Below are 57,671 nucleotides of genomic sequence, written 5' to 3' on the forward strand. Positions count from 1 at the left end.
GAGGTGAATAGCTTATTAATTGACAAATTTATTATCCGATAATTAAAGAATTTTATTAGTTAACCATAAAAATCAGAGCAACTTTTAAAATCTCCTGGGCTGTTTTGATTTTTTATGGTTACATTTTATGGGAAAAAGTATCATTTACAACAAATTATCAATTAACATTTGGAACTTTAGCTCTTCTAGTTTAAAATATAGATAATAATATGCATTAGTTTATATATTAGATTTAGAGGAGAAGCAATGGAAAAATATAACCTTATTGCAAATGATGTGCGTAAGAAAATTTTAGAAGGTGTTTATCAACCGAATGAACAGCTACCTTTTGAAAAAGATTTTTGTCGCACGTACAAGGTTAGTAAGATGACGGTCAAAAAAGCCTTAGATATTCTCGTTACAGAAGGCTTGATTTACAAACGTCGTGGGGCAGGGACTTTTGTCATGGACCTGTCAGTTGAAAAAATGGAGAAAATGTTGATGGATATCCAAATGATGGGGACAACAGCATTTTATCCAGACAAAAAAATTACAAGTCGCGTGATTGATTTTACGGTTGTGAAAGCAGACGCGGAAATTGCAGAAAAACTAAAAATTAAGGAAACAAGCTTTGTTTATAAAATTCATCGTGTCCGCTTAGTTGATGATAAACCAACGGTTATCGAAGAAACTTACATGCCAATCGACTTGATTACAGGTTTGAAAATCGAGCATGTGGAAAATTCGATTTATGACTACATTGAAAATGACCTTGGTTTAAAAATTCAATCAGGCCACCGTACGATTACTGTTCGTCGTGCGACGGATGAGGAAGCTGACTACTTGTCACTTGAAAAAGGTGACCCAGTAGCAGTAGCTGTCCAAACGGGTTATTTAACAAATGGAGCTGCGTTTGAATACTCAATTAGTACACATCGTTATGATGAATTTTCATTGGAGATTGTTTTAACACACCGCTAGCAGTGTTTTTGCTAGGTAGAAATGGAGAAGAAAATGAATTTAGTCGTGTTTGATATTGGTGGAACTTCTGTGAAATATGGTCGCTACCAAGACAGTGCCATTGATAAAAAAGGTTCCTTTCCAACTCCCAAAACATGGGAAGAAATGAAAGAAAACTTGCATCGTGTCTTCACAGAATTAGCGGATGCTGATACCAAAGGAGTTGCTATCTCTAGCCCTGGTGCTGTGGATACTGAAGAAGGTGTGATTAAAGGCTTTAGTGCTATCCCATACATTCATCATTTCAAGATTATTGATGAATTGGAAGCAATGTTTGGCCTACCTGTGACCATCGAAAATGATGCTAACTGTGCTGGCCTTGCTGAAAGTCAATTTGGTATCGGAAAAGACAGCAAAAAATCAATTTACTTCATCCTTGGGACAGGTATTGGTGGTGCGGTTTGCCTTGATGGTAAATTGTACAAAGGAAGTAGCCTTTACGGTGGTGAATTTGGTTTCATGATTATCAAAGACGGCATTACGCTTAGTAACCTAGCTAGTCCTGTTGCCGTGGCTAAAAAATATGCTAAAGAACATGGCTTGACTGATTTTACTGGCAAAGATTTATTTGATTTGGCAGATGCTGGCAATAGCGATGCGAAGGCTGCCTTGTCAGAAATGTATGATGTCATTGCTATCGGCATTTTTAACTGCCTTGTCAGCATTAACCCTGATTTGGTCGGTATTGGTGGCGGCATTTCTGCGCGTGAAGATTTGGTGCCAGAACTTGAAAAACGTCTGCAAAAATTGGTCGAAAAAACCGATGCTCACGGATTAGAATACCAAGTAAAAACTTGCCAATTCCGAAACGATGCCAATCTTTTAGGAGCCGTTTCTAATTTCTTAAATAGCAAATAATAGTTTAAGGCTTGATAAATTTTCAAGCCTCTTTTTTATTTAGTAAACAAAGTCTTTAAAATGGATAAGGCATTGGTATTTTGGGGCGTTTAGTGTTAAAATAATATACAATATAAATCTGTATGCAAAGAAGAGGTCCTTATGGCAAAAATTGTGAATTTGACGGGTGAAGAGGTCGTTGCCCTAACGGCCCAATATATGAGCAAATCTGATGTAGCGATTGTTCAAAAAGCATTGGATTACGCGACAAAAGCACATATCTCACAAGTTAGGCAATCAGGCGAGCCTTATATCATCCATCCTATCCAAGTTGCAGGTATTTTAGCAGATCTTCATCTTGATGTGGTGACAGTGGCTTGTGGTTTTTTGCATGACGTTGTTGAAGATACTGAGATTACTTTAGATGAAATCGAAGCCGAATTTGGTAAAGATGTGCGTATCATCGTGGATGGCGTGACAAAACTTGGTAAAGTTGAGTACAAATCACACGAAGAGCAATTGGCTGAAAATCACCGTAAGATGCTTATGGCCATGTCTAAAGATATCCGTGTCATTTTGGTAAAACTTGCTGACCGTCTTCATAATATGCGCACTTTGAAGCATCTTCGTAAGGACAAACAAGCGCGTATTTCACGTGAAACCATGGAAATCTATGCTCCCCTTGCTCATCGTTTGGGGATTAGCCGCATCAAGTGGGAATTGGAAGATTTGTCATTCCGTTACCTTAATGAAATTGAGTTCTACAAGATTTCTCACATGATGAACGAAAAACGTCGTGAACGTGAAGCTTTGGTTGATGAAATCGTTAAGAAAATCAAAGATTACACTGAAGAGCAAGGGCTTTACGGAGACGTTTACGGTCGTCCAAAACACATTTATTCTATTTATCGCAAAATGCGTGATAAAAAGAAACGTTTCGACCAAATCTATGATTTGATTGCCATTCGTTGTATCATGGAAACACCTAGCGATGTTTACGCTATGGTTGGTTACATTCATGAATTGTGGCGTCCAATGCCAGGGCGTTTCAAAGATTATATTGCTGCGCCTAAAGCCAATGGTTACCAATCTATTCACACGACTGTTTACGGACCAAAAGGACCAATCGAAATTCAAATCCGTACCAAAGAAATGCACCAAGTCGCTGAATACGGGGTTGCTGCTCACTGGGCTTACAAAAAAGGGATTAAAGGCAAGGTTGATAGCCAAGAACAAGCTGTCGGCATGAGCTGGATTAAAGAGTTGGTTGAATTGCAAGACGCCTCAAATGGTGATGCGGTAGACTTTGTCGATTCAGTTAAGCAAGATATTTTTTCAGAACGTATCTACGTCTTCACCCCAACAGGTGCCGTGCAAGAATTGCCAAAAGATTCTGGGCCAATTGATTTTGCTTACGCTATTCACACACAAGTTGGTGAAAAGGCTGTTGGTGCTAAGGTTAATGGCCGTATGGTACCTCTAACTGCCAAACTTAAAACAGGTGATGTGGTTGAAATTGTAACCAATCCAAATTCATTTGGACCAAGTCGCGACTGGATTAAAATTGTTAAGACAAACAAGGCCCGCAACCGCATCCGCCAATTCTTGAAAAATCAGGATAAGGAATTATCAGTCAACAAGGGCCGTGAACTTTTGGTGGATTATTTCCAAGACCAAGGCTATGTGGCTAACAAATACTTGGATAAAAAACACCTTGAAGCCATTTTGCCACGTTTCAGTGTTCGTAGCGAAGAAGCTCTTTATGCGGCCGTTGGATTTGGTGAAATTAGTGCGGCAGCAGTTTTCAATCGCTTAACAGAAAAAGAACGCCGCGAAGAAGAACGCGCTAAAGCGAAAGCAGAAGCAGATGAACTCATGAATGGTGGCGAAATCAAGACAGAAAATAAAGAAGTCTTGAAAGTCCGCAGCGAAAATGGCGTTATCATCCAAGGTGCTTCGGGTCTTTTGATGCGTATCGCCAAATGTTGTAACCCAGTGCCAGGTGACCCAATCGAAGGTTATATCACCAAGGGTCGTGGGGTGGCTATTCACCGTGCAGATTGTCACAATATCAAGAGCCAAGAAGGCTATGAACAACGTCTGATCGAGGTCGAATGGGACGACGCTACAAGCGCTAATAATGATTACATCGCTGAAATTGATATTTACGGTCTTAACCGTTCAGGACTTCTAAATGACGTCCTTCAAGTTCTTTCAAATGTCACTAAGAACATTTCAACCGTCAATGCCCAACCAAGTAAGGATATGAAATTTGCGAATATCCACGTTAGCTTCACAATTCCAAACTTGACGGAATTGACTGCTGTTGTCGATAAAATTAAAATCATCCCAGACGTTTATTCTGTCAAACGTACAAATGGATAACTAAAATGAGCTGTATCATCAGCTCATTTTTTTGTTTGAAAGAGTATGTGGTAAGTGCTTTTTTTATTTTTCTGAAAATGTTAAAATGACAATAATGAAAGCGAATTTATTTTCAGAAAGGAATAGATATGAAAGTAGTCATTCAACGTGTTAAAGAAGCGCAAGTTACGATTGATGATGAACTGGTTGGAGATATCAATCAAGGTTTATTGTTGTTAGTTGGAGTAGGACCAGATGATGAGCAAGAAGACCTTGTTTACGCTGTTCGTAAAATCACTAATATGCGCATCTTTTCAGATGACATGGGCAAGATGAATTTATCTGTCCAAGATATTAAAGGAAGTATCTTATCAGTGTCTCAATTTACTTTGTTTGCGGATACCAAAAAAGGCAATCGTCCGGCATTTACAGGTGCCGCAAAACCTGATAAAGCTGAAAAAATGTACCTCGACTTTAATGAAGCACTTGCTCAATTCGTTCCTGTTGAAACAGGTGTTTTTGGTGCGGACATGCAAGTTAGCCTAGTCAATGACGGACCTGTTACCATTATTTTAGATACGAAATCTCGTTAAGTTGAGTTAAGAAGGGACGGAGGTGGAAGATGTCATTAGAGCGATTGTTTCCAGAAGCTGTTGAAGCTGGCAAGGTTGAGCATGCAGAAGATTGGGTAGCTGTTGAGGAAAATGGGCAAACGTATTACCTTCCTCTAGCAAATCTGAGTGAGCGTGAAAAAGCATTACTGGTTTTGCAAAATGACGGTATTTTAGAAGACAAGGTGACTGAGAATCCTTGGTACCGTTATTTGATTCAAGATGATTTGAGTGTGGCAAAAGATTACAAAGCCTTGCAAATCATTTACATCGATCACAAGGAACCCTTGCCAGAAGAACTGTGTGATTTTTTTGTGACCTTGTTACCCAATTTACTTGCGACGGTGGTCATCTCAAAGACCAGAACACTACTCATCCTTGATCAAGAAGAGATGATTGAAGCAGAAGATTTAATCAATGATGTGCTACCGACTTTGGAAAGTGACTTTGGTATAAAGTTAACCATTTTCTTTGGCAATGTCTGGTGTAAATTTCAAGCAGATGATTTGCCAGCTTTTTACCGTGAAGAAAGTCGCTTGTTTGCCAATATGAGACATTTCCGTGGTAATGAACGAACAGTCAGTTTTTCACAAATGTTGCTGCTAGCTTATGCGCACCAGCTTGATTTGCCAGCTATTAAACATAAAATGTTACAGGCTATTGATGATAGTAAAGACATCAGACCGATTATCATGACCATGTGGCAAGAACAGGGCAATCTTGCCAAAACAGCACAAAATCTTTATATTCACCGTAATTCCTTGCACTATAAAATCGAGAAATTCCGCCTTTTGTCAGGCTTGAATTTGAAAAATCTTAATGATTTGGCATTTTCGTATCTTTTAATTATGGAAAATTAGTTTTTGGGCACATTGCACAAAAAATCTTGTGACTCCTGTCTATATCGTGTAAGCGTTATCTTTGCTATAATAAAGCCACATAGATCAAAGGAGTTAAAAAATGGTAGAACTTAATCTTAATCATATTTACAAAAAATACCCAAATGCAAGCCACTATGCTGTTGAAGATTTCGATCTTGACATTAAAGATAAAGAATTTATCGTTTTCGTAGGACCTTCAGGTTGTGGTAAATCTACAACGCTTCGTATGGTTGCTGGTCTTGAAGATATCACAGAAGGTGAACTTAAAATTGATGGCGAAGTCGTTAATGATAAAGCACCAAAAGACCGTGATATTGCCATGGTTTTCCAAAACTACGCTCTTTACCCACACATGACTGTTTATGATAACATGGCATTTGGGCTAAAACTTAGAAAATATAAAAAAGATGAAATTGACAAACGTGTTCGCGAAGCTGCACAAATTCTTGGCTTGACAGAATTCCTTGAACGCAAACCTGCTGACCTTTCAGGTGGTCAACGTCAACGTGTTGCCATGGGTCGTGCTATCGTACGTGATGCCAAAGTATTCTTGATGGACGAACCTTTGTCAAACTTGGATGCCAAACTTCGTGTGTCAATGCGTGCTGAAATTGCTAAAATTCACCGTCGTATCGGTTCAACAACAATCTACGTTACTCACGACCAAACAGAAGCCATGACACTTGCTGACCGTATTGTTATCATGAGTTCTACTAAAAATCCTGACGGTTCAGGAACAATCGGTCGCGTTGAACAAATTGGTACACCACAAGAACTTTACAACCGTCCAGCTAACAAATTCGTTGCTGGTTTCATCGGAAGTCCAGCCATGAACTTCTTTGAAGGAACAGTTAAAGATAATACTTTGGTTAGTGACTCAGGTTTCACAATTGCTTTGCCAGAAGGTCAAAAGAAATTGCTTGAAACAAAAGGTTACAATGGTAAAAAAGTTATCTTCGGTATTCGTCCAGAAGATATCTCAAACAACCCACTTGCTCGTGAAACATACCCAGGAGCAACTCTTGAAGCTGAAGTTACTGTTTCTGAATTGCTCGGTGCTGAAACAATGCTTTACGTTAAAGTAGGTAACACTGAACTTGTTGCTCGTGCGGATGCGCGTGATGTTTACCAACCAGGTTCAAAAGTGGAATTGACATTGAATGTTGCCAAAGGTCACTTCTTTGACCCAGAAACGGAGGCAGCTATTCGCTAATTTAACGCTATCCAAAACAGAACTCTTCTAGAATACAACCCAAAAAGCCTTACGTCTAACGACGTAGGGCTTTTTTGGGTTTTCATCATAAAATAAAGTTACTTACCAAATGATAAGTAACTTTTTATTGTCTAAACTTATTCGTCAGCGACCATGATATCAGTTAATTGACCAAATTTTTCTTTGGCATCTTCAGAAATACCTGAATCAGTGACCAGATGATCGATTTTGCTAACATTGTAGAAATCATAAAAATCATATTTATTGAATTTTTCATGGTCGACGAGAAGGAATTTTTCAAAGGCATTATCAAGGGCAATGCGTTGAATTTCTCCTTCACTTTCGCTGTAAGTAGCTACAGAATCCCCAAAGACACCGTTAGCACTAACAAAGGCTTTTGAGAATTTGAGGTTTTGCAAGTAGTTAGCAGTCAGTGAGCCAACAAAGGCACCTGTAATATCACGATATTCACCGCCGGTTAAGATTAAATCGGTGCTTTTATTTTGATTTAAAATAGTGAATACTGGCAAACTATTTGTCACGACACGGATGTTTTTGGCAACAAGTTCGTGAGCAAAATGTTCCAGCGTTGTTCCGGGACCGATAAAGACTGTTTCGCCTTCTTGAATGAGTGTGCTGGCGAACTTAGCAATGGCACGCTTTTCTTCGATTTGTAGTTCTTGTTTTTCAGTGTTTGATTTTTCGTATTTTGGTTTTACTTTTGGTGTATCAATACTTTGTGCGCCACCATGGATACGAATCAATAAGCCTTCTTTGTCTAGCTCGTCAAGGTCACGACGAACTGTCATGTCAGAAACACCAAGTTCTTTAATGATGTCGTTTACTGTAATAACACCTTTGACGTTGATTTTTTCAAGAATCCACTGGAGGCGTTCTTTTTTCAGCATGTCAATCTCCTTTCTTTTCTTTATTCCTTGTCACTATCATATCACAAAGAGACTGGTAACTCAACAAATAAGAAAAAAAAGAAACATTTTGAAACAGTTTTGTAACAATCATGAAAAGTACCGAAGTTAAAGCATTTTTCGAGAGTTTCTCAAAATGAAACAAACACAAAACAACAAACATTTTTAAAAAATATTAAACAAACGTGTTGACAAATGTTTGTTTTAGAATTATTATATAAACATAAAAAAACGTTTTTAAAAAATTATCTAGATAAAAGAAAAATTTTGAGGTGTTAAAATGACAGTTATTCTTGGTTCAGATGCTGCAGGGGAAACTTTAAAAAACATTATTAAAGATTACCTGCTTGAAAATGCTTATGACGTCAAAGACGTTACAGATGTCAAAAAAGATTTTGTTGATAATACGCTTGCAGTTGCAGCAGGAGTTAATGCTTCTGATGATAATCTTGGTATTATGATCGATGCTTATGGTGCTGGAAGTTTTATGACAGCTACAAAAATCAAAGGCATGATTTGTGCAGAAGTTTCAGATGAACGCTCTGCTTACATGACACGTGCTCACAATAATGCTCGCATGATTACCATGGGTTCAGAAATTGTTGGGGTTGAATTAGCTAAAAATATTGTCAAAGGATTTTTGGAAGGGCACTATGATGGTGGTCGTCACCAAATCCGTGTCGATATGTTAAATAAAATGTGTTAAGAGCGAGGGAGATAAAATGAAAATTGCAATTGGATGTGACCATATCGTAACAACAGAAAAAATGGCAGTGTCAGACTTTTTGAAATCAAAAGGCTATGAGGTTATTGATTGTGGAACTTATGACCACACACGTACGCATTACCCAATCTTTGGTAAAAAAGTTGGTGAAGCTGTGACAAGTGGTCAAGCAGATTTGGGAGTTTGTATCTGTGGTACAGGTGTTGGGATTAACAACTCTGTCAATAAAGTTCCAGGTATTCGCTCAGCTTTAGTGCGTGATATGACAACTGCTATTTATGCCAAAGAAGAGTTGAATGCGAATGTCATTGGTTTTGGTGGCAAAATTACTGGTGAATTGTTGATGTGTGATATTATCGAAGCCTTCATCAAGGCTGAGTACAAACCAACAGCAGAAAATAAAGCTTTAATTGAAAAAATTGCAGCTGTGGAAACAGTTAATGAAGAGCAAAGTTCACCAGATTTCTTTGATGAATTTCTTGAAAAATGGGATCGTGGCGAATATCACGATTAGGAGATAATAAGATGATTCTTACTGTAACGTTGAACCCATCGATTGATATTTCTTATCCGTTGGATGATTTAAAGTTGGATACTGTGAACCGTGTTGCTGATGCACGAAAAACAGCAGGTGGCAAGGGTTTGAATGTCACTCGAGTATTATCAGAGATTGGCGACCATGTGACAGCAACGGGTTTTGTTGGTGGAAAGCTAGGAGATTTTTTGACAAGACAATTGGATAAAAGTCAGATTAATCACCGCTTTTTTAAGATTCATGGTGAAACGCGTAATTGCATTGCGATTTTACATGACGGATTGCAAACAGAAATTTTAGAAGCTGGTCCCATGATTGACCCAGATGAGGCAGATGGTTTTCTTAATCATTTTCGCTATCTTTGTCCGTCATATGATGTCATCACGATTTCAGGAAGTCTTCCAGCTGGTCTTGAGGATAATTACTATCAAAAGATGATTAGTCTAGCAAATTCTCAAGGTAAAAAAGTTGTGCTAGATTGTTCTGGCAAAGCGTTAGAAGCTGTTTTAGCTGGTGCTGACAAACCATTTGTCATCAAACCAAATACTGAAGAGTTGTCTCAACTTGTTGGAAAAACGGTTACGGACGATGTAGCAGAACTAAAAGCAATCTTGCAAGATGACTTGTTTGATGGCATTGATTGGGTAGTTGTATCACTAGGTGGCAAAGGAGCTTTTGCAAAACATGGCAATCATTTTTACCGCGTCACTATTCCCAAAATCAATGTGGTAAATCCGGTCGGTTCAGGGGATTCGACAGTGGCTGGGATTGCTTCAGCAATTACTCACAGCCTTTCAGATAAAGATTTCTTATGCCATGCTAATGTTCTTGGGATGTTAAACGCTCAAGAAAAAATGACTGGGCATGTCAATATGAAACATTACGAAAATTTATTTAATCAAATTCAGGTAGAAGAGGTATAGAAAAAATGGTATTAACACAAGGAAAACGTAACTTACTAGAAAAACTTAGTCGTGAGGGTGTAATTTCTGCTTTGGCATTTGACCAACGTGGGGCTCTCAAGCGCATGATGGCAAAATATCAAACTGAAGAACCAAGTGTTGCACAAATTGAACAATTGAAAGCCTTGGTTTCTGAAGAATTAACACCATATGCCTCATCTATTCTTCTTGACCCTGAATATGGTTTGCCTGCAAGCAAAGTCAGAGATAGCAATGCAGGATTGTTGCTAGCTTATGAAAAAACAGGCTATGATGCCACAACAACTAGCCGCTTGCCAGATTGTTTGGTAGAATGGTCAGCTAAGCGCCTTAAAGAAGAAGGCGCAGATGCGGTGAAATTCTTGCTTTACTACGATGTCGATGGTGATGAATACATTAATCTTCAAAAACAAGCTTACATCGAACGCATTGGTGATGAATGTAAGGCTGAAGACATGCCATTCTTCCTTGAAATCTTGACTTACGATGAAAACATTTCTGACAATACTAGCGCAGTATTTGCCAAAGTCAAACCACATAAAGTTAATGAAGCTATGAAAGTTTTCTCTGATGAACGCTTTGGTATCGATGTGCTTAAAGTTGAAGTCCCTGTCAATATGAAATATGTTGAAGGTTTTGCGGATGGTGAAGTGGTTTACACAAGAGAAGAAGCAGCACAAGCCTTTAAAGACCAAGAAGCGGCTAGCCATTTGCCATACATCTACCTAAGTGCTGGTGTGTCAGCAAAACTTTTCCAAGAAACGTTAGCATTTGCGGCTGAATCTGGTGCTAATTTCAATGGTGTGCTTTGTGGACGTGCGACATGGGCTGGTTGTGTTCAAATCTATATTGAACAAGGTGAAGCTGCTGCGCGTGAATGGCTTCAAACGCAAGGACGCAAAAATATTGAAGATCTCAATAAAGTGCTTGTGAAGACAGCTAGTCCTTGGACTGAGAAAGTAGTTGAAGTTGCTTTTGCCTAAAGCAATTAGCAAAACTTCTTTGATATACTTTGTTTTTTGATACTGGGAATGTTGGTTGTGAGGATGAACATTCCCTTTTTTAGAAAGGGAAGGAAATTATGGTCATCGAATTAAAAAATGATTTCTTGACAGTTCAATTTAAAGAATTTGGGGGAGCTTTATCTTCTATCAAAGATAAAGATGGCATCGAATATTTGTGGCAAGGAGATCCAAAATATTGGAGTTCACAGGCACCTGTACTCTTTCCGATTTGTGGTAGCTTACGTGATGATGAAGCGATTTATCGTCCAAATGTTCGTCCGCATTTTACAGGAATCATCCCACGTCATGGCTTGGTGCGTAAGAAAAATTTTAGCTATCATCCCATATCAGAAGACAGTGTCGCTTTTAGCATTACACCCGACAGTGATATGTTAGCGAATTATCCTTATGATTTTAAACTTAAAATCATTTATACCTTAATTGAAAAGACTATCAAGGTGACTTATCAAGTGACTAACCGTGAGTCAGAAAAGCGTATGCCGTATTTTATCGGGGGACATCCAGGCTTTAACTGTCCCTTGCTAGATGATGAAGAATACGAAGATTATTATCTTGAATTTGAAAAAGAAGAAACTTGCTCAGTACCAGAAACTTTTCCAGAGACTGGTTTACTTGATGTGACAAAGCGGACGCCATTTTTAAATCACCAAAAAGTGCTAGAGCTAGATTATGCTTTGTTTGCTAAAGATGCGATTACTTTGGACTGTTTAGCTTCGCGTAGCATTTCTTTGAAATCTCACAAGCATGCAAAAGGATTGCGACTAGACTTTGCTGATTTTCCAAACTTGATTTTATGGTCAACAGCTAATAAGAGTCCTTTTATCGCTTTGGAACCTTGGAGTGGCTTGTCAACATCCTTAGATGAAAGTGATGTTTTAGAAGACAAACGTCAGGTTACTTTTGTGGATAGCAGAAAAACGAGTGAAAAATCCTATACTATCACTATTTTTTGAAAATGTTTATAAACAAACAAAAAAACTCAAAAAATAAACAAGAAAGGGTTTACAAAACTAAAAATGTGTGATATATTATAACCATAGAAATTAAATAGAGTGGATTGTAACTAAGACATTAGGCAAGACCGCAAATAATCTAGACGGAAGAAGTCTAGCTTGTTTGTGGTTTTTTATTTGTCTAAACCACTGGGGAGGGGTAGAATGTTTCGGATTATACAAGCGCTCAACAATAATGTAGCCCTAGTTAAAAATGAACAAGGGCAACAGGCTGTCGTTATGGGACTAGGAATTGTTTTTCACAAGAGAAAAGGTGATTTAATCACACCAGATAAAGTTGAAAAAGTCTTTTCTTTAAAAACTGAGGAATCTAAAGAAAACTTTTTAACGCTCTTGAAAAACATTCCGCTTGATATCTTAACGGTTACTTACAATATGATTGATGAATTGGTGAAAAAACATCAATTCCCTGTGCAAGAATATTTGTATGTCACGCTTACCGATCACGTTTATTCTGTTTATCAGAAGTTATTAAAAGGGACCTATCAAGAAAGTCATTTGCCAGACATTTCAAAAGAATACGTGACCGAGTTTGAGATGGCAAGAGAAGCTGTTGAGATATTGAGTCAAAAGTTATCAGTAACTTTTCCTGATGACGAAGTTGGGCGCATGGCACTGCATTTCATTAATGCTAAAGGTGACTACGATGTTTCAGCGACGAAAGAAGAGAGCGCTAGAAAACGCGTCTTGGAATTAGTCGAAGATGAATTAGTCAAGAATGGTATCAAGCGTAGTAGTGCTAATGGCAATCTTTACGACCGTTTGATGATTCACCTTACTTATCTAATCAATCGATTACAGACTAATCAGCAAGATGAAACATCTTTGATAAGTATGGAAGAATTTGTTAAAGCAGATTATCCAAAAGCTTATCAAATTGGTCGAGTCATTTACAACTTGATTGAAGAAGAATTGCAGCTGGATTTATCACGCAGTGAACGTGTTTATCTGGTGATACATATTCAACGTTTATTGAAATAAGGAGAAAACAATGTACAAATTACCTGATGATTTTATTTTTGGTGGCGCGACAGCAGCATACCAAGTTGAAGGCTCAACAAATGAAGGTGGTAAAGGACCTGTGGCTTGGGATGATTTCCTAGCAGAACAAGGACGTTTCAGTCCAAATCCGGCTAGCGATTTTTATCACCAATACCCAAAAGATATTGAACTTTGTGAAAAATTTGGTGTCAATGGTCTTCGTTTATCGATTGCTTGGAGTCGTATTTTCCCAAATGGTAGAGGTGAGGTTAATCAAGAAGGTGTTGATTTTTACCACAAAGTTTTTGCAGAATGTGAAAAACGTGGAATCACAACTTTTGTAACCCTTCATCATTTTGATACGCCAAAAGTTTTGTTTGATAATGGTGATTTTCTAAATCGTGACACGATTGAGGCTTTTGTTGATTACGCTAAATTCTGTTTTGAAGAATTCACAGAAGTTCGTCACTGGAGTACGTTTAATGAAATCTATCCAGTTGCAACCAACCAATATTTGCTTGGTATTTTCCCACCAGGAATCAAATATGACCTTTCAAAAGTTATCCAATGTTTGCACAATATGATGTATGCGCATGCGCGTGTGGTTAACTTGTTTAAAGATGGTGGCTACCAAGGTGAGATTGGTGTGGTTCATTCTCTTGAAACCAAATACCCTGCAACTGATAGTGAAGAAGATAAACATGCCGCTTTCCTAGATGATGCGTTATCAATTCGTTTCTTACTTGATGCAACTTATCTAGGTTATTATTCAAACGAAACAATGAAAGCGCTTAAAGAAATCTGCGCCGCTAACAATGCTAGCTACGAATTCCTTGATAGCGACTTTGAAGAAATGAAAAAAGCTAGTCACCGTAATGACTACCTTGGTATCAATCATTACCAATGTCACTTTGTCAAAGCCTACAATGGTGAGAATGCTATTCACCACAACGGTACAGGTGACAAAGGAACATCAGTTTACAAAGTCAAAGGTATCGGGGAACGCATTTACAAAGAAGGTATTCCAAGAACAGATTGGGACTGGATTATCTATCCTGAAGGTTTGTATGACTTGCTTCTTCGTATCAAAGCAGATTACCCACACTATAATAAAATCTACATCACAGAAAATGGTATGGGTTATAAAGATGAATTTGATGACGGCATCATCATGGACCAACCGCGTATCGATTATTTGAAAGTTTACCTTCAATCACTTGCTAAAGCAATCGATGCAGGGGTTAATGTTAAGGGATATTTCTTATGGTCATTGATGGATTGCTTCTCATGGTCAAATGGCTATAATAAACGCTACGGTTTGTTCTATGTGGATTTTGAAACACAAAAACGTTATCCAAAAGCGTCAGCATATTGGTACAAACACATTAGCGATACAAAAATTGTAGAATAAGGGGATTTTGAAAATGGATAAAAAAGAATTACAAATGTTAGGTTTTGAAATTGTGGCTTACTCAGGTGATGCAAGAAGTACACTTCTTCAATTACTCAAAGAAGTGCGTTCCGGCAACTTTGACAATATCGATAAAGCGCTCAAAGACGCTGATGACAATTTGGCTAAAGCCCACAATGCACAAACTGCTTTGTTAGCTCAAGAAGCAGGTGGTGAAGATTTGGAACTTGGTTTTATCTTCGTTCACGGTCAAGACCACTTGATGACAACTTTGTTGTTGCGTGATATCATTTCGGATTTTATTGAATTATATAAAAATCGTTAATTTTTGAAAAAGAAAGGAAGAAAACTAGGGCTTGGTAACTGTATAATCTCCTCTCATTTGCCAAGCCTAGGTTTTTGGGGAGTTGTATCATGAACAAACTCATTCAACAAATTGAAAAGGGAAAACCTTTTTTTGAAAAAGTTTCTCGAAACATTTATCTAGGTGCCATTCGTGATGGTTTCCTAGCTGCTATGCCAGCTATTCTCTTTTCTAGTATTTTCATCTTGATTGCATCTATTCCAGATGTTCTTGGTGTCAAATTACCAGAAGACTTTTCAAACTGGCTTTGGAAAATTTACAACTATTCAATGGGTGTGGTTGCCCTTCTTGTTTCATCAACAACTGCACGTTGCTTGGCTGAATCTGTTAACCGTAAGATGCCTGGCAATAAAAAAATCAATGCGGTATCTGTCATGCTTGCCTCAATCGTCAGCTTTTTGATGTTGAGTGCTGATGAAATCGAAGGTGGTCTTGCTACTGGATACATGGGGACAAAAGGTATCCTAGCAGCCTTTGTAGCAGCCTTCATCACTGTCAATGTTTATAAATTCTGTGTGCTTCGTGATATCACAATCAAGATGCCAAAAGAAGTACCTGGTACTATTTCTCAAACATTCCGTGACATTTTCCCATTCTCATTTGCAGTGTTTGCTGCGGTAATTATTGATACAGTTATCCGTCATTTCTTTGGCACATCATTTGCGGAAGCTGTTATCACGCTTCTTCAACCATTGTTCACAGCAGCTGATGGTTACCTTGGAATTGCCATTATCTGGGGAGCTATGGCATTGTTCTGGTTCGTTGGTGTACATGGTCCATCAATCGTAGAACCAGCCATTGCGGCTATTATCTATGCTAATGTTGAAACTAACCTTCAATTGTTTAAAGCTGGTGAACATGCTTCAAACGTATTGACTGTTGGTCTTGGTAACTTCGTTGGTACTATGGGTGGTACTGGTGCCACACTTGTTGTGCCATTCTTATTCTTACTATTTGCAAAATCAGAACAATTGAAAGCCGTTGGTAAAGCCTCATTTATTCCAGTCAGCTTTGCGGTAAATGAACCTTTGCTTTTTGCTACACCAATTATTCTTAACCCTTACTTCTTTATTCCATTCCTTTTGGCACCGATTGCCAACGTTTGGATTTTCAAATTCTTCGTTGACGTGCTTAAGATGAACAGCTTTATGTACGTTCTTCCTTGGGCAACTCCAGCTCCAATCGGACTTGTTCTTGGTACAGGTGTTAGCCTTCTAGCTGTTGTTCTTGTCTTTGTTCTTATCGCTGTTGATGCGGTTATCTACTTCCCATTCATCAAAGCTTACGACGCCTCTCTTCTTGAAGAAGAAGCTGCCAATGCTGCGCAAGAAACTGCTGGAGAAAGTGAAACTCCTGTTAAACCAGTCAAAGCTGTAGAAGAAGTTGCTGACGCTAAACCAGCTGTAACAGTCACAACTGATAAACCAATTAACGTCTTGGTCCTTTGTGCTGGTGCTGGTACAAGTGCTATGCTTGCCAACGCTCTTACTGAAGGTGCTGCTGCCACAGGTGCAAATATCACAGCTTCAGCTGGTGCTTATGGCTCACACTATGAAATCATGAAAAACTTCGATATGATTGTCCTTGCTCCACAAGTTAATTCATTCTACGAAGATATCAAGAAAGATACTGATGCCCTTGGTATCAAACTAGCTGCCACAAAAGGCGCTGAATACATTAAATTAACGCGTGACCCAGAAGGTGCTGTAGCCTTCGTAATGTCTTACTTTGCTTAAAAGAACAAAAGCAGGATACGATTATGAAAAAGCTAAAGAAACTGATTTTAGTAAGCGCGGTTGTGCTAGGCTTAACGGCAGGAAATGCCAGCCTAGTCAAAGCCGATGACTTTATCAACGGAGCTGATATTTCCATTCTTGATGAAATGGAAAATAGCGGAGCGGTTTATAAAAGTAATGGAACTCAAAAAGATCCGCTAACCATTTTAAAAGATAATGGTGTCAACTATGTTCGCTTGCGCTTGTGGGTTGACCCTTATGATGCAAATGGCAATCCCTACGGTGCTGGAACGAATGACTTAAACAGAACACTAAAATTAGCGAAACGTGCTAAAAATAAAGGCTTAAAAGTCTTACTTGATTTTCACTACAGTGATTTTTGGGTAGATCCAGGAAAACAAAATCTTCCTAAAGCCTGGCAAAATCAATCCTTTGAACAATTAAATTCAAGTGTTTATTCTTACACAGCTGATGTCCTTAATCAGATGAAAGCAAAAGGCATTTACCCTGATATGGTGCAAATAGGAAACGAATTGAACAGCGGTATGCTATGGCCTTACGGGAAAAGCTGGGGCGGTGATGGAAAAGAATTTACCCGCCTAGCCACTTTCCTAAAATCTGGTGTTCAAGCGGTAAAAGACACCCAAAGTAGTAACACTCCAATCATGCTTCACTTAGCAGACGGCGGTAACCAATCAACTTTCCAATGGTGGTTAGATGAGATTACCAATCAATCCGTTGACTTTGATATTGTCGGCATTTCGTATTACCCTTATTGGCATGGTAGCTTAGCTGACCTTTCAGCCAACATGGATAATATCAGCGAACGCTACAATAAAAAAGTGGTTGTAGTTGAAACAGCTTATGCCAATACTCTTGATAATCTTGACCAAAAAACAAACGCCTTCACAGCAACGGAAGAAGCAGCTGGAGGCTACAAAGCAAGCCAAGATGGTCAATACGAATTTTTGACAGACTTGGTTGATAAGATTAAGGACGTTAAAAATAACAATGGACTTGGTTTCTTCTGCTGGGAACCACTCTGGTATAACGGCAATATCTCATGGGCCACACAAGCAGGGATGTCATATCTTGGCGTTTCAGATATGACTGGTAACGAATGGGAAAATCAAGCAGTCTTTGATTTCCAAGGAAATGCTTTACGTGGTATCAAAGCCTTCAATTACTCTAATCTAACGAATCTCCTTCAAAACAACAGCTTTGAATGGGACGGTTATACCGAAAGTCCATCATCTTGGAAGATTTGGAAAAATGGACAAAGCTCAGCTATTAAGACCGAAAGTTATGATAATACGCGTTATAAACTCAGCTTCTGGTCAGATAAAGCTTATGAAAGTTCTATCTATCAAACAGTAGGCAAGCTCAGCTCAGGCACTTATAAATTAAGCATCGATGCTATGGGTGATACAAGTCTTGAAACCGCAGAACTTTATATCAAAAACTACGTTGGCAATGAAGAAAAAATCTCTCTCAAAGACTCAAGTACTTGGAAAACCTATACCATTGATAACATCCAGATCACAAACGGACAATGCGAAGTTGGCGTTTACGTCAAATCATCAGCCAATAAATGGCTAAATATCGATAACGTCCGACTAGTGAAAGTTGATTAAAACATTCCTCCCCCAAGAATTCAGTTCTCGGGGGATTTTTGTGTGCAAGTTGCAGTAAAGAAGTGAAGTTTTTGAATATAGTAGTATAATGCTCTTGTAAGAATCAATATATCAGTAAGTTTTGATTTATGAAAAATATGGGAGCTTCATATGAACAGTGTTGAGTTAAGAAATGTTGTTAAGGAATTTTCAAAGGTTACTGTTTTAGATGGTATAAATCTGACAGTAAAAGAGTCACATATCACTTGCTTACTTGGTCCGTCTGGTTCTGGAAAGACAACGATTATGAAATTAATGACTGGTTCAGAAAAGTCAACACAAGGTCAGGTAATGCTTTTTGGACATCAACTGAATAAACATGATATTGGTCAAATCGGATATATGCCACAAGCAGATGCAATTTATTTGGATTTATCTGCTTATGATAATCTTTTGTTCTTTGGTCAATTATATGGAATGACTAAAAAAGAGATAAAACAGCGGATTGATTATTTAGCAAAACTCTTGGATTTAGAAAAACACCTTAAACAGTTGGTATCAACTTATTCTGGAGGAATGAAAAAACGCTTATCTTTAGCAATTACCTTGCTTAATGACCCAAAACTGTTAATTTTAGACGAACCAACAGTTGGCATTGACCCTATTTTACGTCAGAAGATTTGGCGAGAATTTCGACAGTTACAAAAGCAAGGAAAGACTTTGCTGATTTCAACTCATGTTATGGATGAAGTAAAGTATTGTGATTATGGTATCCTCATTCGTGATGGGAAAGTAATTGCTGCTGATAGTATGGAAATACTACTTGAAAAGAGTGGTTCAGATGTTGAAAATTTGTTTTTAGTAGAGGAAGGGGTGACAAAATAATGGTTGCAACTTGCCTACGTGTTATTAAGCAGATTTTACATGACAAAAGGTCCATCAGTATGATTTTTGTGGTTCCTTTGGTCATCACTGCCTTTCTTTTCTTTCTGTTAGGAGATAGTGATGTTCATTTGTCATTGGCGACAAATAGTCAGAATCCGTCAGTTATAAAATTACTGAAAAAAGATGCAGATGTCACGGTTGTTGATGATTTAAAAGGTATTGATGAGAATCTAAAATCCGGAAAGTATGATGCTTATATCAAGTATACTGACCAAGGAACAGAGCTTTATTTCCTTGAAGAAAATTCGCTTTATGTCAATAAAGTACATGACATTTTGAAAAAAACTCAGGAAAAATTATCACCGCAATCAGGGGTGACTACTCATTATCTTTATGGAAATCAGTTAAAAACAACTTTTGAAAAATTAACTTATGCATTAATTGCTATTGTAGCTTTCTTCTTAATTTTCCTCATTTCAGGAATCGCCTTTGTGAGAGAACAGGTATTAGGGACACTTGAGAGAATCTTAATCAGCCCAGTCTCAAAATTACGCTTAATTTTGGGATATACACTTGGTTTTAGTGCTTTTGGAATTATTCAAGGAACGCTTTTGTTGTTATTTTCTCGATTTATCTTAAATGTTCCTTTTGAGGGAAACTTTGTTTTGATGGAATTGACGATTATTTTATTGTCTATTTCTGCTGTATCGATTGGGATGTTCATTGCTATTTTTGCTAATACTGAATTTCAAATGGTACAATTTATTCCCATTGTAATCGTGCCACAAATTCTATATTCAGGAATTATCGCGATAAGGACTTTGCCATTTCATATAGAAAAATTACAATTTATTATGCCAATCTATTATGGAGCGCAGGCTTTGAAGAAGGTTATGGTGGATGGATTGACTATTAATTCTGTTGTATTAGAATGGCTAGCTTTAATTGTTATTAGTTTGCTTTTTACATTATTGAATACTTTCTTTTTAAAAAAATATCGGGCATTATAAAAAATTTCTCCCCCAAGAACTTAGTTCTGGGGGAGATTTTTTGTTTTATTTTTTCAGCGCTTTTCGGTAATTGCTTGGGCTTTGTCCGAAATGTTTTTTGAAAGCCTTGCTGAAGGCGAGAGCATCAGGAAAGCCAACGGCGTTTGCGACTTCTGAAATATGAAAAGTGGTGTTGATTAGCAAATCAGCGCTTTTTTCCATGCGGATTTGACCTAGGTAATCTTTGATAGAATAGCCTGTTTCTTCTTTAAAAATCTTGTAAAGGTAGGAACGATTAAGATTGAGTTTTTTTGCAATTTGGCTAACTTTAAGAGTTTTGCTGTATTGGGTGTGGATAATTTTTTTCGTTTGTTTGATATAGTTTTGAATCAAAATATTGCTGTCTGACATGCTTTTACTTGGCAATTCTTCCATAAGAAAAGCTAGAAGTTTATAGAGTTCCGCAATCAGTTGGAGTTCAGTCACATCATCTAGTTTTTGGTCACGAAATTGCGTTAATTTGACGATTTGATCAAGAACTTTAGACTCAAGCGTCGAATGGCAGAAGTAGTGGTCGAGCAGCTGAGTTTTGCTCAAAATATTTTCAGCTTTTGACCCGCTAAAGCCAACCCAGAGATAAGTCCAAGGATGCTCACCATCGGCTTGGTAAAAGGCTACTTTACCTTTTGGGAGAATAAACATATCACCTGTTTTAAGTTCAGTCGTTGTGCCATCAATTTTGAAAGTTCCCTTGCCATCAACAATGAAATGAAGGACGTAGTTATCCCTAACAGTAGGTCCAAAAGAGTAGTTTTTATCACAAATCTCAGCACCATAATGGTCGACGTTCAGGTCAAAATTATTCGTGTCAAATTCGTTGTAGGTATTTAGAACATTCAAAGTATCAACTCCTTTATAAACAACATTTTACCATATTTGCCCAACATGATACCATTCAAGAGGTAAATAAATGATGGTAAAATTTTAGTAAACAAAGGGAGGAATTATCATGGGAATTCGCATCGAAGGGAATCTTTTTTACATTCAAAGTAAAGAGATGTCAATGATTATCGAAAATAAAGAAGGGGATTTGCTTCTTCGTCATATTGGAGGCAAAATCGCCAAATATCACGGTTCAAACGCTATTTTGGAGAAGGACCACGCTTTTTCAGGAAATCCAACTCCTGATGATAGAACTTACAGTTTCGATACGCAACGTCAGATTTTGGGGGTACATGGCTTTGGTGATTTTCGCCAGCCATCCATTAGTATTTCACACGACACTAATGACTTAACGCAATTTAAATTAAAAGATTATCACGTCTTATCAGGAGCTGTTGAGGCAGCAGGGCTACCAAATCCACACAGTACAGAAAATGCTGAAACACTTGCTTTAGTCTTAGAAGATAAGTTGGCTGGTTTGGAGTTGACGCTTTATTACACAGCTTATGCTGAGCGTTCAACAATTTCTAGCTTTGCTAAGATTAGCAATTTATCAGATAAAGCAGTTGTTATCAATCGTGCTTTGTCAACTATGCTTGATGTTCCAGCTTCTGATTATGATGTGGTGACTTTGCAAGGAGCTTATGCGCGTGAAAAGACAGTTCGTCGCCATAAGCTTGAACAAGGTATTTTCACTGTCGCTTCAAATCGTGGTGCTTCAGGTCATGCGCACACACCAGCTATGGTGTTATGTGACCACACAGCTACGGAAGATGCTGGTCAAGCTTTAGCTCTTCAACTGCTTTACAGCGGTAATTTCCAAGCTTTTGTCCAAAAAAATCAATTGAACGAAGTTCGTTTAGGTATCGGAATTAACGATGATAACTTTGCTTGGGAATTGTCAACGGGCGATAGTTTTGACACACCAGTAGCCATCATGACTTATTCAGCCAAAGGTTTGACACATTTGACTCAAGAAAGTCAATTGTTCATTCAAGATCACATCATGCCAAAACAATTTGCACATGCTGAACGTCCGATTCTCATCAACAATTGGGAAGCGACTTATTTTGATTTCAAAAAAGAAAAATTACTTGATTTAGCTGATGAAGCAAGCAAACTTGGTATCGAGCTTTTTGTTCTTGATGACGGTTGGTTTGGTAATCGATTTGATGATAATCGTGCGCTTGGTGACTGGGTTGTCAACGAAGAAAAACTCGGTGGACCTTTGAATGACTTGATTGCTGAAGTGCATGCCAAAGGTTTGAAATTTGGTTTGTGGTTTGAACCAGAAATGATTTCTGTTGATAGTGATCTTTATCGTGCGCATCCAGATTGGGCTATTCAAGCTGAAGGTCGTGGTCATACTTATTCTCGTAATCAATTGGTGCTCAACCTTGCAAATCCTGATGTCGTAGCCTACATCAAGGCAGCTATTGATAAGATTTTGACAGAAAATGCTATTGATTATGTTAAATGGGATTATAACCGCAATATCACAAACATCGGAAATGGTGATTCAGTCCTTGCGACACAAATGCAGTCACATGCTTATATGCTGGGCTTGTATGATTTGGTGTCTTATTTGATAGAAAAACATAGTAACATTCTCTTTGAATCTTGCTCAGGTGGCGGTGGTCGAAATGACCTTGGTATGATGCGCTATTTCCCACAAGTTTGGGCGAGTGATAATACTGATGCCATTTCACGTTTGCCAATTCAATACGGTTCAACATACCTTCACCCAACCATTTCAATGGGCTCTCACGTTTCAGCAAGTCCAAATCACCAAATGGGACGCACGACACCAATTGAAACACGTGGTAATGTCGCTATGATGGGAAATCTTGGTTATGAACTTGATTTGACAAGCCTACCAGAAAGTGACAAAGAAGTGATTGCTGCTCAGGTTGCACACTACAAAGACATTCGACCAGTTGTCCAATTTGGAAAACAATACCGCCTTATCAATCCAGAAGCAGGTTCAAACGAAGCAGCCGTAGAATTCCTCTATGAAAATAAAGTAGTGGTTACATACGTGCGCACACTGTCAACGATTGAAACAATTGAAACAACACTTAAGCTGAAAGGCTTGGAAGAAGAAGCTCTTTACTGCTTGCAAGGAACAGACCAAGTCTTTTCAGGAGCAGAGCTCATGTACGCGGGCCTCACAGCGATTCTCCCACAAGGTGATTACCTCAGCAAACAATACTATTTCGTGAAACAATAAGGAGGTTTTCCATGAAATGGCCTAAACGATTAATAGTGACTGGAGTGGCAATGTTGACAGCGGCAGCTGCTTTGACATTGACAGCTTGTTCAAAAAACAGTGATTCCTCTAATGATGGCAAGGTAACTATCGAATATTTCAACCAAAAAACAGAAATGGTTGATACGCTAAAAGAAATCATTAAGGATTTTGAAAAAGAAAATCCAAAGATCCATATCAAAATGACCAGTGTGCCAAGTGCTGGTACTGTTCTAAAAACGCGTATGCTTGCAGGTGATGCTCCGGATGTCATTAACATTTACCCTCAGAACGTTGATTTTAAAGAGTGGGCAAAAGCAGGTTACTTTGAGAATATGACTGGCAAATCATATCTTAAAAACATCAAAAATCATTACGAAAAAAATTATGCTGTCAACGGCAAAATTTATAGCGTCCCGCTATCAGCCAACGTTTCAGGGATTTATTTTAACAAGACAAAATTTGAAGAATTAGGCCTCAAAGTTCCAGAAACGTGGGATGAATTTGAAACACTTGTTAAACAAATCAAAGCTGACGGTGAAACACCTTTTGCTCTTGCTGGTAGTGAGGGTTGGACTTTAAATGGTTATCACCAATTAGCTTATATCAGTGTGACTGGCAGTGGTGATAAGGCAAATGATTACCTTCGTTTTTCTCCTGTTAATTCTATTTCAACTTCAGATAGTGAGGTTAAAGGGGTGCTAACGCGTCTAGATTTGCTTGCTGGTAAAGGCAATCAACAAACTAACTGGGAAGGTGCTTCTTACAATGACTCTGTTGTAGCTTTTGCGACTGAAAAAGCTTTAATGTTACCTGGTGGGTCATGGGTATTGGCAGCCATTAAGCAACAAGATCCTAATTTTGAAATCTCAACATTTGCTTTTCCTGGAGAAAAAGCAGGTCAAGAGGTAACTGTTGGTGCAGGAGATTTGGCCTTATCAATCTCATCGAAAACGAAACACAAAAAAGAATGTGAACAGTTCATTTCTTATATGGCTTCAGCTAAAGCAATGCAAAAATATTATGATGTCGATGGCTCACCTGTATCTGTAAATGGTGTGGCTGAAGACGAGAACTCTCCCCTTGCTCCGCTTTATCAATTAGCTTTTACAGATAAGCACTATGTTTGGCTTGGTGAAAATTGGACAAGTGAAGATGACTTCTTTAGTTTGACAGCCAATTATTTGATGAGCAAAGATGCTAAGCAATATACAGATGAACTAAATGCCTTTTTCAATCCGATGAAAGCTGATGTGAAGAAGTAGGAGGAAAGTAGAATGCGAAAATTTTTAAATAAGTATTGGGGTTGGACGTTTTTGATTGTCCCCTTGGTTTTACAAGCTATCTTCTTCTATTTTCCAATGCTTCAGGGAGCTTTTTATAGCTTTACGAACTGGACTGGCTTGACTTACAATTTTGATTTTGTTGGTGTCAACAATTATAAAATCTTGCTAACAGATACCAAATTCTTTAAAGCTCTTGGTTTTACCTTGATGTTAACCATTGCTTTAATTGCAGGAGAAATTGTTATTGGTATTATTGTAGCGCGTGCTTTGAATGCTAAAATCAAAGGACAAACGTTTTTTAGAGCATGGTTCTTTTTCCCAGCGGTTTTGTCAGGGTTGACAGTGTCTTTGATTTTCAAGCAAGTCTTTAACTACGGTTTGCCTGCTATTGGTGAAGCTTTAAACATTGAATTCTTGAAAACGAGTCTTCTAGGAACAACTGGTGGTGCCGTTTTTGCAGCTATCTTTGTCATGCTTTGGCAAGGTGTGGCAATGCCGATTATTCTTTTCCTTTCAGGTCTTCAAACTATTCCAAGTGAAATCACAGAAGCAGCAGCCATTGATGGAGCTACTAGCAAACAGACTTTCTGGAATATTGAATTGCCTTATTTGTTGCCAAGTATCTCTATGGTCTTTATTATGGCGCTTAAAGCAGGTCTGACAGCATTTGACCAAATCTTTGCCTTGACTGGTGGTGGACCAAGTAACTCAACAACTTCAATTGGGCTTTTGGTTTACAATTACGCCTTTTCAAGTAACCAATATGGCTACGCTAACGCTATTGCCTTGATTCTCTTTGCTATCATTGTTTTGGTATCAATGCTGCAATTGAAATTATCAAGTCGTTTTGAAGTATAGGAGTGAAAGATGAAAAAAGAAGAACGTTATAATACTTTTTGGAAATATGTCCTCTTGGTTGCAGGTTCTATTTTGATTTTGATTCCTTTGTTAGCAACGGTCTTTAGTTCCTTTAAAACGACCAAGGATATCATGCAACATTTCTTTGCTTTTCCAAATCCAGTTACTTTAGCTAACTATACACGTTTGTTAGCTGACGGTATTGGACACTATTTCTGGAATTCAACCATTATCACAGTGGTTTCAGTGATTTTGGTAACTTTATTTATTCCAGCAGCAGCTTATTCAATTGCGCGTAATATGAGCAAAAAGCGTGCTTTTAATATCATGTATAGTTTGCTGATTTTGGGAATTTTTGTGCCTTTTCAAGTTATCATGATTCCAATTACTGTCATGATGAGTCGACTTGGTTTGACAAATATTTGGGGCTTGATTATCTTGTACCTCACTTATGCCGTGCCACAAACCTTGTTCTTGTATGTCGGTTATATCAAATTAAGTGTCCCTGATAGTTTAGATGAAGCAGCCGAAATCGACGGAGCTGATAAATTTACAACATACCGTAAAGTCGTCTTTCCAATGCTAAAACCAATGCATGCAACAACCTTGATTATTAATGCTCTTTGGTTCTGGAATGACTTCATGCTTCCTCTTTTGATGTTGAATAAATCATCTGATTCATGGTCATTGCCACTTTTCCAATACAATTACACAGGACAATACCTCAGTGATTACGGACCAAGTTTTGCCTCATACGTCGTCGGTATTATCACCATCACAATCGTTTATCTCATCTTCCAAAAACACATCATCTCAGGAATGAGCAACGGCGCAGTGAAGTAAGGATACAGAGGGCGTGTAGCGGCACAGTGAAAATTAAACATTAAGAAACAAAGGAATAATTATGACAATACAAAATAAAACGATGCTTATCACTTATTCAGATAGTCTGGGTAAGAATTTAAAAGAGCTAAAGGACAACCTTGAACGCTATTTCGGCGAAGCTGTCGGAGGTATTCACCTTTTGCCTTTCTTTCCCTCAACAGGTGACCGTGGTTTTGCACCTGTTGATTATGACGAGGTTGATTCCGCTTTTGGTGATTGGGATGACGTGAAGGCATTGGGTGAGAAGTACTACCTCATGTTTGATTTCATGATTAATCACATTTCCCGTCAATCAAAATATTATAAAGATTATCAAGAAAAACACGAAGCAAGTCCATACAAGGATTTATTCTTAAATTGGGATCACTTTTGGCCTGAAAATCGTCCGACCCAAGCTGATATCGATTTGATTTACAAGCGTAAAGACCGCGCACCAAAACAGGAAATTCACTTTGCGGACGGTTCAGTTGAGCATCTCTGGAACACATTTGGTGAGGAACAAATTGACCTTGATGTGACCAAAGAAGTGACGATGGATTTCATTCGAAAGACCATCGCGCATTTAGCTGAAAATGGTTGCGACCTTATTCGTTTAGATGCTTTTGCCTATGCGGTTAAGAAATTGGATACTAATGATTTCTTTGTAGAACCGGATATCTGGGGTTTGCTAGATAAAGTACGTAGCATTGCAGCTGATACAGGGACAGAATTGCTTCCAGAAATTCATGAGCATTATTCGATTCAGTTTAAAATTGCTGAACATGACTACTACGTTTACGATTTTGCTCTTCCAATGGTGACACTTTATAGTTTATACAGCGGAAAAACTGAACGCTTGGCAAAATGGTTGAAAATGTCTCCGATGAAACAATTTACAACACTGGATACGCACGACGGGATTGGTGTGGTTGATGTCAAAGATATTTTGAGTGATGAAGAAATTGATTATACTTCAAATGAGCTCTATAAAGTTGGTGCTAATGTGAAACGTAAATATTCATCAGCAGAGTACAACAATCTTGATATTTATCAAATCAATTCGACCTACTATTCTGCACTTGGTGATGATGACAAGAAATATTTCCTTGCTCGCTTGATTCAGGCTTTCGCTCCAGGTATTCCACAGGTCTATTATGTCGGATTTTTAGCAGGTAAAAATGATCTAGAGTTGTTAGAAAAAACAAAAGAAGGTCGCAATATCAATCGTCATTATTATACGAGTGAAGAAATTGCTGAAGAGGTTAAGCGTCCGGTAGTTCAAGCCTTGCTTAAGCTCTTTACCTTCCGAAATCAATCAGCAGCTTTTGACCTCAAAGGCAGTATAGATGTTGAAGTATTAGATGAAAATACTCTTGTAATTACTCGATGTAATCAAGATAGTAGTGTCGTTGCAGAAGCTACAATTAACCTAAAAGACTTAACTTATACAGTTAAAGAAAACGGACAAGAGATTACATTTCTATAGTTTAATAGAAGCGGGACGATGTCTTAGCTTCTGTTATTTTAATAGCGCAAACGCTTGCACAAATTACAAGAAAAAGCTAAAATAGAGTTAAAGAATTGTAAGAAAAGAGGTGCTCTATGGAAAAGCATTGGTGGCATAAAGCGACAATTTATCAGATTTATCCAAAATCTTTTAAGGACTCAAACGGTGATGGTGTTGGAGATTTGCAAGGAATTATTAGCAAACTCGATTACCTGCAAAAGCTTGGTATTACAGCGATTTGGCTCTCACCGGTTTATCAGTCTCCTATGGATGATAATGGTTATGATATTTCAGATTATGAGGCAATTGCAGATATTTTTGGTGATATGTCTGACATGGAAGAATTGCTAGAAGAGGCTAAGGCGCGCGGCATTCGTATCATTATGGATTTGGTGGTAAATCATACGTCAGATGAGCATGCGTGGTTTGTTGAAGCGCGTGAAAATCCAGACAGCCAGTATCGAGATTTTTACATTTGGCGTGATGAAGCTAATGAGCTTGATTCTATTTTTGGCGGCTCTGCTTGGGAATACGATGATAAGTCAGGTCAATATTATTTGCACTTTTTCAGCAAGAAACAGCCTGATTTGAATTGGGAAAATCCTGTATTGCGCAAATCGGTTTACGACATGATGAACCGTTGGATTGACAAAGGTATTTCTGGTTTTCGCATGGATGTGATTGACATGATTGGGAAAATTCCTGACAAACTCATCGCAAACAACGGTCCGAAATTGCATGATTACTTAAAAGAAATGCACCAAGAAACCTTGGCTGGAAAAGACTTATTGACGGTTGGTGAAACTTGGGGAGCAACTCCAGAAATCGCTAAACAGTACTCATCACCAGCTGAGGAAGAATTATCCATGGTCTTTCAATTTGAGCACATTGGTCTTCAGCACAAACCAGATGCCTCAAAATGGGAATATGAAGAAGAACTAAATGTTCCTGCACTCAAAGCTATTTTTAACAAATGGCAGACAGAACTTGAACTAGGTCAGGGTTGGAATTCCCTTTTCTGGGACAATCATGATTTGCCGCGCGTGCTTTCTATCTGGGGTAACACAGACACTTACCGTGAAAAATCAGCCAAAGCGCTAGCTATTTCCTTACACTTAATGCGTGGAACGCCTTATATTTATCAAGGTGAAGAAATTGGAATGACCAATTATCCTTTCAAAGATTTAGGAGAAATTGACGATATTGAATCGCTTAATTTTGCTAAAGAAGCTCTTGAAAATGGTAAGACGCCAGAAGAAATCATGGATAGCATTCGCATGATTGGACGTGACAATGCCAGAACCCCAATGCAGTGGGATAGCAGTCAGAATGCTGGCTTTTCAACTGCTGATAAGACTTGGTTGCCAGTCAATCCAAATTACACAGAAATTAATGTACAAGCAGCCCTAGACAATCCAGATTCTATTTTCTACACTTACCAAAAACTCATCAAGCTTCGCAAAGAAAACGATTGGTTGATTGACGCTGATTTTGAACTTTTAGAGACAGCTGATAAAGTGTTTGCTTACCTCAGAAAAACAGCTGACACCACTTACCTCATAGTTGCTAATTTATCAGATCAAGTTCAAGCATTTGAAAGCAACTTTGCTTACCAAGAAACCATCATCAGCAACACCTCAGAATTAACAGACTTTGAAAACCACAAACTCCAACCATGGGACGCCTTTTGCGTGAAAGTAGGGTGAGAATAAAAAAAGTCCGAATATTATTCGGACTTTTTTATTTTGTACTTTCGCGAAGGGTTAATGTGGTTGCTAGTCTTGTCATGGTTGGGACGGTATGACGTTTGATCAGTTGATGGTTTAAGATATCAACAGCAGTGCGTCCCATTTCTTCGGTATAAACGGTGATACTTGAAAGAGCAGGAAAGACTTGTTTAGTTAAGGCAGTATCATTGAAAGAAATGAGGCTGACGCGGTCAGGTACGGAAATGTTAGCTTCTTGAAGGGCACGAAGGGCACCAATGGCTAGGGTGTCGTTTGCTACAAAGAAAGCTTGTGGAAGGTCATCACCTAGTTCGGTGATGGCTTTTTTCATCAAAGCATATCCTGAAGGCGCTGAAAAATCACCGACAAAGACATAGTCAGGGTTGTAAAGATTATTTTCGTAAGCGTAGTTTTTAAAAGTACGGAAACGTTGGTCGACAATGAGTTCTTTCTGGTCAGTCGTACGTTCTTCACCAGCAATCATACCGATTTTTGTAAAGCCTTGTTGCATGAAGTAGTCAAGGACTTTAACAACGGCATTATCAAAATCAGTTGTCACACAAGGGTGACCAGCATTTAAGGTGTCGCTATCAACGAAGACAAGATTTTTTGAAAGATTTTCGAGGCGGTTAATTTGTTCACTAGAAAATTTACCAATGGCAATAATACCACTGACATTTTCTGAAATGGTTAAAATATCGTTATTAAAGTAACGAACCACATCATAGCCCAATTCTTGGGCGCGTTTTTCAAGACCGATACGAATGCTGTAGTAGTAAAGGTCGTTTAACTCTTCTTGCTCACTGTACCACTGCACGATAGCGATTTTTTGACGTTCTTGGTTGCTGTTTGTGCTGCGTTTGTGTTTTTCATAACCCAACTCTTCAGCAACGGTTAAAATACGGTGTCTTGTTTCTTCACCAACGGAGAGGGTTTTGTCTTTGTTAAGGACTCGTGAGACGGTCGCTGATGAGACATTTGCTAACTTTGCGATATCTTTTAATGTAGCCATAGGTATCCCTTCTTTCTTAATAGTATTATATCACATTATCAGAAAAAACAAAAATTTTAAGTAAAACTTTAGTAAAAATTATTGACTTAGTTTAACTAGGAGGTTAAAATGAAACCGTAATCATAAAAGAAACAAGAAAAAAGGAGACCCTCATGAATACTAAAGAACTTAACCAAGCTTTTACTAATGTTTTTGGAAGCGACGCAGACGCAACTTTCTTCTCACCAGGTCGTATCAACTTAATCGGTGAACACACTGACTATAATGGTGGTCATGTTTTCCCAGCAGCGATTACGCTTGGAACATACGGTGCCGCTCGTAAACGTGATGATAAGACCCTTCGTTTTTATTCAGCTAACTTTGATGAATTAGGTATTATTGATGTTGATCTTGATAACCTTGTCTACGATAAAAAAGATAGCTGGACGAACTATCCCAAAGGTGTTATCAAATTCTTGAAAGAAGCTGGACACAAGATTGAATCTGGTTTTGAGCTTTATGTTAATGGGAATATTCCAAATGGCTCTGGTTTGTCATCATCAGCTTCACTAGAACTTTTGGTAGGGATTGTTGCTGAAGAATTATTCGACCTAAAATTAGACCGTTTGGATTTGGTAAAAATTGGTAAACAAACTGAAAATGAGTTTATCGGAGTGAACTCAGGAATCATGGACCAATTTGCTATTGGTATGGGAGCTGAAAAGCAAGCCATCTACCTTGATACAAATACTCTAGAATATGACCTTGTTCCTTTGGACCTTGGTGACAATGTCATTGTGATTATGAATACCAATAAACGTCGTGAATTGGCTGATTCAAAATACAATGAACGTCGTGCGGAATGTGAAAAAGCTGTAGAAGAACTTAATCAAGTGCTTGATATCAAGACTCTCGGTGAACTTGATTTGCAAACATTTGACGAATATAGTTACCTTATTAAAGATGACAATCGTCTCAAACGTGCTCGCCACGCAGTTTGGGAAAATCAACGTACCCTTCAAGCCAAAGAAGCTTTGACAGCAGGTCAGCTTGAAAAATTTGGTCGCTTGGTTAATGCCTCACACGTCTCACTTGAACATGACTACGAAGTAACTGGTATCGAACTTGATACCCTTGCTCACACAGCTTGGCAACAAGAAGGTGTTCTCGGAGCTCGTATGACAGGAGCGGGATTCGGTGGCTGTGGTATTGCCATTGTTGCTAAAGATAAAGTTGATGATTTTACAAAAGCTGTTGGACAAGTTTATACAGAAACAATTGGTTATGCACCAGCCTTTTATATCGCTGAAATTGCTGGTGGTTCACGTGTCCTTTCACGAAAATAAAGAATAAAAAGAAGACGAAAAAATGATGAAACTTTTAGATACTTTTGTCGCTAAAGTGATTGAAGCTAGCGACTATACTGAAGATGATATGTTTTACTTGCGCAATCGCATCCTTGCCCTTGTGGGCGAGGATGGTGCAGAGCAAGAGACAAATCAAACAGATTTGATTGCTCTTAAAGAAGAACTGGTTAACCTAGCTGTGAAAAATGGTAAGGTTGGTGACTTAATGGCTGAAAGAGATTGTTTGGGTGCTGAATTGATGAACTTCATCACACCTGTCCCAAGTCAGGTGAATCGCAATTTCTGGGATATGTATGCTCAATCTCCTCAACAAGCTGTCGCAGATTTTTACGAACTCAGCAAACGAAATGACTACATTAAAGTAGCTGCAATCGCTAAAAATATCGCTTTTACTGTGCCATCACAGTATGGCGATATTCAAATTACCATTAATTTATCAAAACCTGAAAAAGATCCCAAGGCCATTGCTGCAGCTAAGTTAGCCAAGGCATCTTCTTATCCAAAATGTCAGTTATGTATGGAAAATGAAGGCTATCAAGGTCGCCTTAATCATCCAGCGCGTGCTAATCACCGTATCATTCGCTTAAATTTAGGTGATGAAAAATGGGGTTTCCAATATTCGCCTTATGCTTACTTCAACGAACATTGTATTATTTTAAATACTGAGCATGTTCCGATGGTTATCAGCAAAGATACCTTTGAACAGCTCTTAGATATTGTCGATATTTTCCCAGGTTATTTTGCTGGGTCAAATGCCGACTTGCCAATTGTTGGTGGGTCAATCTTGACTCACAACCACTATCAAGGTGGACGCCATGTTTTCCCTATGGAAATAGCAGAGCTGGACAATGAGTTTCATTTTAAAGGCTTTTTAGATGTAACAGCTGGTATTGTGAAATGGCCAATGTCAGTCATTCGCCTTCGCAGCAAAGATAAAGACCGCTTGGTTGAACTCGCTGAAAAAATTCGTTTGGCTTGGCGAGATTATTCTGACGCGAGTGTTGATGTGGTGGCTTATACAGGTGATACGCCACACCACACAGTGACTCCGATTGCGCGCAAACGTGATGGGCAATTTGAACTAGATATCGTTCTTCGCGACAATCACACCACTGCTGAATTTCCTGATGGTGTTTATCATCCACATGCTGATGTGCAACACATTAAAAAGGAAAATATTGGACTAATTGAGGTAATGGGCTTAGCTATTTTGCCACCTCGTCTCAAAAATGAACTGCTAGAAGTTGAAAAATATCTTTTGAACCAGTATAATGAAATCGCTGCCTATCATAAGGATTGGGCAGATGAGATAAAAAAACGTTCGGATATCACGACTGATAGCGTACATGATATCGTACAAGAAGAAGTCGGCCGCGTTTTTGTTCGCGTTTTAGAAGATGCGGGTGTTTACAAACGTGATGAAAAAGGAAGAGAAGCCTTTATGCGCTTTGTGAACAGCGTGGGGTTAGAATAGGAGAAAAATAAATGTCAATTTTAGTGCTTGGTGGGGCTGGTTACATCGGTTCTCACATGGTTGATCGTTTAATTGAAAAAGGTGAAGAAAAAGTTGTTGTTGTCGATAGTTTGGTAACAGGCCACCGTGCAGCGGTTCATCCTGATGCAACATTCTATCAAGGCGATCTTGCTGATCAAGATTTCATGCGCAAAGTCTTTACAGAAAATCCAGACATTGATGCTGTGATTCACTTTGCTGCTTATTCATTGGTTGCTGAATCAATGGAAAAACCACTTAAATATTTCGATAACAACACTGCTGGTATGATTAAATTGCTTGAAGTGATGAATGAATTTGGTGTTAAATACATTGTCTTCTCATCAACTGCAGCAACTTATGGTATCCCAGATGAACTTCCAATTAAGGAAACAACACCTCAACGTCCAATCAATCCATACGGTGAAAGCAAACTCATGATGGAAACAATCATGAAATGGTCTGACCAAGCTTACGGCATTAAATTTGTTCCACTTCGTTACTTTAACGTGGCTGGTGCTAAACCGGATGGTTCTATCGGTGAAGACCACGGACCAGAAACACACTTGTTGCCAATTATCCTGCAAGTGGCACAAGGTGTTCGTGAAAAAATCATGATTTTCGGTAATGATTACAACACACCAGACGGCACAAATGTACGTGACTACGTTCACCCATTTGACTTGGCAGATGCTCATTTGCTTGCTGTTAAGTATCTTCGCGAAGGTAATCCATCAACAGCCTTTAACCTTGGCTCTTCAACAGGCTTCTCAAACCTTCAAATTCTTGAAGCAGCTCGCAAAGTAACAGGAAAAGAAATTCCAGCAGAACTTGCTGATCGCCGTCCTGGTGACCCAGATACTCTTATTGCGTCATCAGACAAAGCGCGTGAAATTCTTGGTTGGAAACCACAATTTGATGATATTGAAAAAATCATTGCTTCTGCTTGGGCATGGCATTCAAGTCATCCAAACGGATACAATGACCGTTAATAAATGATTATAGTCTGAGGCAAGTGCCTCAGGTTTTTTGTGCATCATGAGGATGTGCTAGAAAAAGGAAAAAGATGATGTCAATAATTAAGACACCTTGTTTAGATAAAGAGCAAAAATTACAGGTAGAAGCATTAATCAAAGAAGTTCAGACTTTTGATGGGACTCACCGCATCCCGTATTTATCGAATAATCTCAATTTTGATCAGGAGATGCCAGCTTTCTTTTTAGCTTATGAGAAGAATCAACTTGTGGGGGTGTTGACAGTCTATGCTGATGAGCCAGACGAGGCAGAACTTACTATTTTGGTTCACCCAAACTATCGCCGTCTAGGATATGCTAAGCAATTATTTCGTGTTTTCCGTGAAACCATGAAAGAGTATCAGTTGAGTTTTACAGTAATGTCGGAGCAATCTTTCTTAGCAAAACACCCAGATGTGCTGGCTAATCTTGGCATGACTTTAGAAGATGATTTTGAGTATTGGCTTAGTCGACAACGAAAAGCCTATTTGCTTGAAAAGCGTGACGATTTGTCGGTCATCAAAGCTAGTAGAGAACACCTTGAAGCGATTGCAGACTTTCAAGCAAAAGCTTTTGGAGATCCTTATGAGGTTGCACTGCGCTATGCCAAAGAAGCTCTAGTTGATGAGACTGAAAAACTTTATATTGTGATGAAAGATGACAAAGTTGTTGCTTCTTGCACGGTGGATTTTAGCACGACTTACAATTACCTTTATGGCTTAGTAGTTGCCGAAGGCTACCGTGGTCAAGGGATTGGGACTTATTTTATGAAAGTGCTTATCAATAGCCTGTTAGCTGAAAATGAGAAGGTCTTTCAAATTGCGGTTGAATCAGATAATTTAGCAGCTAAACGTCTTTATGAAAGTTTAGGTTTTGAAGAACAAACGCAGGTTGTCTACGCTAAGGTGACTGATGCTAGTAAACTTTGGGAGATTTAACGGTCATTTCTTGCGTTGTCAAGGGGAATTTGGTATAGTTGTCATTAAGCTTATATTTATGGAGGATTCTTATGCCAACAGTTATTATGTTGCTCGTTATGGTTGGTTTGATTTGGTTCATGCAACGTTCTCAAAAGAAACAAGCACAAGCCCGTCAAGATCAACTTAAAGCATTGCAAAAAGGTGATGAAATTGTAACAATCGGTGGTCTTTATGGTGTCGTTGATGAAGTTGACACTGCTAACCAAAAAATGGTTTTGGACATCGATGGTGTTTATCTAACATTTGAACTTGGTGCTTTAAAACGTGTTGTAAACAGAGCTGAACAAGAAGTTGTTGAAGCTGCACCTGTTGAAGAAGCAGTCGAAGAACAAGCAGAATCAGCTCAAGATACTGCCGTTGAAAGCGAAGACTAATATATTGAAAGTCGGATGAAAATTCATCTGGCTTTTTTCATGCAAATATTCCCAAAAAGCCACCAATTAAGTAGAGAAAAAATGGCTATTTTATGGTAAAATATTATGATGAGTATGCTTTTAAGGAAATTGTATGTTTAAATTTAATTTTAGAAAAAAGAAAGAGGCTGTAAGCCTTGACAAGATTCCAAATCATATTGGAATTATCATGGATGGAAATGGTCGTTGGGCCAAAAAACGCATGCAACCACGTGTCATGGGACACAAAGCTGGTATGGATGCTTTGCAGGAAGTGACGATTGCTAGCTCAGAACTTGGTGTAAAAGTTTTGACAGTCTACGCTTTCTCAACAGAAAACTGGTCACGACCCGAGGACGAAGTCAAATTCATTATGAACTTACCCGTTGAGTTCTTCGATAAATATGTCCCTGAATTGGACGCTAATAATGTCAAAGTTCAAGTTATCGGTGAGACAAATCGTTTGCCAAAAGCAACTTTTGATGCGATGAAACGTGCTTGCGAACAAACGAAGCACAATTCTGGTCTTATCTTGAATTTTGCGCTTAACTATGGTGGTCGTTCAGAAATTACAGAAGCGGTTAAAAATATTGCCCAAGAAGTGCTTGAAGCAAAAATCAGCCCAGATGATATTACAGAAGATGTGATTTCAAATCATTTGATGACGAATCACTTGCCGTACTTGTATCGTGATCCGGATTTGATTATTCGAACAAGTGGTGAACTTCGTCTTAGTAATTTTCTACCATGGCAATCAGCATATAGTGAATTTTACTTCACACCTGTTTTATGGCCTGATTTCAAAAAAGACGAGTTGATTAAGGCGATTGCTGAATACAATCAACGCCATCGCCGTTTTGGTGGAATCTAGAAAGGAAATATCATGAAACAACGTGTGATTTGGGGGGCGATTGCCCTATTGATTATGCTGCCGTTTCTATTGCATGGAGGCCTACCGTTTCAAGTCTTTGTAGGCTTTTTAGCAATGCTTGGTGTGGCAGAAATGTTACGCATGAAACATCTTGAATTTTTCTCAATTGAAGGTGTTTTGTCAATGCTTGGTGCTTTTGTTTTGACAGTGCCTTTGGATAACTACTTTACATCACTACCGATAGATTCTAACTTTGCAGTCTATGGGTTGTTGTTTTTCTTGCTTTTGGCAGGAACAGTTATCAATTGTGATGATTATTCATTCGATGATGTCTCTTATCCGATTGCAGCTAGCCTTTATGTGGGAATTGGTTTCCAAAACTTGGTCAATGCTCGTATGGGTGGCTTAGATAAAGTGCTCTTTGCTTTATTTATCGTATGGGCGACTGATATCGGTGCTTATATGATTGGTCGTCGTTTTGGTCAACGTAAATTGATGCCGAAGGTTTCTCCAAATAAAACTATCGAAGGTAGTCTTGGCGGGATTGCTTGCGCTGTTGTCGTTTCATTTATCTTTATGTTGATTGATAAAGCTGTTTACGCTCCGCATAATCTCTTTGTTATGTTAATTTGCGTTATTTTGTTTAGTATTTTTGGTCAATTCGGTGATTTGGTTGAAAGTGCGATTAAACGTCATTTTGGCGTTAAAGATTCTGGAAAACTTATTCCTGGTCACGGTGGTATTTTAGACCGCTTTGATTCAATGATTTTTGTTTTCCCAATTATGCATCTATTTGGTCTTTTCTAATTGACTTGTTTGGCAGCTGCCACAAACTTTTGGAGTTTGCTTACTAGTGAATGGTTATTAGGATAATAATGTTACTGGTATAGAGAGGAGCAAAATGCTCGGAATTATAACGTTTATTATTGTTTTTGGAATCTTAGTTATTGTCCACGAATTTGGTCACTTATACTTTGCCAAAAAATCAGGCATTCTGGTGAGAGAATTTTCTATCGGGATGGGCCCGAAAATCTTCTCTCATTTTGATAAGGAAGGGACAGCTTATACGTTTCGTATTCTTCCTTTAGGTGGTTATGTCCGTATGGCAGGTTGGGGAGATGATACCACTGAAATTAAGACTGGTACGCCAGCTAGCTTGAGTTTGAACAAAGACGGCTTGGTGACACGTATTAATTTGTCACACAAACAGTTGGATAATACAGCTCTTCCTATGAACGTGACTTCTTATGATTTGGAAGATAAATTAGAAATCACTGGATTGGTTCTAGATGAGCAAAAGACATATAAAGTTCATCACGATGCCACAATCGTTGAAGAAGATGGCACAGAAATTCGCATCGCGCCGCTTGATGTGCAGTATCAAAATGCTACTGTCTGGGGACGTTTGATGACAAACTTTGCTGGTCCGATGAATAATTTTATTCTAGGAACACTAGCTTTCATCTTACTTGTCTTTATGCAAGGCGGAGTCCCGAATCCCTCGACAAATGCTGTGCGAGTGACTGACGGTGGTGCCATGCAAGCTGCAGGTGTCAAAGATGGTGACAAAGTCTTAGCTGTCGGTAATTACAAAGTCTCAAATTGGTCTGACTTGACTGAGGCTGTTGCCAAATCGACAAAGGGCATTTCGAAAGGTGACACCATTCCTGTTACCGTAAAAGACGCTTCTGGAAAAACTAAGACTCTTGATATTAAGCCAGTCAAAAATCATGGCAGCTATCTTATCGGAGTTTCTTCAGCTTTGAAAACAGGCTTTTGGGACAAGATTACTGGTGGCTTCCAAATGTCTTGGCAAAGTGCAATGTTAATTTTAAATGCTTTGAAAGGCATTGTCTCAAACTTCAGCTTGGATAAACTTGGTGGTCCCGTCGCTATGTACCAGGCATCAAGTCAAGCAGCTTCTTATGGATTGCCATCAGTGATTAATCTTTTGGCCCTCTTGTCAATCAACCTTGGAATTGTTAACCTTATCCCGATTCCAGCTTTGGATGGTGGAAAAATCTTGATGAACCTCATTGAGATTGTTCGTCGTAAACCACTCAAACAAGAGACAGAAACTTATGTCACTCTGGTTGGCGTGGTCATCATGATTATTCTGATGATTGCCGTTACTTGGAATGATATCATGCGAGTTTTCTTCTAACTTACATCAAGACTAATCAATAATTTAGTACATCATATTTTTAAATACACATTTTTTAGAAAGGAATTGATACGGTCTTCTCTAAAAATGCGAATAAGTGAGCTACTTGCCTAAACAACAAGCGGCTTACTTATTTTCGTGATTTGACCGCAATATTTTATTATGAAACAATCACAAATGCTTATCCCAACGCTTCGCGAAATGCCAAGCGACGCTCAAGTTATCAGCCACGCTCTTATGGTTCGTGCTGGTTATGTTCGCCAAGTCTCAGCAGGTATCTACGCTTACCTACCACTTGCTAACCGCACAATTGAAAAATTCAAAAAAATCATGCGTGAAGAGTTTGAAAAAATCGGTGCCGTTGAAATGCTTGCACCAGCACTTTTGAACGCTGACCTTTGGCGTGAATCAGGTCGTTACGAAACTTACGGTGAAGACCTTTATAAACTTAAAAACCGCGATAAATCAGACTTTATCCTTGGTCCAACTCACGAAGAAACATTTACAAGCCTTGTTCGTGATGCGGTTAAATCATACAAACAATTGCCACTTAACCTTTATCAAATCCAATCTAAATATCGTGATGAAAAACGTCCACGTAACGGACTTCTTCGTACACGTGAATTTATCATGAAAGATGGTTACAGTTTCCACGCAGACTACGAAGGTTTGGATGAAACTTACGAAGAATACCGCAAAGCTTATGAAGCAGTCTTCACACGTGCAGGACTTGATTTCAAAGGTATCATCGGTGATGGTGGAGCTATGGGTGGTAAAGACTCTCAAGAGTTTATGGCAATCACTCCAGACCGTACAGACCTTGACCGTTGGGTTGTTCTTGACAAATCAATCGCTTCAATCGATGAAATTCCAGAAGATGTATTAGAAGACATCAAAAAAGAATTGTCATCATGGTTGGTTTCAGGAGAAGATACTGTTGCCTACTCAACAGAATCAAGCTACGCTGCTAACCTTGAAATGGCAAGCAACGAATACAAACCATCAACAAAAGTTGTTGCTCAAGAAGATGTTAAACGTGTGGAAACACCTAACTGTAAATCAATTGATGAAGTGGCTGCTTTCTTGAACGTTGATGAAGAACAAACAATCAAAACGCTTCTATTCATCGCTGATAAAGAACCAGTTGTTGCCCTTCTTGTCGGAAATGACCAAGTTAACGATGTTAAATTGAAAAACTACCTTGGCGCTGACTTCCTTGACCCAGCTACTGAAGAAGATGCTGTTAAAGTCTTCGGTGCAAACTTTGGTTCACTTGGCCCAGTTAACCTTCCTGAAAACGTTCGTATCATTGCTGACCGCAAAGTACAAGACGTTGCTAATGCAGTTGTTGGTGCTAATGAAGATGGTTACCACTTGACTGGTGTTAACCCAGGACGTGACTTTGAAGCAGAATACGTTGATATTCGTGAAGTTAAAGAAGGTGAAATCTCACCAGACGGTAAAGGTGTTCTTAAATTCGCTCGTGGTATCGAAATCGGACACATCTTCAAACTTGGTACTCGCTACTCAGAAAGCATGGGTGCTACAATCCTTGACCAAAACGGTCGTGCTGTGCCAATCATCATGGGCTGCTATGGTATCGGTGTTAGCCGTATCTTGTCAGCTGTTATCGAACAACACGCTCGTCTCTTCGTTTCTAAAACACCAAAAGGTGCTTACCGCTTTGCATGGGGTATTAACTTCCCTAAAGAATTGGCACCATTTGACGTTCACGTCATCACTGTTAACGTGAAAGATGAAGAAGCACAAGCTTTGACAGCTAAAGTAGAAGCTGAATTGGTTGAAAAAGGTTACGAAGTTTTGGTTGATGACCGTAACGAACGTGTCGGATCAAAATTCTCAGATAGCGACCTTATCGGACTTCCAATCCGTGTGACAGTTGGTAAAAAAGCTGCTGATGGTATCGTAGAAGTTAAAATCAAAGCAACTGGTGATACAATCGAAGTTAACGCTGAAAACCTTATTGAAACACTTGAAATTTTGACAAAAGAAAACTAATAAGATTTAGGTCGAGGGCTTATCCCCGACCTTTTTCTTTTGTCTCGAAAAATGCTCACTTTTATGATAAAATTGAAAGACGATATTGATAGATAAAAAAGTAAAAGGGTGACTGATGTCCCTCTTTTACTTAGGATAGAAAGTTAGATTTTTGGAATTGAGGTAATTGACGTTTTATGTCAGAGTTATTTAAAAAATTGATGGAGCAAATCGATATGCCGCTTGAAATGCGACAATCTTCTGCTTTTTCATCTGCAGATATTCGTGAAGTTAAGGTACACTCAGTATCCCGCCTCTGGGAATTCCATTTTTCATTTGCAGAGATTTTGCCGATTGAGATTTATCGCGAGTTAGCCTATCGTTTGATTAATACTTTTAAGCAAGCGGATATTACAGCGACTTTTGATATTCAGGCAGAAAAGATTGATTTCTCACAACCGCTTTTGCAAGCTTATTATGAAGAAGCTTTTGAGCACGCTCCTTGTGACAGCGCCAGCTTTAAAGCCTCTTTTAGCAAGTTGAAAGTCTCTTATGATGGTGAAAAATTATTGATTGAAGCGCCAGCTTTTGTCAATAATGACCATTTCCGAAAAAATCATTTGCCAAATTTGGCTCGTCAATTTGAAGCCTTTGGTTTCGGAAAAGTGATGGTTGACATGGTTTCTGATGAAGCCATGACTCAAGCGCTTCGTGAAGATTTTACAAATAATCGTGAATCCATGGTGGAAAAAGCGGTACAAGAAAACCGTGAAGCCGTTAAGTCTCTAGAAGCGTCAATGCCACCAGCTGAAGAAGCTCCAAAACCAAAATTTGATTTCAAAGAACGCGCTAAACAACGCCGTGCTGGTTTTGAAAATGCTGAAATCACGCCGATGGTTGAAATCACAACAGAAGAAAACCGTATTGTCTTTGAAGGAATGGTTTTTGATGTTGAAAAGAAAACTACTCGTACAGGTCGTCATATCATCAATTTCAAGATGACAGACTATACATCAAGTTTTGCTATGCAAAAATGGGCAAAAGATGATGAAGAGTTGAAAAAATACGACATGATTGCTAAAGGCTCATGGCTTCGTGTTCGCGGAAATATTGAGAACAATAATTTCACCCATGCCCTTACTATGAATGTGCAAGATGTTAAAGAAATTGTTCACCATGACCGCAAGGATTTGATGCCAGAAGACCAAAAACGTGTGGAATTCCATGCGCATACGAACATGTCAACCATGGATGCTTTGCCAACGGTTGAGGAGCTGATTGATACAGCTGCAAAATGGGGCCACAAGGCCGTTGCTATTACTGATCATGGAAATGTCCAAAGTTTCCCTCACGGTTACCACAGAGCACGTAAAGACGGTATTAAAGCCATTTTTGGTTTGGAAGCCAATATCGTTGAAGATAAGGTTCCTATTGCTTACAATCCTGTTGACTTAGAGCTGAATGAAGCAACGTATGTCGTATTTGACGTGGAAACAACAGGACTTTCTGCGGTGCACAATGATTTGATTCAGATTGCTGCTTCAAAAATGTACAAAGGTAACATTGTTGAGCAGTTTGATGAATTCATCAATCCAGGTCACCATTTGTCAGCTTTTACGACAGAATTGACAGGGATTACGGATAATCATGTTCGCAATGCGAAGCCTATCGAACAAGTGCTTCAAATGTTCCAAGATTTCTGTAAAGATACTGTACTTGTTGCCCACAATGCGACCTTTGACGTTGGCTTTATGAATGCTAATTACAAACGTCATGGCATGCCAACCATCACGCAGCCAGTTATTGATACCCTTGAATTGGCACGGAATCTTTATCCAGAATACAAACGTCATGGTTTGGGACCATTGACCAAGCGTTTCCAAGTATCGCTAGAACACCACCACATGGCCAACTACGATGCCGAAGCAACTGGTCGCTTGCTCTTTATTTTCTTGAAAGAAGCGCGTGAAAATCATGGCCTTACAAACATGATGGACTTGAACACAAAATTGGTGGCTGAAGATTCTTATAAGAAAGCTCGTGTAAAACATGCAACGATCTATGTTCAAAACCAGACAGGGTTGAAAAATATCTTCAAGCTTGTCAGTCTTTCAAATGTTAAATATTTTGAAGGTGTGGCTCGTATTCCAAGAACAGTTCTTGATGCTCATCGCGAAGGGCTTTTGCTAGGAACAGCCTGTTCTGAGGGTGAAGTTTTTGATGCGGTTTTGACATCAGGTGTGGAAAAAGCTGTTGAAGTGGCTAAATACTATGATTTCATCGAAGTCATGCCACCAGCTATTTATGCACCGCTATTGGCACAAGGAACAATTAAAGACGAAGAAGGTATTCGTCAAGTCATTCGTGATTTGATTGAGGTTGGACGTCGTTTGAACAAGCCTGTTCTTGCTACTGGTAATGTTCACTACATTGAACCAGAAGATGAGATTTATCGAGAAATCATCGTCCGTAGTTTGGGACAAGGGACACCGATTAACCGTCCGATTGGACGTGGTGAAGATGCTCAGCCAGCTCCATTACCAAAAGCCCATTTCCGCACAACCAACGAAATGCTAGACGAATTTTCTTTCCTCGGTGAAGACTTGGCTTATGAAATCGTTGTTAAGAATACGAGTGATTTTGCTGAGCGCTTTGAAGAAATCGAAGTGGTTAAGAAAGATTTGTACACGCCTTTCCTTGAAAAATCAGAAGAACGTGTCGCAGAAATGACTTACCAAAAAGCCTTTGAAATCTATGGAAACCCACTACCAGATATTGTTGACCGACGTATCGAAAAAGAATTGACTTCGATTTTGGGTAATGGATTTGCCGTGATTTACCTGGCGTCACAAATGCTTGTTATCCGCTCAAATAAACGTGGTTATTTGGTTGGTTCGCGTGGATCTGTTGGATCAAGTTTCGTGGCAACCATGATTGGGATTACCGAAGTTAACCCAATGCCACCACACTATGTCTGTCCAAATTGTCAGCACTCAGAGTTCATTACTGATGGTTCTGTTGGTTCAGGTTATGACCTTCCTGACAAGGATTGTCCAAAATGTGGCACACGTTATAAGAAAGATGGACATGATATCCCGTTTGAAACCTTCCTTGGATTTGATGGTGATAAAGTTCCCGATATCGATTTGAACTTCTCTGGTGATGACCAACCCTCAGCTCACTTGGATGTTCGTGATATTTTTGGAGAACAATATGCCTTTCGTGCTGGAACCGTTGGTACGGTTGCTGACCGTACAGCTTACGGATTTGTTAAAGGTTATGAACGTGATTACGGGAAAATGTACCCAGAAGCAGAAGTTGAACGCTTGGCACAGGGAGCTGCTGGGGTGAAACGTACAACGGGTCAACACCCGGGTGGTATCGTTGTTATTCCAAACTATATGGATGTTTATGACTTTACACCAGTTCAGTATCCAGCCGATGATTTGTCAGCTGAATGGCAAACCACTCACTTTAACTTCCACGATATCGATGAAAACGTCTTGAAACTTGATATCCTCGGTCATGATGATCCGACGATGATTCGTAAGTTGCAAGACTTGTCTGGTATTGATCCCAAAGATATTCCAGCTGATGATCCAGATGTTATGGCACTTTTCTCAGGTACAGAAGTTCTTGGCGTTACGCCTGAACAAATCGGAACACCGACAGGTATGCTTGGTATTCCAGAATTCGGAACAAACTTCGTTCGTGGAATGGTTGAAGAAACACATCCAACGACCTTTGCCGAATTGCTTCAGTTATCTGGACTATCACATGGTACCGATGTTTGGCTTGGAAATGCCCAAGATTTGATCAAAGAAGGAATTGCTACCCTAAAAACCGTTATCGGTTGTCGTGACGATATCATGGTTTACCTCATGCACGCGGGACTAGATCCAAAAATGGCCTTTACCATCATGGAACGTGTGCGTAAGGGACGCTGGTTGAAGATTTCTGATGAGGAACGTAATGGCTATATCCAAGCTATGCGTGACAACAATGTACCAGATTGGTATATCGAATCTTGTGGTAAAATCAAGTACATGTTCCCGAAAGCCCATGCGGCTGCCTATGTATTGATGGCCCTTCGTGTGGCTTACTTCAAGGTTCATTATCCTTTGTATTACTACTGTGCTTACTTCTCAATTCGTGCCAAAGCCTTTGATATCAAGACAATGAGTGCTGGTCTTGATGCTGTTAAAGAACGCATGGCTGAGATTTCAACCAAACGTAAAAATAATGAAGCTTCAAACGTTGAAATCGACCTTTACACAACGCTCGAGTTGGTCAATGAAATGCTTGAACGTGGTTATAAATTTGGTCAGCTTGACCTTTACCGCAGTGATGCGACAGAGTTCATCATTGACGGTGATACCCTTATTCCACCATTTGTAGCTATGGATGGTCTCGGAGAAAACGTTGCAAAACAAATCGTTAAAGCGCGTGAAGAAGGTGAATTCCTATCTAAAATGGAACTTCGCAAACGCGGTGGTGTTTCAGCAACACTAGTTGAAAAAATGGATGAAATGGGAATCCTAGGCAACATGCCAGAAGATAACCAACTCAGTTTGTTTGACGATTTCTTCTAAAATCATTACAATAATAAAAAAAGAGCGAACAAATTATTTTCAGTTTACCTGAGATAGTTTGTTCGTTTTCATATCAGTTGAAAAGCAGGAGGAAAGATGTCAGATATCACGAATACAGCTGTGAAGGCTATGGTTGTTTTGCGAAAAGCCTACCGAACAATTGATGCCAAGACTTCAGAATCGTTCAAAGAAGATGACTTGACGCAGACCCAATTTGGTGTTTTGGATGTTCTTTATAGTAAAGGGCCTATGAAAATTGGCGAATTAATGGATAGTATTCTAGCGACTTCAGGCAATATGACGGTAGTAATTCGCAACATGGAGAAAAAAGGATGGGTGACACGCCACACTTGCCCAAATGATAAACGTGCTTATTTGGTGAGCCTGACAGCTGCTGGTCGTCAGGTCATTGAGCGCGCTTTGCCGCTACACATCGAGAAAATCGAAGAGACTTTTTCAGTGCTCACTGACGAAGAACAAGAAGAGCTTATCCGACTTCTAAAAAAATTTAAGCCGCGTGAGCATATTAATTTACAAAAGTAGCAATAATTCGTAAAATGACAATATAGAAAAAAGTACTATTTAGTGATAAATAACTTTTAACAGACTAATTAACCTTAAAAGGGAGATATATCATGAAAAAAATTCTATTTGTTGTTGGTTCATTGCGTGAGGGATCTTTTGATCAACAATTCGCACAAAACGCTGAAAAAGCACTTGAAGGAAAAGCAGAAGTATCATACCTAGACTGGTCACAAGTTCCGGTCTTTTCACAAGATTTGGAAGCTAACACACCAGCTGCTGTGCAAGCTGCACGTGACGCTGTTTTGGCAGCCGATGCCATCTGGTTCTTCTCACCAGTTTATAACTTTGCGATTCCTGGTTCAGTGAAGAACTTGCTTGACTGGTTGAGCCGTGCGCTTGATCTTTCAGACCCAACAGGTCCATCAGCCCTTAATGAAAAAGTGACAACTGTTTCTATCCTTGCAAATGGTGGACACGAAGCTGTAGCCGATGCTTACCGTGCTTTGTTCCCATTCATCCGCACAAAATTTGTTGATGAAATCACAACAACACGTGTGAACGACTCTGCTTGGGCAGATGGCAAATTTATCGCAACTGATGAGGTTCTTGCCAACCTTGATAAACAAGCCAAAGCTCTTCTTGCTGCGCTTGATTAATCTAAGTTTTACCATTTAACAAATTCATAGGTGAGTCAGCTTTTCCTATTTTCAGCTTAGCTCACCTTTATCACAGTCATATTGGTTTAGCCTTTCAATATCAAAAACTGTGAGATAAAAATGTCCTAGGATTTTGATGTCCTAGGTTTTTTTAGTCACAAAAAAAGAGAGGAAATCCTCTCTTTATGGTTTATTCGACAATTAGCATACCATCTTTAACAGCAAATGGGTTCTTTTCGTTGATGCGGTCGTAGAACATGATACCATTTGTGTGGTCAATTTCGTGTTGGACAACGATTGAGTTGTAACCTTTAAGTTTGATGCGGTGTTTTTCACCGTTTTTATCAAAGTATTCAACAGTAACACGAGAGTGACGGACAACGTATCCTTCCACAACACGGTCAACTGACAAGCATCCTTCACCATCAGCAAGCGCAGCGTCTTGAACAGAGTGTGAGACAACTTTTGGATTGTACATCACTTCTTGTAAGCTGTAAGCTTCTTTTGGTGGGTTGCCATCTTTGTCTTCCATGTTTGGAACAAGAACAGCAATGATACGTTTTGACACGTTCAATTGTGGTGCTGCCAAACCAACGCCTCCGCGCAAGCCCATTTTTTCAGCTGTTACAGGATCTTGAGAGTTTTTCAAGAACTGCATCATTTTTTCGCCTAAGATGATTTCTTCATCAGATAATGGGAATGTGACATCGTCACAAACTTTACGCAAAGTTGGATGACCTTCGCGAATAATATCGTTCATATTGATTAAATGACTTGGTTTTGCTAATTTTTCAATAACTGACATATTTTCTCCTCAAATTATTCTATATAACACTATAGCATAAAAATGCTTAACGAGAAAGTTATTGGCTTAGTTAGTAATCTTCAAGTCAATGAGTTGCGCCATATCTTTGATATAATAATTAGGGCGGCGTTTTTCAATAATGCCTAAATCGATAAATTCATGAATCACACGAAGTAAATGACGGTAGCTGACGCTGAATGAATCAGCAAGACTAGTCAATTCTAATTTGAAGACACCTTTGTCTTCAATCGCCAAGATGTGAGTGGCTAGACGTTCTTTAAGTGTGTAATTCAAATTCGTAGAAGCACGAATATTTTGCTCATAAAGTGATTGAGCGAGTCCTCTACTGAGATTTAGAAGCAAATCATTATCAGCTAATAATTCCTCGCGAATCCCAGTTAAAGGGAGTTGGATGACTAAGGTATCCTCAAGAGCGACAACTGAAGACACAATTGGCTGATCAGTTAATAATTCAATATCTCCGATAAGCGTTGGTTTTTCTTTGATATCTAAAATATGCTCTTTTCCGTTAAATAAGCGACGAACAATTTTTAATTTTCCCTTTGCAAAATAAGAGAGTGCTGTTAAGGCTTCTCCTTGGTGACAAATCGCATCTCCAGCAACTAGTTCGCGGACTTGCAATTTATCAAAATAATGTCTAGGAAAGATTTTTTCAAGCTGATAGTCTTGGATATATTTTTCTAAAGACACACAGACCTCCTTTGTTGTGACAAAAGTCATATTTTTATGCGCTAACTTTGATTATACTGGAAATGATGAAAAAAACAAGTAAGGAGTTTCTATGAAAACATTTTTGGAGAAATTTAGTCTCCTATCTCTATCTTTAATGCTGGTCTCGACGTTATCTCCGTCGACAGCATTACCCCAAATGATTACAACATTTCATCAACAAGGATACGCTGCTAGTCAGGTGGAATTTCTATTTTCACTATCATCTTTTGCGATTCTTGCCATGTTGTTACTAAATCCAATTATCGAACGTCTAATCTCTGAACGTCTTAGTATCATCTTAGGTCTTCTTTTGATTTCCTTTGGTGGTAGTATGCCAGTCGTTTTTCAGACTTATTCATTAGTTTTTGTATCACGTATTTTGCTTGGTATCGGAATTGGTTTGATTAATTCTCGTGCCATCAGTATTATCAGTGAGACTTATGCTGGACGTGAACAAGCTCAGATGCTTGGGCTTCGTGGTTCCTTTGAAATTATTGGTAATGCTTTATTGACCATGATTGTTGGTTTCATTGTTGTTCTTGGTTGGTCATGGACATTCAGTGTTTACTTATTTGCTTTGCCAATTCTTGCTGTTTACCTTATTTTTGCACCAAAACCTAAGGTTGAAGTAGAAGAAGTCCAACAAGATGAGACTCGTGCTAAATTTAGAAAAGAAGATATCTTGTATATCGTTGGATTATCTTTATTGGCAGGTTTTGTTATTAACATCAATAGTGCGAACAGCCTTCGAATCCCAGTTATTGTTGACCAATTGCATCTTGGAAGTCCTCGTCAAGCCAGCTTAATCTTGAGTGGCATGATGCTTATGGGAATTCTTTCAGGAATTTGTTTTGAAGGTTTGCTTGGACGCTTTAGCAAAAACTTGATTACCATTTCAATGATTCCATTTGCTCTTGGACTATTTATGGTAGGTTTTGCTAATAATCTTTGGGTAATGCTAATTGGTGCCATGCTGTCAGGCTTCTGGTACAGTATTGTGGTTACCTGTGTCTTTAGTGATGTTTCAACTAACGTTTCACCGCAATTAATCGGAAATGCGACTACGCTTATCTTGATTTTCTGTAATCTTGGTGGGGCAAGCGCAGCTATTGTTTTGAATCTCTTTTCAAAATTTAGCCCACAACCAGGCTTTGCCTTTGTTATTTACGCTATTATCAGCTTGGTTATTTGCTTAGGTTTGATTGTTAAAACACGTTTTTCAAAGAAAAATTAATTTGTGTTAAAGTCACGTTAAATTAAGGGAAAACCTTTGACAAAAGTAGAAACAATCTGCTACAATAAGGACTGTCGTAAGACAAGTAACTTCTTCTTGGTCGTAGGATCCGCCAAAAACCTACCACTCGGATGAAGCAATATAAAGGAGAAAAATTATGGCAATCTCAAAAGAGAAAAAAAATGAAATCATCGCTCAATATGCACGTCACGAAGGTGACACAGGTTCAGTTGAAGTTCAAGTAGCTGTTCTTACTTGGGAAATCAACCACCTTAACGAGCACATTAAACAACACAAAAAAGACCACGCAACTTACCGTGGATTGATGAAAAAAATCGGTCACCGTCGTAACTTGTTGGCATACCTTCGCCGTACAGACGTTAACCGTTACCGCGAATTGATCGCATCACTTGGTCTTCGTCGTTAATCTGACGTTAGGTCAAGTAAAAGCTTCTTGGATTTTCCAAGAAGCTTTTTTTGTGTGCAAATGCTTCGTTTGATTAACAAAATTAATCAACCTCCCATTGGGTGTATTTTAATGAAAATGAGGTTTTATATAGCATTAAAATGTCAAAAGTGACAAAAGTATTAATATAAAAGGAAAAACGCAAGTATAATTTGTATCCCCTTACATTGCCTTTACAATAAAAATGAAAAAGCTTACAAAAAACACTTGACCTTTTTTTGAAAAAGGGTTAATATAATTGGTGAAGAATATCACAATGATATGATGATTAAAGAATTTAACTGTTGATTTTGTGTAGTTTTTATAGTGAAGAGAACCTCAAGTAGTGACGTTGAGTTTTGAAATTCCAGACTATACGGTCTTGTTTTTATTTTAGTATCAATCATTAATATAGTTCTTCTCAAAAAATGAGGCACTTATTTTTAAGGGTACTTATAAGGAGGTTTTCTTAATGGCTAAAGCAACAAATGCAGATGTAAAGAATAACGAGTTGAGCGCTGAAGAGTTGGCTCAACAGTACACTGGAGCTCTTGTCGAAAAAGCTCTTGAAGCTGAACGTATTTATGCAACTTATTCACAAGAACAAGTTGATAATATCGTAGCAGCGATGGCTCTTGCAGGTTCAGAAGCTTCGCTTGAATTAGCAAAAGAAGCTCATGCAGAAACTGGTCGTGGTGTCGTTGAAGATAAAGATATTAAGAACCACTTCGCTACTGAGTACGTTTATGAACGTATTAAAAATGAAAAAACAGTAGGTATCATTGGGGAAGATAAGGTTTCAGGAAGTATCCAAATCGCAGCACCTCTTGGTGTTTTGGCTGGTATTGTTCCAACAACAAACCCAACTTCAACAACAATGTTCAAGATTTTGGTGGCTCTTAAAACACGTAATGCGATTGTCTTTGCTTTCCACCCACAAGCGCAAAACTGTTCAGCACATGCCGCACAAATTCTTTATGATGCCGCAGTGAAAGCTGGTGCTCCTGAAAACATTGTTCAATGGATTGAAACACCGTCTCTTGCAAATACATCAGCGCTTATCCAAAATCCGAAGATTGCTTCTATTTTGGCAACTGGTGGACCTGGTATGGTAAATGCCGCTCTTAAATCAGGTAACCCATCAATGGGTGTTGGTGCTGGTAATGGTGCTATCTACGTTGATGCAACAGCACACGTTGATCGCGCTGTTGAAGACTTGTTGTTATCAAAACGTTTTGATAACGGTATGATTTGTGCCACTGAAAACTCTGCAGTTGTTGAAGCACCGATTTATGACGAATGGCTTCAAAAAATGCAAGATAAAGGTGCCTACCTTGTGCCTAAGAAGGACTATAAAAAGCTCGAAGACTTTGTCTTTAATGACAGACACGGTGTTAACGGTCCGGTTGCTGGTATGCCAGCTCGCTGGATTTGTGAACAAGCCGGTGTGAAATTGCCAGAAGGTAAAGATGTTCTCTTGTTTGAACTTGATAAGAAAAATATCGGTGAAAAACTATCTTCTGAAAAACTTTCTCCACTCCTTTCAGTTTACAAAGCTAAAGATCGTGCTGAAGGTGTTGAAATTGTTGAAGCACTTCTTGACTATCAAGGTGCAGGACACAATGCTGGTATTCAAATTGGTTCTCAAGCAGACCCATTTGTTGCTGAATATGGCGATGCTGTGAAAGCATCACGTGTCTTGGTTAACCAACCAGATTCAGTCGGAGGTATTGGTGATGTCTACACAGACGCACTTAAAGCTAGCTTAACACTTGGAACAGGATCATGGGGGAAAAATTCATTGTCACACAATCTTTCAACTGGCGATCTCTTAAATGTTAAGACAGTTGCCAAACGTCGCAACCGTCCTCAATGGATTCGCCTACCAGAAAAAACTTACTACGAAAAAAATGCTATTTCTTACTTGCAAGATGAATACGAACCAATGCAACGCGCTTTGATTGTTGCCGACCCAGGTATGGTTCAATTTGGTTTTGTTGATACTGTTCTTGCTCAATTGGCATTGCGTGATGAAAAAGTTGCGACATCAATTTACGGTACAATCAAACCAGATCCAACACTTGGTCAAACGATTGAAATTGCTAAACAAATGCGTGATTTCAAACCAGACACAGTTATCGCAGTCGGTGGTGGTTCTGCCCTTGATGCGGCTAAGATTGCACGTTACATCTACGAATACTCACTTGATCAAGAAGCTGATTTCCTTGATAGCTACGAAAATGTCAGCGAACTCTTCTTACGTTTGCAACAAAAATTCATCGATATCCGTAAACGTATCGTGAAATTCAAACACCAAACAGCAACACGTCTCTTCTGTATCCCAACAACATCTGGTACAGGTTCAGAAGTTACACCATACGCTGTTATCACTGATGACCACACTCACGTTAAATATCCTTTGACTGACTATGAATTGACTCCACAAGTTGCTATCGTGGACCCAGAATTTGTTATGACCGTGCCAAAACGTACAGTAGCTCTTTCTGGTCTTGATACTTTGTCACATGCCCTTGAAGCTTATGTTTCAGTTATGGCATCTGATTTGACTCGTCCATGGTCACTTGAAGCTATCAAGTTGGTTATTGAAAACTTGGAAGATTCATATAACTATGATCCTAAACACCCAACACTTCGTGGTGAACAAGCACGTGAAAACATGCACTACGCAGCAACTCTTGCTGGTATGGCCTTCTCAAATGCTTTCTTAGGTATTAACCACTCAATCGCACACAAAACTGGTGGTGAATTTGGTCTTCCACACGGCTTAGCTATTTCAATTGCAATGCAACACGTTATCCGCTACAACGGTGTGGCTGGAAATGTAAAACGTTCAGTCTTCCCACGTTATGAAGAATATCGTGCACAACGTGATTACGCTGATATCGCTCGTAGCCTTGGTCTTAAAGGTAAAGATGATGCAGCATTAGTAGAAGCACTTTGCGAACGTATTGATGCTTTAATGAAAGCTGTTGATGTTGACCCTCGTCTTTCTGCTAACGGTGTTACAAAAGAAGCCTTTGATGCAGCTGTTGATAAATTGGCATCACTTGCTTACGATGACCAATGTACACCTGCTAACCCACGTCAACCTTACATTGCTGAGTTGAAACAATTATTGATTGACATGTTCTAATACCTCTTCTTAACAATTGTATTAGTTGACATTTTTAAGCCTCCCTTTGGGAGGCTTTTGTGGTAGAATGAAGGTGTTAATAAAAACGGTTAATCAGGGATTTTTGTAAGACCTGTCTAGAGATATTGCATTAAAGGAGACTGTTATGATTGGATCATTAATTGTTGGGGCTTTGATTGGGATAATTGCAGGAGCTATCACTAAGAAAGGTGAGTCAATGGGCTGCATTTATAATATTTTTGCTGGACTTGTGGGCTCATTTGTTGGTCAAAGTTTGTTTGGTTATTGGGGACCTAGTCTTGCTGGCATGGCAATTTTACCATCTGTACTTGGCGCCATTATCGTTATTGCAGTTGTTGATTTATTTTTTGGGTAATTATTTGATAAAACGCTATAAGAAGAAGCAGTTACTGTTTGGTAGCTGCTTTTTAATGATTCTTAAAAAACTGTGCTGCAAGCTCTGCTATTTCCTATAAAATGTGATAAAATAATGGAGATACGTGGTTTTATGCAAAGACGAGTTTATAAGTCTTTTACAGACTGGTTTTTGTAGAAAACAGACGTATCAAAATAAAATGTTAGAGGAATAAAAATGTCAAAACAAACTTTTGAAACGACTTTTGCAGGTCGTCCACTTGTTGTTGAAATTGGTCAAGTTGCTAAACAAGCTAATGGCGCTGCAGTGATTCGTTACGGTGAATCAACTGTTCTTAGTGCAGCTGTCATGTCTAAAAAAATGTCAACTGGTGACTTCTTCCCACTTCAAGTAAACTACGAAGAAAAAATGTACGCTGCTGGGAAATTCCCAGGTGGTTTCAACAAACGTGAAGGTCGTCCAACAACTGATGCGACATTGACAGCACGTTTGATTGACCGTCCAATTCGTCCAATGTTTGCTGAAGGCTTCCGTAACGAAGTTCAAGTAATTAATACCGTTCTTTCTTATGATGAAGATGCTAGCGCACCAATGGCAGCCATGTTTGGTAGCTCACTTGCTTTGTCTATTTCAGACATTCCATTTAACGGACCTATCGCTGGTGTTCAAGTGGCTTATATCGATGGTGAATTTATCATCAATCCATCAGCTGAACAAAAAGAAGCATCTCTTCTTGAATTGACTGTTGCTGGTACAAAAGAAGCTATCAACATGGTTGAATCTGGTGCTAAAGAATTGTCAGAAGACATCATGCTTGAAGCTCTTCTTAAAGGACATGAAGCTGTTCAAGAATTGATTGCCTTCCAAGAAGAAATCGTTGCAACTGTTGGTAAAGAAAAAGCAGAAGTTGAATTGCTTCAAGTTGACCCAGAATTGCAAGCTGAAATCATTGCAGCCTACAATGCTGACCTTCAAAAAGCTGTTCAAGTCGAAGAGAAAAAAGCGCGTGAAGCAGCAACTGAAGCTGTCAAAGAAGAAGTAACTGCTGTTTACGAAGAACGCTACGCAGATGATGAAAACTATGAAACAATCATGCGTGACGTGGCTGAAATTCTTGAACAAATGGAACATGCCGAAGTTCGTCGCTTGATTACAGAAGATAAAATCCGTCCTGATGGTCGTCGTGTTGACGAAATCCGTCCATTGGATGCTGAGATTGACTACCTTCCAAAAGTTCACGGTTCAGGTCTCTTCACACGTGGACAAACTCAAGCCTTGTCAGTTTTGACACTTGCACCAATGGGTGAAACTCAAATCGTTGATGGTCTTGGGGCTGAGTACAAAAAACGTTTCTTGCACCACTACAATTTCCCACAATTCTCTGTTGGTGAAACTGGACGTTACGGTGCACCAGGTCGTCGTGAAATTGGTCACGGTGCTCTTGGTGAACGTGCCCTTGCGCAAGTTCTTCCAAGTCTTGAAGAATTCCCATACGCTATCCGTCTTGTTGCTGAAGTTTTGGAATCAAATGGTTCATCTTCACAAGCGTCAATCTGTGCTGGTACTCTTGCCCTTATGGCTGGTGGTGTGCCAATTAAAGCACCAGTTGCTGGTATTGCCATGGGATTGATCTCAGATGGTAGCAACTACACAATCTTGACAGATATCCAAGGTCTTGAAGATCACTTTGGTGATATGGACTTCAAGGTTGCAGGTACTCGTGAAGGTATCACAGCCCTTCAAATGGATATCAAGATTGAAGGTATCACACCACAAATCTTGAAAGAAGCTCTTGCGCAAGCTAAGAAAGCTCGCTTTGAAATTCTTGATTTGATTGAAGCAACAATCCCAGCACCTCGTACTCACTTGGCACCAACTGCACCCAAAATTGATACAATTAAGATTGATGTTGATAAAATCAAAGTGGTTATCGGTAAAGGTGGTGAAACCATCGATAAAATTATCGAAGAAACTGGTGTTAAAATTGACATTGACGATGAAGGAAATGTTTCAATTTACTCATCAGACCAAGCAGCTATCGACCGTGCTAAAGAAATTATTGCTGGTTTAGTTCGCGAAGCTAAAGTTGGTGAAGTTTACCACGCTAAAGTCGTTCGTATTGAAAAATTCGGTGCTTTTGTTAACCTCTTTGATAAGACAGATGCCCTTGTTCACATTTCAGAAATTGCATGGACACGTACAGCTAACGTTTCTGATGTGCTTGAAGTTGGTGATGAAGTTGATGTTAAAGTTATCAAGGTTGATGATAAAGGACGTGTTGATGCGTCAATGAAAGCTCTTCTTCCACGTCCACCAAGAGCTGAAAAACATGAAAAAGAACACAAAGGGCACTCACCATTTGGCGGACACTTGCGTGATCACAAAGAAAAACACGATAAAATCGACTAATCACTTTTTGACTTGCTCATCTTTTGTAAATGTGGAGTTTAACGATGACAAATTTAAATGAACTTGATATTCGTTTGCGCGCGTTTGTTAACGCACCAGACAACTTTTTAGATAGCATTGCGCTTGTCAATGCCTTGCACAACATCCCAGTTTTGGCTAGTGATCAACCTTATGCTCTTGATATTGAAGGGCAAAAGGTGACTCCTGTCTTTTCTGATAAGGAAGATTTGGAAACTTTCAAATCTGAACAAGCTAGTGCCAATGATCAAAATTGGGTTGAACGTCCAACTTTGGATGTTTTAAAAGAAGTCATTGAAAAAGGATTAACTGGAATTGTCTTTAACCTTAAGAAAACAGGCGATTTTGGCAATTCAACTATTTTCAAAAGTAGTGAATTAATCCAATTTTTGAATGCCTACACAACTATTTTGAATAAACTTATGGGTGAAGAAAACCTTGCGGCGGATACTTTGGATAAATACTATCTTGTCCCAGCTTTTGTTCACCCACGTGATGATAAAAGCTTTGACCGTATGTTCCCGACAATGTCTACACCAGAAGGTAAAAGCTATGTTCCAGCCTTTTCAAATCTTCAAAGCTTTGCTAAATGGTATAACCACAAAGATTTTGGAACACCATTTCGCAATGCTCAAGGAAGTATCTTGACATGGCGTTTGGCTGATATTTATCAACCTGGACACGGTGAAAATGACATTGACGAAACGGTCGGAGTTGCCATTAATCCCTTTGATGACCAACAAATTCTTGTTGATTGGTCTGAAATTGACGAAGACGAATAAAAGAAAGGAGAAGATATGGGTTGGTGGAAAGAAACCATTGATATTGTAAAGAAAAACGATCCAGCGGCTCGTAGCTCTCTGGAGATTATACTAACTTACCCTGGTGTCAAAGCCTTGGCTGCGCATCGTATCTCACATTTCCTGTGGAAACATGGCTTGAAATTATTAGCGCGCATGCATAGCCAATTCTGGCGCTTTTGGACACAAATTGAAATTCACCCAGGAGCTGAAATTGCTGAGGGTGTCTTTATCGACCATGGTTCTGGTCTTGTTATTGGTGAAACAGCTATTGTAGAAAAAGGAGTTATGCTTTATCATGGTGTGACTCTTGGTGGAACTGGTAAGGATGTCGGAAAACGTCACCCAACCGTTCGCGAAGGAGCACTTGTTTCAGCGCACGCACAGGTTATTGGACCAATTGAAATTGGAAAAAATTCCAAAGTCGGTGCGGCAGCTGTCGTTGTATCGGATGTTCCAGCAGATGTAACAGTAGTCGGAGTACCAGCGAAAGTTGTTCGTGTTCATGGTAAAAAAGATGAAAATGCCATTCATGACCTTGAAGAACACCGCGAGTACTATACTTCAAAACTTGAAGCAGCTTGCTACGAAAGTTTACATTCATCAAAACTTTAATAAAAACTAAGATGAGATTGGAGGAAGGAACATGACAATTAAAATTTACGATACAATGACCAGAAGTCTTCGTGACTTTGTCCCAATTACTGAAAATACAGTTAACATGTATGTTTGTGGACCGACTGTTTATAACTATATTCACATTGGGAATGCTCGAAGCGTTGTTGCTTTTGACACGATTCGCCGCTATTTTGAATACCGTGGCTACAAAGTAAACTACATTTCTAACTTTACTGACGTTGATGATAAAATCATCAAAGGTGCAGCTGAAGCTGGTATGGACACTAAAGCTTTTTCAGATAAATTCATTGCAGCCTTTATGGAAGATGTCAAAGAACTTGGCGTTGAACCTGCAACAAAAAATCCACGTGTCATTGATTACATGGATGAAATCATTGCTTTTGTTAAAGATTTGGTAGATAAAGGTTTTGCTTATGAAGCAAACGGCGATGTGTATTTCCGCGTGGCTAAAAGCAAAAACTATGCTAAATTAGCAAACAAAACTTTGGAAGACCTTGAAGTAGGTGCCAGTGGTCGTGTTGATGGCGAAGGTGACATC

49 protein-coding genes (1 of these 49 running past the window's edge) are annotated in these 57,671 nt (G+C 39.0%); 44 read left to right on the forward strand and 5 right to left on the reverse strand.

What is annotated here, in order from left to right:
* The first annotated feature begins 246 nt into the window (after positions 1-246).
* The 6 genes from E0E02_RS05865 to ugpC all read left to right on the forward strand — a co-directional run bounded on the left by E0E02_RS05865 (position 247) and on the right by ugpC (position 6,905).
* Positions 247-960, forward strand: coding sequence for a GntR family transcriptional regulator (locus tag E0E02_RS05865; protein ID WP_039697484.1), 714 nt, complete (start codon positions 247-249; stop codon positions 958-960).
* Between the two features lie 33 nt (positions 961-993).
* Positions 994-1,857 (forward strand): ROK family protein, encoded by an 864-nt coding sequence (locus tag E0E02_RS05870; RefSeq protein WP_074561203.1) that lies wholly within the window; start codon positions 994-996, stop codon positions 1,855-1,857.
* Positions 1,858-1,998: 141 nt separating this feature from the next.
* Positions 1,999-4,221 carry a bifunctional (p)ppGpp synthetase/guanosine-3',5'-bis(diphosphate) 3'-pyrophosphohydrolase gene (locus tag E0E02_RS05875; RefSeq protein WP_133018101.1) on the forward strand — a complete coding sequence of 741 codons (2,223 nt, stop codon included), beginning with the start codon at positions 1,999-2,001 and terminating at the stop codon, positions 4,219-4,221.
* Between the two features lie 128 nt (positions 4,222-4,349).
* Complete coding sequence (gene dtd / locus E0E02_RS05880) at positions 4,350-4,793, forward strand: D-aminoacyl-tRNA deacylase (RefSeq protein WP_133018102.1); 444 nt, start codon at positions 4,350-4,352, stop codon at positions 4,791-4,793.
* 29 nt (positions 4,794-4,822) lie between these two features.
* Complete coding sequence (locus E0E02_RS05885; RefSeq protein WP_133018103.1) at positions 4,823-5,671, forward strand: helix-turn-helix domain-containing protein; 849 nt, start codon at positions 4,823-4,825, stop codon at positions 5,669-5,671.
* A 100-nt stretch (positions 5,672-5,771) separates the two neighbouring features.
* The gene (gene ugpC, locus E0E02_RS05890) at positions 5,772-6,905 is read left to right on the forward strand and encodes a sn-glycerol-3-phosphate ABC transporter ATP-binding protein UgpC (protein WP_039697488.1); all 1,134 of its coding nucleotides are present in this window, start codon (positions 5,772-5,774) and stop codon (positions 6,903-6,905) included.
* A gap of 137 nt (positions 6,906-7,042) precedes the next feature.
* Here ugpC and E0E02_RS05895 read toward each other — a convergent pair whose 3' ends face one another.
* Positions 7,043-7,813 (reverse strand): DeoR/GlpR family DNA-binding transcription regulator, encoded by a 771-nt coding sequence (locus E0E02_RS05895; RefSeq protein WP_014293852.1) that lies wholly within the window; start codon positions 7,811-7,813, stop codon positions 7,043-7,045.
* A gap of 298 nt (positions 7,814-8,111) precedes the next feature.
* On the opposite strand from E0E02_RS05895, the gene lacA reads away from it, so the two are divergent.
* The 12 genes from lacA to E0E02_RS05955 all read left to right on the forward strand — a co-directional run bounded on the left by lacA (position 8,112) and on the right by E0E02_RS05955 (position 20,069).
* Complete coding sequence (gene lacA / locus E0E02_RS05900) at positions 8,112-8,537, forward strand: galactose-6-phosphate isomerase subunit LacA (RefSeq protein ID WP_133018104.1); 426 nt, start codon at positions 8,112-8,114, stop codon at positions 8,535-8,537.
* Between the two features lie 16 nt (positions 8,538-8,553).
* Entirely contained in the window at positions 8,554-9,069 is a 516-nt protein-coding gene (lacB, locus tag E0E02_RS05905) for a galactose-6-phosphate isomerase subunit LacB (RefSeq protein ID WP_074561207.1), read from the forward strand.
* An 11-nt stretch (positions 9,070-9,080) separates the two neighbouring features.
* The gene (locus E0E02_RS05910; protein WP_133018105.1) at positions 9,081-10,013 is read left to right on the forward strand and encodes a tagatose-6-phosphate kinase; all 933 of its coding nucleotides are present in this window, start codon (positions 9,081-9,083) and stop codon (positions 10,011-10,013) included.
* Between the two features lie 5 nt (positions 10,014-10,018).
* Positions 10,019-11,014: a tagatose-bisphosphate aldolase gene (gene lacD, locus E0E02_RS05915; protein ID WP_133018106.1), complete on the forward strand. Its 996-nt coding sequence runs from the start codon at positions 10,019-10,021 to the stop codon at positions 11,012-11,014.
* A 98-nt stretch (positions 11,015-11,112) separates the two neighbouring features.
* The gene (locus E0E02_RS05920) at positions 11,113-12,009 is read left to right on the forward strand and encodes an aldose 1-epimerase family protein (protein WP_133018107.1); all 897 of its coding nucleotides are present in this window, start codon (positions 11,113-11,115) and stop codon (positions 12,007-12,009) included.
* A gap of 204 nt (positions 12,010-12,213) precedes the next feature.
* Complete coding sequence (locus E0E02_RS05925; RefSeq protein WP_133018108.1) at positions 12,214-13,050, forward strand: PRD domain-containing protein; 837 nt, start codon at positions 12,214-12,216, stop codon at positions 13,048-13,050.
* Positions 13,051-13,060: 10 nt separating this feature from the next.
* A complete protein-coding gene (lacG, locus tag E0E02_RS05930) occupies positions 13,061-14,461 on the forward strand; it encodes a 6-phospho-beta-galactosidase (protein WP_133018109.1) in 1,401 nt (466 codons plus the stop codon).
* 13 nt (positions 14,462-14,474) lie between these two features.
* On the forward strand, positions 14,475-14,786 hold the full coding sequence (locus tag E0E02_RS05935) for a PTS lactose/cellobiose transporter subunit IIA (protein WP_074965335.1): 312 nt from the start codon (positions 14,475-14,477) through the stop codon (positions 14,784-14,786).
* A gap of 89 nt (positions 14,787-14,875) precedes the next feature.
* Positions 14,876-16,561, forward strand: a complete 1,686-nt coding sequence (locus E0E02_RS05940; protein ID WP_074564949.1) for a PTS lactose transporter subunit IIBC — start codon at positions 14,876-14,878, stop codon at positions 16,559-16,561.
* A gap of 23 nt (positions 16,562-16,584) precedes the next feature.
* On the forward strand, positions 16,585-18,195 hold the full coding sequence (locus tag E0E02_RS05945) for a glycosyl hydrolase 53 family protein (protein ID WP_133018110.1): 1,611 nt from the start codon (positions 16,585-16,587) through the stop codon (positions 18,193-18,195).
* A 150-nt stretch (positions 18,196-18,345) separates the two neighbouring features.
* On the forward strand, positions 18,346-19,059 hold the full coding sequence (locus tag E0E02_RS05950) for an ABC transporter ATP-binding protein (RefSeq protein WP_133018111.1): 714 nt from the start codon (positions 18,346-18,348) through the stop codon (positions 19,057-19,059).
* Entirely contained in the window at positions 19,059-20,069 is a 1,011-nt protein-coding gene (locus E0E02_RS05955; RefSeq protein ID WP_133018112.1) for an ABC transporter permease, read from the forward strand. Before E0E02_RS05950 ends, E0E02_RS05955 begins: the two co-directional genes overlap by 1 nt.
* Positions 20,070-20,114: 45 nt before the next feature.
* Here E0E02_RS05955 and E0E02_RS05960 read toward each other — a convergent pair whose 3' ends face one another.
* Positions 20,115-20,948 carry an AraC family transcriptional regulator gene (locus tag E0E02_RS05960; RefSeq protein WP_133018113.1) on the reverse strand — a complete coding sequence of 278 codons (834 nt, stop codon included), beginning with the start codon at positions 20,946-20,948 and terminating at the stop codon, positions 20,115-20,117.
* Between the two features lie 109 nt (positions 20,949-21,057).
* On the opposite strand from E0E02_RS05960, the gene E0E02_RS05965 reads away from it, so the two are divergent.
* From E0E02_RS05965 to E0E02_RS05990, 6 genes are all read left to right on the forward strand, one after another.
* Positions 21,058-23,220: an alpha-galactosidase gene (locus E0E02_RS05965; RefSeq protein WP_133018114.1), complete on the forward strand. Its 2,163-nt coding sequence runs from the start codon at positions 21,058-21,060 to the stop codon at positions 23,218-23,220.
* A gap of 11 nt (positions 23,221-23,231) precedes the next feature.
* A complete protein-coding gene (locus tag E0E02_RS05970; RefSeq protein ID WP_133018115.1) occupies positions 23,232-24,503 on the forward strand; it encodes an extracellular solute-binding protein in 1,272 nt (423 codons plus the stop codon).
* Between the two features lie 12 nt (positions 24,504-24,515).
* A complete protein-coding gene (locus E0E02_RS05975) occupies positions 24,516-25,382 on the forward strand; it encodes a sugar ABC transporter permease (RefSeq protein ID WP_133018116.1) in 867 nt (288 codons plus the stop codon).
* Positions 25,383-25,391: 9 nt separating this feature from the next.
* Positions 25,392-26,225: a carbohydrate ABC transporter permease gene (locus tag E0E02_RS05980; protein ID WP_074603514.1), complete on the forward strand. Its 834-nt coding sequence runs from the start codon at positions 25,392-25,394 to the stop codon at positions 26,223-26,225.
* Positions 26,226-26,286: 61 nt separating this feature from the next.
* A complete protein-coding gene (gene gtfA / locus E0E02_RS05985) occupies positions 26,287-27,732 on the forward strand; it encodes a sucrose phosphorylase (RefSeq protein WP_133018117.1) in 1,446 nt (481 codons plus the stop codon).
* Positions 27,733-27,848: 116 nt separating this feature from the next.
* Positions 27,849-29,459: an alpha-glucosidase gene (locus tag E0E02_RS05990; RefSeq protein WP_133018118.1), complete on the forward strand. Its 1,611-nt coding sequence runs from the start codon at positions 27,849-27,851 to the stop codon at positions 29,457-29,459.
* Positions 29,460-29,493: 34 nt separating this feature from the next.
* Here the strand turns inward: E0E02_RS05990 and E0E02_RS05995 are convergent, their stop codons facing one another.
* A complete protein-coding gene (locus E0E02_RS05995) occupies positions 29,494-30,492 on the reverse strand; it encodes a LacI family DNA-binding transcriptional regulator (protein ID WP_039697522.1) in 999 nt (332 codons plus the stop codon).
* 152 nt (positions 30,493-30,644) lie between these two features.
* Here E0E02_RS05995 and E0E02_RS06000 point away from each other — a divergent pair, with 152 nt between their 5' ends.
* From E0E02_RS06000 to E0E02_RS06055, 12 genes are all read left to right on the forward strand, one after another.
* The gene (locus E0E02_RS06000; protein ID WP_074564981.1) at positions 30,645-31,817 is read left to right on the forward strand and encodes a galactokinase; all 1,173 of its coding nucleotides are present in this window, start codon (positions 30,645-30,647) and stop codon (positions 31,815-31,817) included.
* 22 nt (positions 31,818-31,839) lie between these two features.
* On the forward strand, positions 31,840-33,312 hold the full coding sequence (gene galT / locus E0E02_RS06005) for a UDP-glucose--hexose-1-phosphate uridylyltransferase (protein WP_133018119.1): 1,473 nt from the start codon (positions 31,840-31,842) through the stop codon (positions 33,310-33,312).
* An 11-nt stretch (positions 33,313-33,323) separates the two neighbouring features.
* Positions 33,324-34,322 carry a UDP-glucose 4-epimerase GalE gene (gene galE / locus E0E02_RS06010; RefSeq protein WP_074482969.1) on the forward strand — a complete coding sequence of 333 codons (999 nt, stop codon included), beginning with the start codon at positions 33,324-33,326 and terminating at the stop codon, positions 34,320-34,322.
* Positions 34,323-34,399: 77 nt separating this feature from the next.
* Positions 34,400-35,281 (forward strand): GNAT family N-acetyltransferase, encoded by an 882-nt coding sequence (locus E0E02_RS06015; protein ID WP_133018120.1) that lies wholly within the window; start codon positions 34,400-34,402, stop codon positions 35,279-35,281.
* 71 nt (positions 35,282-35,352) lie between these two features.
* Positions 35,353-35,697, forward strand: a complete 345-nt coding sequence (gene yajC, locus E0E02_RS06020) for a preprotein translocase subunit YajC (protein WP_039697526.1) — start codon at positions 35,353-35,355, stop codon at positions 35,695-35,697.
* A 133-nt stretch (positions 35,698-35,830) separates the two neighbouring features.
* Entirely contained in the window at positions 35,831-36,586 is a 756-nt protein-coding gene (locus E0E02_RS06025; RefSeq protein WP_039697527.1) for an isoprenyl transferase, read from the forward strand.
* A 12-nt stretch (positions 36,587-36,598) separates the two neighbouring features.
* On the forward strand, positions 36,599-37,393 hold the full coding sequence (locus E0E02_RS06030; protein ID WP_133018121.1) for a phosphatidate cytidylyltransferase: 795 nt from the start codon (positions 36,599-36,601) through the stop codon (positions 37,391-37,393).
* A 94-nt stretch (positions 37,394-37,487) separates the two neighbouring features.
* The gene (gene rseP, locus E0E02_RS06035; RefSeq protein WP_133018122.1) at positions 37,488-38,750 is read left to right on the forward strand and encodes an RIP metalloprotease RseP; all 1,263 of its coding nucleotides are present in this window, start codon (positions 37,488-37,490) and stop codon (positions 38,748-38,750) included.
* 162 nt (positions 38,751-38,912) lie between these two features.
* Positions 38,913-40,769, forward strand: coding sequence for a proline--tRNA ligase (locus E0E02_RS06040; RefSeq protein WP_133018123.1), 1,857 nt, complete (start codon positions 38,913-38,915; stop codon positions 40,767-40,769).
* A gap of 176 nt (positions 40,770-40,945) precedes the next feature.
* Positions 40,946-45,340: a PolC-type DNA polymerase III gene (locus tag E0E02_RS06045; RefSeq protein ID WP_133018124.1), complete on the forward strand. Its 4,395-nt coding sequence runs from the start codon at positions 40,946-40,948 to the stop codon at positions 45,338-45,340.
* 96 nt (positions 45,341-45,436) lie between these two features.
* Positions 45,437-45,883, forward strand: coding sequence for a MarR family transcriptional regulator (locus E0E02_RS06050; protein WP_133018125.1), 447 nt, complete (start codon positions 45,437-45,439; stop codon positions 45,881-45,883).
* Positions 45,884-45,975: 92 nt separating this feature from the next.
* Positions 45,976-46,521: an NADPH-dependent FMN reductase gene (locus E0E02_RS06055; protein ID WP_133018126.1), complete on the forward strand. Its 546-nt coding sequence runs from the start codon at positions 45,976-45,978 to the stop codon at positions 46,519-46,521.
* 190 nt (positions 46,522-46,711) lie between these two features.
* Here the strand turns inward: E0E02_RS06055 and def are convergent, their stop codons facing one another.
* Positions 46,712-47,326 (reverse strand): peptide deformylase, encoded by a 615-nt coding sequence (def, locus tag E0E02_RS06060; RefSeq protein ID WP_039697537.1) that lies wholly within the window; start codon positions 47,324-47,326, stop codon positions 46,712-46,714.
* Positions 47,327-47,392: 66 nt separating this feature from the next.
* Positions 47,393-48,067, reverse strand: coding sequence for a cyclic nucleotide-binding domain-containing protein (locus tag E0E02_RS06065; RefSeq protein ID WP_204983433.1), 675 nt, complete (start codon positions 48,065-48,067; stop codon positions 47,393-47,395).
* Positions 48,068-48,128: 61 nt separating this feature from the next.
* Between E0E02_RS06065 and E0E02_RS06070 the strand changes: the two genes are divergently transcribed.
* The 8 genes from E0E02_RS06070 to cysS all read left to right on the forward strand — a co-directional run.
* Positions 48,129-49,292: an MFS transporter gene (locus E0E02_RS06070; RefSeq protein ID WP_133018127.1), complete on the forward strand. Its 1,164-nt coding sequence runs from the start codon at positions 48,129-48,131 to the stop codon at positions 49,290-49,292.
* Between the two features lie 157 nt (positions 49,293-49,449).
* The gene (rpsO, locus tag E0E02_RS06075) at positions 49,450-49,719 is read left to right on the forward strand and encodes a 30S ribosomal protein S15 (RefSeq protein ID WP_003063161.1); all 270 of its coding nucleotides are present in this window, start codon (positions 49,450-49,452) and stop codon (positions 49,717-49,719) included.
* A 490-nt stretch (positions 49,720-50,209) separates the two neighbouring features.
* Entirely contained in the window at positions 50,210-52,891 is a 2,682-nt protein-coding gene (adhE, locus tag E0E02_RS06080) for a bifunctional acetaldehyde-CoA/alcohol dehydrogenase (RefSeq protein ID WP_133018128.1), read from the forward strand.
* Between the two features lie 145 nt (positions 52,892-53,036).
* On the forward strand, positions 53,037-53,267 hold the full coding sequence (locus tag E0E02_RS06085; RefSeq protein WP_006531339.1) for a GlsB/YeaQ/YmgE family stress response membrane protein: 231 nt from the start codon (positions 53,037-53,039) through the stop codon (positions 53,265-53,267).
* Between the two features lie 216 nt (positions 53,268-53,483).
* Positions 53,484-55,676, forward strand: coding sequence for a polyribonucleotide nucleotidyltransferase (gene pnp, locus E0E02_RS06090; RefSeq protein ID WP_133018129.1), 2,193 nt, complete (start codon positions 53,484-53,486; stop codon positions 55,674-55,676).
* A 44-nt stretch (positions 55,677-55,720) separates the two neighbouring features.
* Entirely contained in the window at positions 55,721-56,476 is a 756-nt protein-coding gene (locus E0E02_RS06095) for an SseB family protein (RefSeq protein ID WP_039697541.1), read from the forward strand.
* A gap of 15 nt (positions 56,477-56,491) precedes the next feature.
* Positions 56,492-57,109 carry a serine O-acetyltransferase gene (gene cysE / locus E0E02_RS06100; protein WP_020916093.1) on the forward strand — a complete coding sequence of 206 codons (618 nt, stop codon included), beginning with the start codon at positions 56,492-56,494 and terminating at the stop codon, positions 57,107-57,109.
* Positions 57,110-57,140: 31 nt separating this feature from the next.
* Positions 57,141-57,671 carry the beginning of a cysteine--tRNA ligase gene (gene cysS / locus E0E02_RS06105; protein WP_133018130.1) on the forward strand. 816 nt of this gene lie beyond the right edge of the window, so only the first 531 of its 1,347 coding nucleotides appear in the window; the start codon lies at positions 57,141-57,143; the stop codon falls past the right edge of the window.

The sequence above is a fragment of the Streptococcus sp. KCJ4932 genome (assembly GCF_004352745.1).
GTDB lineage: Bacteria > Bacillota > Bacilli > Lactobacillales > Streptococcaceae > Streptococcus > Streptococcus ruminicola.

Bases quoted from the DNA above. Each gene is read 5' to 3' on its own strand.
- E0E02_RS05865 (WP_039697484.1), top strand. From the start codon at position 247: ATGGAAAAATATAACCTTATTGCAAATGATGTGCGTAAGAAAATTTTA.
- E0E02_RS05870 (WP_074561203.1), top strand. From the start codon at position 994: ATGAATTTAGTCGTGTTTGATATTGGTGGAACTTCTGTGAAATATGGT.
- E0E02_RS05875 (WP_133018101.1), top strand. From the start codon at position 1,999: ATGGCAAAAATTGTGAATTTGACGGGTGAAGAGGTCGTTGCCCTAACG.
- dtd (WP_133018102.1), top strand. From the start codon at position 4,350: ATGAAAGTAGTCATTCAACGTGTTAAAGAAGCGCAAGTTACGATTGAT.
- E0E02_RS05885 (WP_133018103.1), top strand. From the start codon at position 4,823: ATGTCATTAGAGCGATTGTTTCCAGAAGCTGTTGAAGCTGGCAAGGTT.
- ugpC (WP_039697488.1), top strand. From the start codon at position 5,772: ATGGTAGAACTTAATCTTAATCATATTTACAAAAAATACCCAAATGCA.
- E0E02_RS05895 (WP_014293852.1), bottom strand. From the start codon at position 7,813: ATGCTGAAAAAAGAACGCCTCCAGTGGATTCTTGAAAAAATCAACGTC.
- lacA (WP_133018104.1), top strand. From the start codon at position 8,112: ATGACAGTTATTCTTGGTTCAGATGCTGCAGGGGAAACTTTAAAAAAC.
- lacB (WP_074561207.1), top strand. From the start codon at position 8,554: ATGAAAATTGCAATTGGATGTGACCATATCGTAACAACAGAAAAAATG.
- E0E02_RS05910 (WP_133018105.1), top strand. From the start codon at position 9,081: ATGATTCTTACTGTAACGTTGAACCCATCGATTGATATTTCTTATCCG.
- lacD (WP_133018106.1), top strand. From the start codon at position 10,019: ATGGTATTAACACAAGGAAAACGTAACTTACTAGAAAAACTTAGTCGT.
- E0E02_RS05920 (WP_133018107.1), top strand. From the start codon at position 11,113: ATGGTCATCGAATTAAAAAATGATTTCTTGACAGTTCAATTTAAAGAA.
- E0E02_RS05925 (WP_133018108.1), top strand. From the start codon at position 12,214: ATGTTTCGGATTATACAAGCGCTCAACAATAATGTAGCCCTAGTTAAA.
- lacG (WP_133018109.1), top strand. From the start codon at position 13,061: ATGTACAAATTACCTGATGATTTTATTTTTGGTGGCGCGACAGCAGCA.
- E0E02_RS05935 (WP_074965335.1), top strand. From the start codon at position 14,475: ATGGATAAAAAAGAATTACAAATGTTAGGTTTTGAAATTGTGGCTTAC.
- E0E02_RS05940 (WP_074564949.1), top strand. From the start codon at position 14,876: ATGAACAAACTCATTCAACAAATTGAAAAGGGAAAACCTTTTTTTGAA.
- E0E02_RS05945 (WP_133018110.1), top strand. From the start codon at position 16,585: ATGAAAAAGCTAAAGAAACTGATTTTAGTAAGCGCGGTTGTGCTAGGC.
- E0E02_RS05950 (WP_133018111.1), top strand. From the start codon at position 18,346: ATGAACAGTGTTGAGTTAAGAAATGTTGTTAAGGAATTTTCAAAGGTT.
- E0E02_RS05955 (WP_133018112.1), top strand. From the start codon at position 19,059: ATGGTTGCAACTTGCCTACGTGTTATTAAGCAGATTTTACATGACAAA.
- E0E02_RS05965 (WP_133018114.1), top strand. From the start codon at position 21,058: ATGGGAATTCGCATCGAAGGGAATCTTTTTTACATTCAAAGTAAAGAG.
- E0E02_RS05970 (WP_133018115.1), top strand. From the start codon at position 23,232: ATGAAATGGCCTAAACGATTAATAGTGACTGGAGTGGCAATGTTGACA.
- E0E02_RS05975 (WP_133018116.1), top strand. From the start codon at position 24,516: ATGCGAAAATTTTTAAATAAGTATTGGGGTTGGACGTTTTTGATTGTC.
- E0E02_RS05980 (WP_074603514.1), top strand. From the start codon at position 25,392: ATGAAAAAAGAAGAACGTTATAATACTTTTTGGAAATATGTCCTCTTG.
- gtfA (WP_133018117.1), top strand. From the start codon at position 26,287: ATGACAATACAAAATAAAACGATGCTTATCACTTATTCAGATAGTCTG.
- E0E02_RS05990 (WP_133018118.1), top strand. From the start codon at position 27,849: ATGGAAAAGCATTGGTGGCATAAAGCGACAATTTATCAGATTTATCCA.
- E0E02_RS05995 (WP_039697522.1), bottom strand. From the start codon at position 30,492: ATGGCTACATTAAAAGATATCGCAAAGTTAGCAAATGTCTCATCAGCG.
- E0E02_RS06000 (WP_074564981.1), top strand. From the start codon at position 30,645: ATGAATACTAAAGAACTTAACCAAGCTTTTACTAATGTTTTTGGAAGC.
- galT (WP_133018119.1), top strand. From the start codon at position 31,840: ATGATGAAACTTTTAGATACTTTTGTCGCTAAAGTGATTGAAGCTAGC.
- galE (WP_074482969.1), top strand. From the start codon at position 33,324: ATGTCAATTTTAGTGCTTGGTGGGGCTGGTTACATCGGTTCTCACATG.
- E0E02_RS06015 (WP_133018120.1), top strand. From the start codon at position 34,400: ATGTCAATAATTAAGACACCTTGTTTAGATAAAGAGCAAAAATTACAG.
- yajC (WP_039697526.1), top strand. From the start codon at position 35,353: ATGCCAACAGTTATTATGTTGCTCGTTATGGTTGGTTTGATTTGGTTC.
- E0E02_RS06025 (WP_039697527.1), top strand. From the start codon at position 35,831: ATGTTTAAATTTAATTTTAGAAAAAAGAAAGAGGCTGTAAGCCTTGAC.
- E0E02_RS06030 (WP_133018121.1), top strand. From the start codon at position 36,599: ATGAAACAACGTGTGATTTGGGGGGCGATTGCCCTATTGATTATGCTG.
- rseP (WP_133018122.1), top strand. From the start codon at position 37,488: ATGCTCGGAATTATAACGTTTATTATTGTTTTTGGAATCTTAGTTATT.
- E0E02_RS06040 (WP_133018123.1), top strand. From the start codon at position 38,913: ATGAAACAATCACAAATGCTTATCCCAACGCTTCGCGAAATGCCAAGC.
- E0E02_RS06045 (WP_133018124.1), top strand. From the start codon at position 40,946: ATGTCAGAGTTATTTAAAAAATTGATGGAGCAAATCGATATGCCGCTT.
- E0E02_RS06050 (WP_133018125.1), top strand. From the start codon at position 45,437: ATGTCAGATATCACGAATACAGCTGTGAAGGCTATGGTTGTTTTGCGA.
- E0E02_RS06055 (WP_133018126.1), top strand. From the start codon at position 45,976: ATGAAAAAAATTCTATTTGTTGTTGGTTCATTGCGTGAGGGATCTTTT.
- def (WP_039697537.1), bottom strand. From the start codon at position 47,326: ATGTCAGTTATTGAAAAATTAGCAAAACCAAGTCATTTAATCAATATG.
- E0E02_RS06065 (WP_204983433.1), bottom strand. From the start codon at position 48,067: ATGACTTTTGTCACAACAAAGGAGGTCTGTGTGTCTTTAGAAAAATAT.
- E0E02_RS06070 (WP_133018127.1), top strand. From the start codon at position 48,129: ATGAAAACATTTTTGGAGAAATTTAGTCTCCTATCTCTATCTTTAATG.
- rpsO (WP_003063161.1), top strand. From the start codon at position 49,450: ATGGCAATCTCAAAAGAGAAAAAAAATGAAATCATCGCTCAATATGCA.
- adhE (WP_133018128.1), top strand. From the start codon at position 50,210: ATGGCTAAAGCAACAAATGCAGATGTAAAGAATAACGAGTTGAGCGCT.
- E0E02_RS06085 (WP_006531339.1), top strand. From the start codon at position 53,037: ATGATTGGATCATTAATTGTTGGGGCTTTGATTGGGATAATTGCAGGA.
- pnp (WP_133018129.1), top strand. From the start codon at position 53,484: ATGTCAAAACAAACTTTTGAAACGACTTTTGCAGGTCGTCCACTTGTT.
- E0E02_RS06095 (WP_039697541.1), top strand. From the start codon at position 55,721: ATGACAAATTTAAATGAACTTGATATTCGTTTGCGCGCGTTTGTTAAC.
- cysE (WP_020916093.1), top strand. From the start codon at position 56,492: ATGGGTTGGTGGAAAGAAACCATTGATATTGTAAAGAAAAACGATCCA.